Here is a 57,671-nt window from a genome sequence, read left to right on the forward strand (position 1 = left end):
GCTTATCAACTGAGAAACTCAGAATGGTTTACTGATAACTGCAAATGAACTAGGCTCAGGACCTATTAATTTTTAGGGATTCTCATATAGTTTAATTTGTGATTCACTTCCTTTTGGAGGTGTTTTATGAGTGATCTTTTTTGGCTTACCGAAAGGCAGCTTTCTCGAATAGAGTGTTGTTTTCCCCAATCCCATGGCGTCCCGCGTGTTGATGATCGGAGAGTTGTTTCTGGGATCATTCACGTCATCCGCAACGGGCTACGTTGGCGTGACGCTCCTCTGGATTATGGTCCGCACAAGACGCTTTATAATCGTTTCGTCCGGTGGAGCCGTCTGGGTGTCTTTGACCGCATTTTCAGTGCCTTGTCGAGTGAGACAGGAGAGCCGGATACGCTCATGATTGATGCGACACACCTCAGAGCTCACCGCACCGCAGCCAGTCTGCTAAAAAAGGGGATGTTCCCCGGCGTATTGGCCGGACAAAGGGAGGCCTGAACTCAAAACTCCACGCTGTCACAGATGGTCAGGGCAGGCCCRTTATCCTGTGCCTGAGTGAAGGACAACTTAGCGATCACATTGGTGCAAAACTTCTCTATCCCTTGCTCCCTAAAGCAAAACGACTGATCGGGGACAAGGGCTATGACAGTGATGAGTTCCGCGAAGCTCTCAAGGCAAAGAAAATAACGCCCTGTATTCCCCCGCGCTCAAACCGAAAGACCAAGCATCACTATTCAAAGAAGATTTATAAACAAAGACATAAAGTCGAAAACATGTTTGCCAAACTCAAAGACTGGAGAAGAATTGCAACACGGTATGACAGGTGCGCCCACACTTTCTTCTCCGCTATTTGCATGGCTGCCGCCGTTATCTTTTATCTTAAAGAATGAGTCCTGAGCCTAGTTACCCATACGACATGATAGCGGTGATAAAAGAGGTATGAACTACCTGTACAATAAGACATGAAGCCTTCTCCTGAATTGGCTCACCCTACGGATAAGCCAATTCAGGAGAAGGCTTCATCTAAGACAGACAAAAATTCAAGCTAAAGCTGACCGACTAAAAGTCGGTGGATTTAAACCTAAAATTTGGAAATTAAAAAAGATATCCATCTATCCTGCCCCCGATTTAAAATTAGCTTAAAGTAAGATAGTCTTTTTGCAGTTTGATACCGGGAGACCGATGTATGAAAAGACGTAAATGGACGAGTGAGATGAAGAGCCTGATTGTATTGTCAGGCTTGCAGGGACAATCCGTCAGCGATATTTGTACTGAGCATGGCATCAGTCAGGCACAATATTATCAGTGGCGAGACCAGCTTTTGTCGAATGCTTCGAGGGCATTTGATAGTGAGAAGGTTGGCAAGAAGCAGGCTCGGCTTGAAATTGAGAACCAGAAACTCAAGGGACTGGTTGGAGAACTAACGCTTGAATAAAAAAAAAGCGAGCCGTGGTTATGAAGCGGGGTTCTTATGCAGCAGTCGCTGTTAAAAATGCGCCTCTTGTCAGACGTATAGGGGAGATTAAATCAGACCATCCTTTCTGGGGTTATCGCAGGACATGGGCACACTTGAGGTATGTGGATAATATCAATCTTAGCAAGAACCGTGTGCACCGCTTGATGAAGGAGCACAATCTTTTGGTGACAAAAGACATGAAGCTTAAGGCTATTCGCCGGGCAAATACCAAAAAGCCAAAACCAGATCGTCCAAACCAGTGGTGGGGCATTGATATGACCAAGGTTATGATCGAAGGTTATGGTTGGGTTTATGTTACGATTGTTATCGACTGGCATACCAAGAAGATTGTTGGTCATCATGCTGGCCTGCAATCCAAAGGGCAATGCTGATACCGAACGTTTTATGCGGACCCTGAAAGAAGAGCTTGTCTGGATCAATGAATGGACAAGCCCAACCGTATTTTTTGAAGCTTTAAACAAATGGATTGAGCACTATAACAGCAGCTATTTGCACTCAACGCTCGGCTACATGCCGCCTGAAAAATTTGAGAGTGAGTTTAACCAAAAACTGCACACCAAAACTATCTTAAAACGGGCTTGCTAAAATGGGGGCACTACACATCATTGAGAAAAACACAACACCTCCTTAAGTCCTTAATTTTTGCTATAATAGCCGGATTCAATCATCAACAACTAATTTACATATGAAGAAAAGTCTCTATCAACAGAATGACGCACGGCATAACACTCGATTTCAACGAGCCAAGAAGCATTGCATACATTCCCTTTAACCATGACAATTGGGATATCTTTAGTTATTTTTGAACGTAAAAAGCTAAGTACTTTCTCGTGATCTGATATATCACGTAAGTATACAATAAATTGCAAGGCATCTTCTAACGTAGCCTCCCCGTCATCCAATAATGCAGCCACATTATCTAAAGCACGCTGAGCCTGACGCAAAACGTCTCGCAGATATAAGATATTTCCATCTCGGTCTATGCTCGCCGTCCCAGATATATAATAATGATTACGATCCCCATAAGATATCTGAGTTCCACGTTCAAATGTCACATTTTGCCCTACTTTTCCATAAGATCGATCGCTACAGTAGGCATATGTCGGGCATATATTTTTAGGAGAGCTAAGATATTTGACCTGTCCCTGGACTAATCCTTTAACTACAACACTATCCATATAATACAAACAGTTGGCCTTTTCATTAAGCGCCTCGATACCTGTACTCGCAACATAATGTGTCTCAGGGGTCATATTTATTGTATCGAAATACTTTTTTCTTTCGTCAGCGAGAACTTGATAGTTCATATCAATATCCCGGATATATATCCATGTACGATGTAAATCTTTCTGAACATCACCCTGGTTAAAATCTACATCCCTGCTTAAACAATTTAACAAGTCCTTTGCTTGTTCATCTCGTTCTAAATTAGGGTTCGATTTATTCCTAATAAACAGGGTTTCATATTCACCATTACTAAACTTGAAAACGTTATCGGATACTCTTCCCTTAACCGATAAATCAGTGTTTGCTGTATTGCGTATTAAATATGCTTCAAATGATACTTTGGACAGGGAAGTCGGCGCTTGACCAATTGTTATGATATTACGATCTTCAAATTTATTCTCCGCTATAAACTCACATAATTCGCCATATTGATTTGCTAGATCGCTCAAATATAGGCGAACTCTAACTTCATCATCTACTTGCAGGTTTTCACTATCCAAAAACTCTTGATAAACTTTAAAAACCTGATCTAAGGTTTCTTTAAAATCTTCAGATGGTTTTCCAAGTATATGGACGATATATTCCCCGTCATAATGGGCCAATTCTACTTTCATAATAGTATACCTAACTTTTATCTTTATGTTACTGCCCTAGAGTTCTTGTGTGACCGCGCCCTGACATTCCCTGCGGTATATTGCGTTCTAGGCTCGTCTCCAAAAGCTCATCCTCTTCAACGTCATAGACAATAAATTCAGTCGCGTTTTCGAGTACGATATACCGACCATCCAAAGTCGGGTTTACCGAATAACATGTCATCATATAATCAGGACTAAGTTCACCGTTTGCAGAAAGCACAATTTCCGGTGCCTCAAATAACTCAACAAATCGCCATAACTCCATGGTATCTGCGTTAACAAACACCAATTTATTTGGCACCGAAGTGATCGCGATTAAGGTTAGATCCTTAAAACAAAATACGGAGTGTTGGGTAATTCGATACAAAAATTGTGAACTATAAGATCCTAGTATTTTTGTAGCGTTATCTTGAATTTTAAATTTGTAAATTTGTGCAGGTCCTTCCAATTTCGTACCTGCGCTAGAGATAGAAATATTATGAGCTGAGGCATAAAAAACATCACTCTCAACCGGGTCAAATTCAAGATGAGCAGGAACAGGCGTTGGAATCAAATGTTGCCAATAACTCTTCTTTTCCAGGTCAACGATTATCACCGTTTCTTTTTTTATCCCCGCACGATATGAACGCTCATAACCCTGAGGATCCAATTCATACGGCACATCGGGGAAGGGTATTTCTTGTTCGTATTCAAAAGGCGACATGATTGCATATCGATCGTCAGGAGATATTGTCAACTGATGGACCTTTCGAGGTAAAGCATACTCTTTACCGTCATCCCAACCTTCAACATCTTCAATTCGAATAACACATTCTTGCTTTAAAGTTTCGATCTCAACGGACCAAATCTCAATCGAATTAGGAGTATCTCGTTGTTTGTCCCTAGAAGTATTTGTTGTAGGCCATGCACAGTAATACCAATGATTATGCCTACTATCGAAATCACCAGTACTGCTGTGTAGCTTCATACCTCCAGTAGCACTAATCAAGTTAACCTTGTTTGTTTTTGTATCTATAACAGCATTACAAAAACCATTTTCAGCAACACCAAAAGAAACAAACAACTTTTCTCGATCACAGTATTGCACCACATGTGGCGTCATATAGTGATCGATATAATACAATTCAGGATTATCGTAATTATAAGGAAGGCCATCGGGGTAAATGACCTCGCATATTTCTTTAAGTGCACCATCAACTTTTATTATAGGGAATGACCACCGACTAATCTCTCTTTCCCTACAGTTCACAACATCAAAAAGATACCCTTCGCGATTAGAACGGCAAGCTGAGAAAACTAAATCTAAATTGGGTAAGCCTGCGATTATTGATAAATTAATAGTTTCTTTTATTGCTTCCATAAATCTAAATTCCCAACCAAAGGAATTTACACTAATAAACTGAATTTTTAACAAATATGATTTCGATCAATTCTTCCAGAGATATCTGAGATTTTTTGCAAGGTTAATTTTCATAGCTTGATTTCGGGAGCACAAATACAGCAAGCAGCTTAAGATAAAGTATTTAGGCTCAGGACTCATTCTTTAAGATAAAAGATAACGGCGGCAGCCATGCAAATAGCGGAGAAGAAAGTGTGGGCGCACCTGTCATACCGTGTTGCAATTCTTCTCCAGTCTTTGAGTTTGGCAAACATGTTTTCGACTTTATGTCTTTGTTTATAAATCTTCTTTGAATAGTGATGCTTGGTCTTTCGGTTTGAGCGCGGGGGAATACAGGGCGTTATTTTCTTTGCCTTGAGAGCTTCGCGGAACTCATCACTGTCATAGCCCTTGTCCCCGATCAGTCGTTTTGCTTTAGGGAGCAAGGGATAGAGAAGTTTTGCACCAATGTGATCGCTAAGTTGTCCTTCACTCAGGCACAGGATAAYGGGCCTGCCCTGACCATCTGTGACAGCGTGGAGTTTTGAGTTCAGGCCTCCCTTTGTCCGGCCAATACGCCGGGGAACATCCCCTTTTTTAGCAGACTGGCTGCGGTGCGGTGAGCTCTGAGGTGTGTCGCATCAATCATGAGCGTATCCGGCTCTCCTGTCTCACTCGACAAGGTACTGAAAATGCGGTCAAAGACACCCAGACGGCTCCACCGGACGAAACGATTGTAAAGCGTCTTGTGCGGACCATAATCCAGAGGAGCGTCACGCCAACGTAGCCCGTTGCGGATGACGTGAATGATCCCAGAAACAACTCTCCGATCATCAACACGCGGGACGCCATGGGATTGGGGAAAACAACACTCTATTCGAGAAAGTTGCCTTTCGGTAAGCCAAAAAAGATCACTCATAGAACACCTCCAAAAGGAAGTGAATCACAAATTAAACTATATGGGTATCCCTAAAAATTAATAGGTCCTGAGCCTAAATATCGTTTCAGGGTTCTGCTAGGTGAGATGCGTGAGCGTTTAAGGGACATTATTCGCCAAAGCTGTGAGGAAATGGGTGTCTGTATTGTTAAAGGCGTTCTTTCCACGGATCATGTCCATATGTTTTTGTCGATCCCTCCACATCTGTTTCTGTCAAATGTTATGCAACGAATCAAAGGGCGCTCATCTCGTGAAATTCAGATGGAATTATCCCGAGCTTGGAAAACGATACTGGGGACGACGTTTCTGGGCGAGGGGTATTTCTCTACAACAAGCGGAAATGTAACCGATGAGATCATATTACTGTATCTGGAGTTACGCTCCTCACGCAAACCTACCGACATCTGTCAGTAGCGGTTAGTATTATCTGGTTTTTGCAAATGTAGATACTGAGAATATAATGATTTAGGATTGTTGATACAATCTGGTTGGATGTCTATAAGTGAGAATAAGAATTATAGGAATTCAATTAGGAAATGAGTATGCTGTCTTATCAGGTGAAAAACACACTTACCCGGATGTTATTTAAGGGTGATTTTTTTGAGATCATTTCAAAAATTAAAAATCGCGTGCTCTATTCTAATACAGATAAAATTAGTAAAGAAAATGAGGTGTACTTAGAAAAGGAAGCTCAAAGTATTTCTAGCTTTATTGATGGAATTGACCCAGTTTTAGCAGAAGAAACCCAACAAAAAGTTGAAGAAATAAGAGTTAACGGCAAAAAGACCCTGGAAAAAATCTATTATGATCTCGGAGGTGGGGGGGCTTATGATCTTCTTTATTTCTTAATCCGATATCTCAAGCCTGCTGTCGTCGTAGAAACCGGTGTTGCTTCTGGGTATTCATCCTACGCTTCTTTGGAGGCATTAGAGGCCAACAAGTCTGGGATGTTATACAGTTCCGATTTTCCTTATTTTCGGTTGAAAAATCCTGAACAATACATAGGTATTATTGTTCCTGAAAAGCTGAAAAAAAATTGGAAATTATATATCAAAGGGGATAGGCAGAATTTGCCCTCAATTTCATCTCAGATAAATAGGATTGATATATTCCATTATGATTCAGATAAAAGTTATAATGGGAGAAAATTTGCGATGTCCTCTCTCGATGAGAAATTCACTCAAGATTCTGTAATTATAATGGATGACATTCAAAATAATGATTTTTTCTTTGATTATGTTCGGGAAAGAAAAATTTCTGATGTGATAATATTCGAGTTCGAGGGTAAATTTCTAGGGATGTGGATGGGAAATAACGTAACCCAGAAACTTATCAAAAAGTAATTCATATAATGACAGCAATATTTCATGTGATAACGAGTTTAGATGAGGGTGGCGCTGAAAGAATGTTGACGAGAGTTGCTGTAAATGGCGTCGCCGAATTAAGCAATCAAAAACAGGTTGTTATCTCGTTGAAAGGCTTGGGGATCTATGGAGAAGAGCTTGTTAAAAATGGTGTGGAAGTTTTTTCATTAAATCTTGATAAAGGAAATCGGGTCGCTGCACTTTGGAAACTATATAAAATTTTTCAGAAATATAAACCAGTTATGGTTATGACTTGGTTGTATCATGCAGATTTTATTGGTTCGATATTTAGTATTTTCTTTGGTGTGAAGAGTATTATCTGGAACGTACGTTGTTCTAATATAGATTTTTCAAAATACTCAAAATTAACATGGTTACTTGTGATGATTCTGTCCTATTTTTCACATATACCTAAAGCCATAATCGTCAATAGTAAAGTCGGTCAAAAAGAACATGAGAAGCTTGGATATCAACCGAAGGAATGGATTTACATTCCGAATGGCTTTGATGTTGATGAATTTTCTCCCGACGCTAGTTTGAGACAACAAGTCAGGAAAGAACTGGGTGTTGGAGAAAATGCCGTAGTTGGTATTATCGCTAGGACGGATCCTCAGAAAGATTACGATACTTTTTTAAAAGCATCTGTATTACTCGCTAAAAAAGAAAAATCGGTTAAATTTCTTTTAGTTGGAAAAGGCACTGATAAGCTTTTAATCCCTGAGGAGCTTAAAGATATTGTAATATGCTTAGGCGCCAGAAGAGACGTGGCAGCCTTGTTACAAGGCATGGATATTTTTGTTTTGAGTTCTGCCTATGGTGAGGGCTTTCCTAACGTTTTGGGAGAAGCTATGGCTGTTGGTGTTCCTTGTGTGACAACTGATGTTGGCGATGCTGCAGAGTTAGTACAAGGAATCGGCGAAATAGTTGAGCCTCAAAAAGCGGAAATGTTGAGCTCGACTATTGAGGATCTTTTAGCTGAAGGGAAAGACGGACTTTCAAGAAGGGTAACTTTGGGGCGAGATAGAATTGTCAACTGTTATTCAATAAGTCATATTACAGACCAATACTTGAACGTTTATAATTCAGCTTTAGGCGATAGTAATGGTAACTAATTATGAAAATATTGTGGGCCAGGCTCTTTATGCCAGTAACCAAAAGGGCATAAAGAAGTTTCTACCTTTAGATTATCGTTTGGCCATTAAAAAGGGCACTTTAATTTCCAGAACATACAAACAGTATTTTGATAGAAAAAAAGCCTTAAAAGCTTCTTCTCCCAGTCAAACTATTCCTGATTGCGGCGTGACTGCCTTAAAGGGTGAGAAACTACCCTACTGGGAAGAGCTTGTTGATTATTGGTCAGGCTGGACTGAAAAAGAAATTAATAAAAAGAAGAACTCCACGGGTAAATATCGTAGACACTTGGCTGAGGCAAAAGAGTTATTAGCACATGAAAATACCCGCAACTTTGCCCTTAGTGATGAACTTTTAAAGATTGTTGGAAAGTATTTGGGGACTGCAGCAAGCTTTTCTAATGCTGGATTATGGTGGGGTAAAAAACAAGAAAGGTATGCAGGGAGCCCTGGGTTTCATTTAGATTCTTTGGATACATCTTGTGTAAGAATTTACGTTTATCTCAGCACCGTGGAGAAGGAAAACGGCCCTCTCTGCGTGATTCCCCAAGAAGAGTCAAAGAAGTTTGTTAAGCAGACGGGCTACTTAGGGAATACGATACCCGATAATGATGTTTATCAGGTGATTTCTGAGGATAAGCTTGAAGTTCTTACGGGGGCTCGTGGCAGTGTTTTTGCTGCTGATACTACAAAGTGTCTTCATTATGGAAGTAGGTGTACAGGCGGAGATAGAATTGCGCTTATTTTCACCTATGCTAGTTATCATAATTTTGATGATAACAGTAAAGTACTACGAGAAATCTCTTTACCCGAAAGACCCAGTAACTTGCAAAAGTTAGCCTTGAAACACTTTTCATATCCATCTTGAATTTGGGTGTTTTAAGGACTTTAAAAAATGGGAATAGGCGTATTCCAAGGTGAATTCCTTTGGAATACTGTTTAACTGGGCTAGGTTTTTTTCCTTTGGCTGAATTGCATTAACTTTAGTTATGAAATCGTCGCCAAAAGAGGCGATTTGGAGTTGGTTTTGATCTTCGAGTAGATCTTTAATATCCTGGACACCGCCAGATTCCTTTGTCGCAATGCAGGGAGTCCCGCAGCAAAGAGCTTCTAAAAGTGCATTTGGCATACCTTCCCAGCGGGAAGGCATAAGGAAGCAATCTGCTAACCTATAATATGTCCAAGGATTGTCGGTATTCTTTAAGAAATGAACCCGATTGTTTTCTGAAAGTTCGTCAACACGAGATTTGAGGCTTGTCTCTTCTGGTCCATCGCCAATGAAGAGAAAAGATATATCCTTTTTAATTAAGGGGATGATTTCTATAAAACGGTCAAATCCTTTTTGCTCAACAAAGCGACCAGAGAGAACAGCCAGAATTTTTGATGATTTAATAAAATTATTTGATTTAAATGAGTACTCGCGAATCTTACGATCATCCACTGGATTGTAAAACAAAGTCAGAGAGTCTTTTGGAGTGTTCAACCGATCCTCAAACTCTTTTTTCATTCGTTTTGATGTCACAAAAACTTTATCGGCCCGTTTGTATAGAAGATTGTATAGGAAACGCTTCAGCCAAGGGTATTTCGAATTATCAATAAGCACTGAGAGGAGATTAGCTTCTCGTACAATCACTTTAGAAGAGAAAAAGTGCGACATAAAAAGAATGGCTAAGTTAACATAGCCTAAAGTTGATAAGACATAATCGCCTTCCAACTTTTTGATCGTCATAAGTAGAGGCAATAGTGCATATAATAAACGCGGCTTCTTTAACCGGATTATTTTTATATTTTCATTAAGATCCCGAATTTCATTATCATCTTCCTGAATTACGACGAGTGTAACTTTTATACTATCTTCTGCTAACCTATTCATAAGATTAACAGCCACTCTTTGTGCACCCCCGATTTTTAGGTTAGGTAAAATGACGATAAATTTTAATGTAGTTGCTTTTCTCAATGAATTCTATTTTGCTAATTTATTGTATATATTAGATATTTGTGAGATATGACTATCTAATGCGTAGTACTTTTGGGTGTGATTCTGGGCCTGTAAGATAATTTGTTCTTTAAGGGTGGCTTGTGTTTCTAGTTGGATGATTTTGGATGTAAAATCTTCAATGTTATCGACCTCGCAGAGTAAACCGGTCTCTGAGTCTTTTACTATTTCTTTATGACCACCAGCATTGGCTGCAACAACAGGTAACCCTATCATCATTGCTTCTATTAAGGTCCGCCCAAATGCTTCTACGGCGCAAGGTGCGATCAGATAATTTGATTCTCTAAAAAGGGCTTCAACTTCAGAAGTAAAACCAAAGAAGTGTACGTTACTTGATACACCTAAGCTTGATGCGAGTTCTTTTAAATCCGGGGTAAGATGCTCTTGGTCAGGGCCGACAATAAAACCATGTATCGGTCTATCAATTTTCTTAGACAAAGAATGCACAATCTTAATAAATAAATCTGGCTTTTTATAAGAGACCAGCCGCCCAATAAATGTAAGAACTATGGCCGATTTAGGGATATTTAGTTGTGATCTTAACGAGGTATTTTTTTTCTTTTTGGTAGGAGTGCGAACTTCAATCGGATTATGAATCGTTTGAATTTTTGTTCCTTTTCCACGCCTTATAGAAGTTTCAACGGCTCTGGATATAGAGATAATTTTATCGGATAAAAATGGAACAGCATGCCAAAATGGAGAGTGGGATTTGGGAAGGGCTCTTTGGTGCCAGATAAACTTGTTCGGCATACAAAGACGGCTCAACGACCATGTCAAATTAACCCGGATGTCATTGCCATGAATTATGTTTATGTTTGAGCTTTTTAAGTACTTTCTGATAGGTTTTGCTGACCTAGCTGCATCGGCCAGAATTTTTAGCGGAGACGGGGTGGTTCCAGCATAATGAGGAATAGGTAAGAGAGTGTATTCATACCCCTCCCTATCAAGAAAATCTGATAGAGGTCCTTCTTCGTGTACGACGATAAAAGGTTTAAACTTTGTTGTGTCTAAATGCCTTATGAGGGTCAATGTAGAAATGTGACTACCGCCAACAGAATCCCCAATAAATGGAAATGCTATGTTGGTTACCATATTCTGACTCATAGGCTCTTAGAACTGCATTTCAACACATCAGCGTTTGGCAACAAAAAGATGTCGAGGAACTGGAGAGACACTGGTCGGGAATTCTCCTAAGTAATCTATTTCGGTGAACCCAATACCCTTTAAATGCTCTTCAATCCATGTCCGGCTGTCAGGAGCCATAAATTCTAATTCCTTTGCCCAGTTTTTGGACTCTTCCTCTGGTTGCCCTGTGTCAAAAACAAGTGCTTTTTTGGTACGTTTTGCCAAGGAGAACAGCATTTTTTCTGCCTGCTCTTGGCCATAAAACCTTACCCAGTGGTGAAAGATGGATAAGCAAACAGTCACATCTGTTTGAGGGAAATTTTCAATACTTTCAGCATCGAGAGTAAGTTCTGAAAAAGCGACGTTGTTGATACGGTTTATGGCAGCTTTTGCCTTTGCAGCCATGATCTCTGATCTATCATTATCAATGCCAATGCAATAACCTCCCTTTTCTGCAAGCCGGAAGGTGAAATAGCCTTGATTACATCCCAGATCTAGAGAGGAGGGCGTTTCAAGGCCTTCTAATGAACGCTTTATAGCCTCGTATCTGTCATGACAGGCCCTTAGATCTTTAGCGCGATCGTCTTTGAAAGGGTTTGGTTGGTATTCATGGGTTAATTTCAGACAGGATTGGATACAGAGACGAACTCTTAAAAGAAGAAGGCTAGAATGGAACAGAAAATAGTTCGCAATATCTTTAAATTTCATAAGAAACCTTGGCAATAAGAGAGAATTCTTCGAATGTATATATTGATAGGGAGTTGTAAGGCAATGTTTAGTTACGCTTTAAGCTGGGAGATTCTAAACTAAATACGCAAAAAATCGATCAGTTTTGTTTTGATTGGGTCACTTATTTCTACATTCAAGTTCAGTGAATGGATTTGAACATTTCTATTGAGTAAATACTCATGGATTATCTGCTGGATTTCATAGGCTTTCACATAGCTCTCTGATGAAACTGAATAGTCAGATCTTCTGTCAGTTTTTTTTTGCCGCTCTAAATAACGTTCCAGCGCAGTCTCTATATCTACCGTTACAATCACAACTTTATCGGGAAGGGGGATTAAGTGTAATAGCGCTTTAAGGAGCGAAAGGTCTAACTTGGTACCGCCATATTCTGCTGGAAATGATAATAACGGTTGTAGGATACCAGAATCTCTTAACACAGCATTTTCTTTTGCGGGCCTGGAATTTAGACTAGCTAATCTGTAGGCGACTTTTGAAATTATCCACCAACTGTTTTTAAAGCTTTTAGGCTTGAGGAATAGGGATGGATAATAAACCAAGAACCCAAGGTAAAGCCTTGTTAAGGATGAGAAAAAGTACAGCTTTTGGGGCGCTTCAGGCCAGCGTTCAGCAATACCGGAACATTCTACTTGGTTTTCAATTGAATTTATTAAGGTACTTTTACCTACGCCGGGTAAGCCGATGATTTCTGTGTACGGTAAATTTGTTTTCATTTACTGAGTATTCCCCGCCCCTTAATTTTTGGGTGAGCCATCCCAATTCAAGTTATGGGATTTCAGATATAGAGAAGTTAACCAAGAGATGGCATTCCTATGAGGACGTGAAGTAGAGGCTACATCCCACCATGAGACTGCTGCATATTTTCTAAGGGAGTCCATTGAGTGGGCGAAAAATCTGTTCTCAAATCTGTGCCAGGCAGGTTTGCCAAAGGGAGAGCAGAATGCTTTACCAAGAAAGCGTAAAGGTCTGATATAACTAGGTGTGACCCAGGTTGGTGCTGGAAGTAAGCTGTTCCAAACGCCTCCCCAATTAGCTTCGATCATACTATTTTTGTATAGATTCTGATTTACTTTATATTCCAGAGGGACGCTCTCCCAGAATTCAATGAATTCACTATCCCATAAAGGAAGGCGCCAACCAAAACCGTAATGTTCATATCCCCTTTGATTTCCAAGGACATATTTGGCTTGTCTGTTTACGAACTCGTAATATTCATAAAGAGAATAGGCATTTTCCTTGGTTAAGTCTGGGGCGTTAGCCTCAATTAGTTCTGCATTTATCTGCTTGATAAAATCCTGTTTTTCCAACTTTTCAAATAAACTGGGCCATAATCCAAAATGTTTAGAAAAAATCGAAGAAAATAGCTGGTTTTTGGCTTCTTGTGTGGACCCAAGGTCAGAGGGCGTTTGTAGCGCTTTAGGGATGTGGTTCCCACTAATAAAGTCGCCAGTTTGTCCGTTGACCACGATGCCATTTCGGGCCCAATCGCAATCTTTCATCATATGCAGAGTTACGACATCCTGCTCGACAGGTGTTGAGATAAGACTGTCAGATTTTTTCAGATATTCTTGGTAACTCTTAGTGTTTCGGATTTGACGAAAATTAGCTGTGGTCGTTGGTAAAAAATGCCAATTATACCCTAGCTTATCGGCAATTTTCTTGGCTGTATATGATTCATGGTTGCCTTTTCTGCCGTAAGAAAAGCATTCGAGATTACTAAAGCCCAGCTCTTTGAAGCCGGATATAATTACTCTGGAATCCATTCCCGCGCTAAGAGGTACAAGAATTTTTCTGCCTTTAGCACTATCAATGGTTTTTTGCAGAACTTTGAGTGTTTGGGAAAGTAGAGTGTGCTTGTAGTCTTGGATTTCGCCTCTATTTTGCTCTCCTTTCCATGGAGAAAATTGGTGATATTTAAATCGTAGGACCTCTTCTTTTGGAGAGATCGTTATATACTCACCCGGCAAAAATCCAGTGATGTTCTGGTATAAAGTTTTAGTGCCAATACAAAATCCGCTTACGGCAATTTCCAGTGCTGCGTTTTTGCTGATGTCATCGGAAGCTAGTTTCAGATGTTTCAGTATTGGGGCAGCGTGATCAGAGATTACCCACTTATCTTCATCAGATTTTGCATAGAGTAGAGGAATACTTCGTACTCGATCTACTGAAGCAACAGTAAGATCTTTTCTTTGATAGATTAAGGCAAAGTGCCCATCTAATTGGTCTATAATTTTTGCTAAATTACTTTGCTCAGATATCTGGTCAAAGTGGTCCATTAATTGGGCTAGAAAATTTTTGCTTTTGTAGGCAGTATTATGTAAATGGCCTTTAAAAAACAATTGGCTAGAGTTGTTATCATGATGGGACCAGCCAAAACTTTCTGCTAAATAAATTGATGTATAGCCCATGATATTAGGCATGTTTCTCGCAGTCTGACTATAGGTTTATGGTGAAGTTAAAAGGTCGTGCGAACTAGCTGAAATGCTTCAGCTAAAGGAACGCCAACATCGGTTCCACGCAAGACATTTCTGGCTTCGATGGCATTGTAAGATCTTGAATGGGGGAAGGGGCGCATCTCTAGATCATATGCCTTTAGAGCAGCCAATTTTTTATCTTTCTGTTTCGATATATCTACAAAAAAATTGGGTTGGAATTGAGTAGATGGACTTTGTTGAGACCAGTTTGTTGCTGAAGGAACTTCCATTGATAATATGGTTTTAACGGCGTGGCCAGGCTGGGGCCTACAGGCCGTCATAACAGACCGATAAGTTATCTGGTGATCTATATTCAAGTCGGACTGGTGGTGGGTAATAATTAGTTCTGGCTGGTGTTTTGAGATAAGTTTCTCAATGTGTTGTGCAATGGAAAGCAAAGGAACACTGTCCATTGAATTATCAGGGAAAGAAGCAAAATTTATAGACTGAGTACCAACGATTTTATTTGATTCTCGCGCCATTTCTTCGCGATCATTTTTCAATTTTTCGACGACAGTGCCTCTAGCTCCAACTCCGTCAGTCATAAAACAAACATGGACTTCCGTTCCTTGTTTACTTAAACGCGCCATCGTCCCGCCGCAACCGAGGATTTCATCATCAGCATGCGCAACGATGACACAAGCTGTTTTGATTCCTGTAAAGGTCATGGTTTCCTTATCCGTAAGTTTTGAGGGTTGAAAAGTCAGCGTCTTCCTTGTCTAGAATAAAATCCAGTTTCCGGAAAAGCGAGAGAGAAGCTGTATTTGTTGTCTTAACTACCGCTACAAAGATCAGAGCTGAAGGAGCGTGGAGTTTCCGGAGCCTTTGCATGCCAGCAGTCAAGGCTTTGAATGCCAGATCGCGTCCTCGGAATACCTGTTCAATATAAATATCAATGACAAAGGATGCACTCTGTTGGCCTTGTTCCTGAAAACGCATTTGACCGACAGGTTGATCCTGATCCAGAATCATGAAGAGGTGTATATTGTCTGTCCCAAGAACGGACTCTAACCAGCGTTTGTGATCTGATTCGAGAATGGTTTGAACCGTCAGCTTCTTGTTTGAGAGGCTCTCCGGGCTGTTAACCCATTCCAGAAGTTTTTCCCAGTCATCAAATACAGCTTCCCGGATTTCCATCAGGAACTCTTTCTGACCTGGAAGGTCGGTTGTATCAGTTCACCCCGCAGGAATGTGTCAGGTTTTTTGCTGTCAACGGCAGCCTTCAGAGTTTGCAGGGCCTTTTCAAATCTTGAGATTGTCTCGTCTGTTACCTCGGGAGCTGTGTGGGCCCAGGAGAGATTGAACGAAGCATTCAATAGAATTCCGTTTGCATTCAGTTCTTGTCGCAAAAGTGTTTTGAAAAGAACGTCCTCTGTTTCCAGTCCCTGGGCTTTGAGCAAGGGCCACCAGTCTTCAGCATATACTGACAGATTGTCTTGGAAGCCGTATTGTCTGAAAAGCGCATTGAGTTTTTCTTTCAGCAATTTACCGCAAGCAGAGATTTGTGACGGCACATCGTATTTGGTCAACTTGTCAATTGTGGCGCAAGCTGCTGCAAGTGACAAGGTTTCTCCTCCAAAGGTGCCCGAGAAGAAAATATCCTCCATCAGGCGCATGACCCTTTTCTGTCCGACTACGGCAGAAATCGGCATGCCGTTTGCCATGGCCTTTCCGAAACAGGACAGATCGGGTGTCACATTGTAAACGTGCTGTGCGCCCCGGACATCAATGCGGAAGCCGGTGATGATCTCATCAAAGATCAGAACTGTGCCCGAATGGTCACAGAGATCTCGAAGATGCTGAAGATAGCCTTCCGGAGGCTGTACAGCGCCACAAGGTTCAAGGATGATGGCAGCAATCTGATCGCCTTCGGACGTGAATAGGTCGCGGGCTTTTTCGAAGTCCCCAAAATCAAGCCTGAGAGAGAGTTCCTGAACACTTGCGGGTACTCCGAGATTGCGAGTGGTCGTTCCAATGTACCAGTCGTGCCATCCGTGGTAACCGCACGCGACAACCTTGTCCCGTCCCGTGTAGGCTCTTGCCAGTCTGATCGCAGCCGAAGTGGCATCAGAACCATTTTTACCAAACCGGACCTGTTCGGCAGAGGGGATCAGCTCAACAAGCTTTTCCGCCAGTATGAATTCGAGGTCAGAGGGAAGAGAGAAGGTTATACCCTTTTCAAGCTGACGGTGAATGGCCGCATCAATATCCGGATCACCGTAACCGAGAACGTTGGGGAGCAGGCCCATAACGTAATCAATGTAGCTGTTGCCATCGATGTCAAAAACCCGGGCACCTTTTCCACTGTCAAGGAACAGGGGGCCTGCGCCTTTGGAAACCTGCTGATAGCTTTTGCTGAAAGTCTGACTCGCCAGAGGGATGATTTTTTCAACCCTCTCAAAAAGCGAATTGGATTGCTCATAGCGACGGGGCAGATTGCTCCGGTTTGAACGTTCGACATCCTGTCCGGTTTCGAGATCGGCCAGCGCGCTCGTTCTGGATTTGATGTCCCGGTTGTAGTGCAGAAGGTCGGGATTGGTCATCAGGCATGAGAGACCGTCTTCCCATGAGAAGTCTTCCGGCAGAAGTGGGAGAAAACGTTGTAGGAAGCAGAGGTCTTCCTCGGTATCCAGCGTCCAGCGCAGATGGGAAAAATCACTTTTGTGTTTGAGATGACCGACGCGAAAGTCTCCTGTCATTTCGCGCGGGAAGAAGCCGGTTCTCAAATAAGGTGTTACATGCTCGCGGAAGCGTTGGCTTGTTACCTTTTCATGAGCCTCTTCAAGAGCCTTGAACGAAAAGACCTCGACATCCAGCCCGTCTGGGTAGGTTCTGAGAAGAGCGTTGGAGTAGTAGTCATAGGCACCGGTTTCAAAGTTAGAGACTGCCTGATCGATCAAATCGGGATCAATGGCAGGGCAATCGGCTGTCAATCTGACAAGTGTTGTTGCTTCCAGTGTCTTGGCTGCCTTGTAAAACCTGTCCAGGACATCGGTTTCACTGCCGCAGAAAACAGGAATTTCAAGAGCCTTGCAGGCTTCTACTATCGCCTGGTCTGCCACTTCCTCACTTGTGGCAACACAAATTTGACCCAGTTTTTGTGCCTTTTTCATACGTGCGACCATGTAAGCCAGGACGGACTGGCCATTTGTGATTTCCCTGAGAACCTTGCCCGGAAGTCTAGAGGACCCCATCCGGGCCTGAATAATTGCAACAGTTTTCATGAAAAAAACCTGTAAAGGGTTTCCCCGACAGTTTCAGATATAACCTGCTGAGCGTCGCGGGTTGAAGCAGCCAAATGAGGAGTAACTATAACTTTTGGATGTTCAAGGAGAGGGTGTGTGTAGTTGGATAAACCACTGGATTGAGTAAAAGGTGGTTCTGGATCCAAAACATCAACCGCAGCAGAGGACAATGTACCGTTATCCAAAGCGCAAAGCATGGCTTGCGTATCTATACAAGCAGCTCTGGCTGTATTGATAAGGATAGTTCCTTTTTTGATGTGAGTAAAAGCTTCGGTATTCAGAAAATGTCGAGTGTCTTCTGTCAGGGATAGATGGAGAGATATTACATCACTTTGAGAGTAGATTTCATTGATGTCTTCTGAAAACTGTCCACCAGCTGCATTGAGTTCTTTACCTTTGGCAGTGTCCTTATCCCACCCAATAACTTTACACCCGAAGGGGATCAAACGATTTGCTACTCGAGAGCCAACATTCCCTAAACCAATCACACCCACAGTCATTTTCGACAGCTCTCTGCCTTCCAATAGATGGCGGCGGAAGTCCCCCTTGCTGATTGCCGTAAGAGTTTCAGGGAATTTTTTACAGATGGCGAATATTAAGCCAATAGTGAACTCGGCTGCAGAAACAGAATTACCCGTTGGCACATTGAAATATTCAATTCCAAGTTCTTCAAGATCTTGGGTGTTGATATTTTCCATACCTGTACCAGCACGTGCAACGATTTTAAGGTTGGGAATAGATTTTATGGTTTCCCGATTAATTGGTGTAACACTTTTGACTACAAGTGCATCTGCGTTGGAGCTCTCTATTAGAGCTTTCTCTGTTGCTATCTCAGTTAAGTCGATGACATTTGAGAATTGCTGTAATCTTTTCAAGCCCACCGGATGTATTTTTTCTAATATCGCGATGGTTGGTGTCATCTTGTGTGTCATGGTTATCGTTTAGCGAGCGCAGTGTAAGGGAAAATTATTTGATTATAAGACTGGTGAGTAGGTGCGATAGGTTCATCGCCATAAAGGGATAGCATGTCATCAAACAAAGGCATACCTGCTGCAATAGCTACAGACAAACTGCCACTGGCTCGTGGGTTAATCTCAAGAACAGCAGGTTTCCCATCTTTGGTGGTCATAAAATCAATATCAAAAATCCAGCTGGTTTTAAGTTCCTGCGCGACTTTTCGGCCAATTTCAGCCATAGGCGTGTTTTCGATTAAAATATGCCCTTCATTTGGCAGAGCAGAGTTTAATCGTTTCCGAGGGATTAGATAGTGGCATTGCCCCTGCCATGATAGGATATCAAGATCATGAACAGGTTCAACTAATCGCTCCATGATCATTATTGGTTCAGAGGGGAGTTGAGATAGATGTTTCTCCATAAAGGTCTGTAAGTTCATATGGAGTTCTCTACTGCCTTCGAAGGAAATCGTCTCTGTGAGACTGTTACTGATGACCAGCGTGCCTCTTCCTCCTCTTGCGGTTGGGAGCTTTACAACAGCTTCTCCTGTTATGTCCATAATTTCCCTTACTGCAGACAGGGTGCTTTCCTGCCCGGTGGCTTCTTTCCAGATAGGTAATTCTATTCCCAGCTGGGCCAGTTTTTTATACGTCGTAAGTTTGTTTGTGAAAATTTGAAGAAGGTCGAGATCATTACAGGCAACTGTTGTTCCCGTGATTAATAATTCTGCTTTATGAGCAGCAAGTGTCAGAGCCTCTTCATCAGCGCAGGGAAAAATTAGATCGACACTTTCTTGGGCACAGATACTCTTAATTTTATCAAAATACTCAGGTGCGTCTCCCGAAGGAACTCTGTGAAAGGTGTCACAAAAATGTCTTGCAGCAGGAGTGTCATTTGTATCTACCCCAACTATTCTGAGATTGTGTCGTGAAGAAGCTTTAATCGACTGTATAAACTGTGCTGAAAGCCCCCCACCAATACAGGTGATCATTACCGTTATATTCATGATTAAATTGTGTCCTGTAAAATGGCGTCTAGTGCTTTCATGTCTTTACGGAGCGGGTGTCCGATTAGGTCACGAAACATGGAGGCATTGAGTGGTGCGTCGCTTTGTTTATTTAATCGGAAGAATAGGATATCTTCTTCTTGAAGAATATGCCCCTTTTTCAAATCTGTCGCAACGACCATGTAGCGGCTCATTTGATCTCGCATGTCTGATGTTTCTTTAGAAAGAACTTTGTCGTGAGTCCCCATGATCTTTTCTGTTTGTCGAATTGATTCGACCATGAGTGCGAATTCTTTGGGTTCAAGCGAGAGGCGATGATCGTATTCCGGGAGTTTTTTATCAAGCGTAAAGTGTTTCTCAATCATGACTGCTCCGGCTGCGACAGAAAGACTAGCAGCTGCAGTGCCGATACTGTGATCTGAAAAACCGACAGGCAGATTAAACCGCTTTTCCATCCATGGAATGCTAGCCAAGTTTAAATCTTCATTTTCAGCAGGGTAGAGAGAAGTACATTGAAAGAGAGCGACTTGATCGTTGCCAATGGATTTTACCGTGTCTAGAGCAGCTTGAATATTGGCTTCATCAGCCATGCCTGTAGACATAAGAATCGGTTTGGAAAAGGACGCTGCCTTCTTAATAATTGGAAGACAGCTTAAAAGGCCGCTTGAAACTTTAAAGCCGGAAGGATCAAGTTTATTGATCCATTCCAGGGTTTTGAAATCACCAGCAGTTGTGAAAGGTTCCATACCGAGTTCTTTGGTATATTCGAACATTCGGGCGGTTTCTTCCTGTGACAGAACAGCTTTGCTGAAGAGTTCGTAGCTATAGGTGTCCTTCGCGTAATTCCGCTCAGGATCAATAGTCTGTAGCTTGATGGAACTGGCTCCGGCTGTAGCCGCTTCTTCAATCATTTTTGCACAGGTTTCAACAGAACCTTCGTGATTGATACCAATTTCTGCAATCACGAAAACAGGATGGCCTTTGCCAATCAGTGTTTTTCCGAACTGTAGAGACATGTTAGCCATTGACTCTTCGTAGTGTCGCCATTCTCTCATTATGATCACGTGGGACGATTGAATCGTGATGAAGCAACTGTCTGATTAGGGGGGTAAAACTCTGCATTTCTTCTTCATTGAACATCTTATCAAAGCGATGATATGGTTTCATGAACCAAGGACCATAGGTATTAAAAACACCCCATCTACTTTTCCCAGATGCTTCACCAATTTTGTGCCATAAAGCTGTGTCGAAGATCACAATTGAGCCTTTGGGGGCTTCAAGGTATTCAAACTCTAGCTCGGCATTACGATCAGCAGGTCGTTCGTATCTTAAATGTGATTTAGGAATGTAATGTGTAGCGCCGTTATCTCTAGTAAAGTCATCAATACATAGAATTGACATATAGCACAAACTGGGATTAAGGCCTTGACCTTCCCCGATAAAGCGTGAGTCCGTGTGCCACCCGTGGCCAGAAGTTTTTCTTCCGAATTCTTGATCTTTAAGAATTCGTCTGTTTCTTGCGGAAGGAGAAATGAGTACATAATCATTATCGATAAATTTCCGCATTACTTTGTCAGTAACGTCTTGGGTCAGAAGTTCAAGTAACTGAGGGGCGCCCATGAAGTAGTTGTCGAGAACTTGGTTTACTTCATTTCCACAATAGTGTCCGTCTTCGCGGCGTTTTTGCACCAACTGATCGAGTTCGGATTTTATCTGGTCGCAATATTCTTCAGATAAAACATCCTCTATTACCGCTATACCTTCAGATTTAATAGTTTGAACAATTTGATCTATATCGTAATTAGACATGTAGTTTGTCCTTGTCTTTTATGCACTGATTCAAGCTTTCCCATGTTTTTGCAAGGCAATAAGCCATCCACGTGTATCTGCTTTTTTCAGGCCGCGAGAGAAATTCATGAGCTTCTTTACTGAATGGAAGAGATGTGAAAACTGAGCTTTCAGCAATTACCTCTTCCATTTTTAGCTTTTGAGAAATACTTTCGTAATTCCAACCAGGTTTAGAAAAACCATATTTGGAACGGTATGCAATCTCTTTGCTGACGTTTGTTTCTACGAGTTTCCGTAGTATATATTTTGAATATTTACCCATATTTGTTCGCCACTTTTCAGGTGTGGCGATCATTAATTCTACGAGATATCTCGCCTGAAAGGGGAGACGTGCTTCAATACTTTGTCTCATAATCCCGCGATCACTTCTGGTGTTTACATATTCAGGAAGTGATGTACAGGCATATCCCAGCGCGACTCTCTGAGCTATGTCAAGATTCTGATAAACATCGTTATAAAAATCAGGAATACGGCCAAATGATTTGTAATCAAGGGGATTTATATCAGGACTGAATAAGTGCTGCAGTATTTGTGTACTCGTACCACCGTGATTAGGGCGAATAGCAAATGGTGTATCCTCTAAGTATGCCCAATTTAATAGTGTGCTTGATTTACCAGCCATATGTGATTGGTCGTATGCCCGTTTGATTAAGGTAGACCTAGCAGCTTGAGGATAGTGTGAAAATTTATGAAATACCTTTGTGGATCTTATATCTGTTGGATAGCCGTTTAATAATTCATCAGGGCCATCAGAGAGTACAAGAACACGTTTGTTTTGAGAGTTTAAGTAGGCAGCAAGTTGTCCAAAATCTGCGGTACCTTCACAGAAAATTCCATCAAATGAGTTTGCTGCGGCTTCTTCATATATTTTAGAAGCGTTTTCTTGATGCATCATCAGATAATGATGATGCGAATTTAGCTTCTTTGAGGTTAAACAACTGGCCTCATATTCACTTATATCTTCTCCCTTGGCAGGAGATACTGAGTGTGATTCCCCAAAGAGGGTCTCATGCCTTTTATCATGAGTTTGACTAATGAAGTAATTGATTAATGTACTGTCAATTCCCCCGCTAAGTGTTGCGATATAATCAACTTCTTGTGGGAGCCGAATTGAACAGGATTTGTAGAGTAATTCAGAATACTTTTCGATTACTTGTTTTTCATTGGGGTCGTTCGCAAAAAATTCCTGCGAAGTCTCAAAGCTAAATTTTTGTTGCTTAGCTATTCTGAGATCAGCCTCTCCTGGAGTTATAACTAAAGAGGCTCCTGGCTGTAATTTTTTAATTTTCGATATGAGAGAGTGGCCAGGAAATGTAGCCCTATACTGAAATGAACAAATTACGGCTTTATAGTCTAATTCAATGGCCTCAGGTGGAAGGACTGAGAGTATTGGATTAATTTCTGAGGCAAAGTACAGTCGCCCATTGTGGATGGCATAGTACAGGCTTTTTTCGCCGAGTAGATCCCGTGATAGAATGACTTTGTTTTCGCTTTTGTCGTAAAAAGCAAAAGCCCAAAACCCATCCGTTTTATCTAAAAAATTAAGACCATTATATAGTACGCCATTTAGGAGTACTTCGGTATCTGTCGAAGTTTGAAAAGCGCATCCCTGTTGCTGTAGGGAAAGGCGAAGCTCGTTATGATTAAAAAGCTCTCCGTTATAAGTGACACAAGCTCGATCATGGATGTCATGTATAGGGAGATTAACGGTGTCTTTTGTCCCAACAATTGAAAGGCGAGTGTTTGTAAAGCACACAAAACGATTATGGGAAATAAAATGTCCAAGCTGGTCTGGTCCTCTGTGAGCAATGCAATTTGACATTTTATCAAGTGCCCAGCTGCAATTTTGAAGAGGTTCCCGATTTAGGCTTATTATTCCTGCAATACCACACATAAAATTAAGTTACTCCAATGTATTTCAGGACTATGTTGTGTAAATATTTTTCTCTAAATGATATAGCAAGGCTTCTTTTTCTTTTAACGAGCTATACTCACACCAAAAAAGGCCTAAGAGTTCTTTTCTATTATTGGAGTTATTAATTATGTCTCCTTCTTGTGAGAACAATTTATAACTACGTAAGTGCTTTTTAAATTGGTTGTCTTCCATTCCACAAATTGACTTGATCCTGCCCCTTTGAGTATGGAATTTCTGATAACAAAACATTCCATGGGTATGATTACGTGCTATGTATTTTCTGTAATCTCCAAGTGGATTTGCTAAATAACTAGCATAAGCTGCAATTGGAGAGCCATTACCTCTCAAGATTTCTGACTGAATACTATGGAAGTGAGGACTTGCCTCAATGACATAAATTTTCTTTGAATCTGTTATGAGAAGATCAATTGTTAACGGCCCTGTATGGTAATCTAAGGTTCTTGCAGCCTGTTGTGCTATTCCAAATACGGTTTCCTGATAACCGTCCCATAACTCGGCTGGCTGTATCATTGCAGTACATATTTGGGCTGTGTCCGCGTCGTTAAGCCGTATTGTAGTTGAGATCGAGTGACTCTTTCCCTCCAAAACCAATACGTCTACGTTCCCAATCTGCCCTTCTATAAACTCTTCGATAAGTACCTGCGATGAATATTGAAATGCATCATGTAATCCATCTGTAAAAGCCTGCAAACTAGGTTCGTGTAGAATATGGATCCCTTTACTGTTATTCTGATCTACAGCTTTTATCACGCATGATTTCAGTGGTTTTTGGGCGAATTCTTTAAGCAGACCAGGCAGTTCATTCCTTTCTCCATACCATATTGTTTCGGGGCAAAGGATACCTGACCCGGAGATTGCCTGTTTTGTTATGTATTTATTATTCAGGGTTTTGTATTCAGTTTTTCGGATAGCTTTGATATCGAAGCATTTATGGATTGCTGCGACAGTTTTGTAAGCGTAATCAGCAACACCGTAGGCACCAATAATCTCATAATTCGTTAGCTTTTTGAGCTCGGTCAAAATTAGGGCGGTATCAGTTATGCTTGCTTTAATAAAAAGATCTGCAAAAGCTAGACATGGCGGAGCTTCAGACTGGTCAACCAGAATTATATAAAGATCGAGAGACTTTAATGATTTAACGGCTTCTACTTGAGGAAAACTCCCGCCGAGGTATACAAGAGCTTTTTTGTGTGGAGTCATCATTCGCATAACCATACAGGGCGGTTAGCTAAACCGGTTTGATGAGACCCAACAACTTCTGAGTTAACTTTATAATCAACTAAACCTGTATCTAAATTCCGGTGGCATTTGTATGTCGTATAACTTTGAGGATCATTCAAAGAACCTAGCGTGTAAGTTAGGTTGTTTAGATTTTGAATAGTTCCTACTGACTTCACTTTCCAGCCAGCCTGAGACAAAATGTTTGCGAAATGACTTACTGCTTCTTCAGATGGGAAGAGTTGTATGTTTTCCTGACTGTTACCTGTTTGAATAAAAAGGTGTGAAGCTTTATCTCTCATAGCAGCCAGACGGTTAATCGCATAAGCCTCCCAACTGCTAAAACTCGCCACTTTTTCTTTATCGAAAATATTCCCAGCATGATGAAGAACATTAAGTTCAATGATCAAGTCACATGTCGGCAGGCTCCCAATATCATCAAACAGGACACCTTTAGAATGGAATGTACAATAATCATCAATATCAGTGAACTGAGACATAAGAGAAGCAGCCTGAGCGTATTCGGAAATAGGCTCGTAACCAGTTACGACACACTTTTGTTCTTTGGCTAGGCGTAATAGGAAATATCCAAGATTTGCCCCGATTTCTGTCACACTAAGACTATTGCACTCTAAACTGTTTTCCAAAAATTCATATCGAGCATGATCCAAATTTAGTTGTGATTTTTCATAGTGCTCAGTCGTGTCTATATTCTCTAATTTCTCAGTAACAAATTGGGGAATATCCTGATAATTGCTGAACCTGACGCCCTTTGAGTTGAAGCTTTCCATAAGGCGTTTTTGCAAGATATTTTTGTCCATTAGAAAGACTCATTCATTTTTGTTTTTAACCATTTATAACCATTCGGGCCTGATTTCGAAGAATGTAGGCCAAATAACTGTTTCAACATGGTCTCTCTTCTTTTGGTATCTCTTTTCCAAACGCTAGAGAAATCTGTAAGAGGTTTTTTTAACTGAACTGCAAGATCTTCGTAGCAGTCGGGATTCCGTAGATCAAAATACAAATTTTGATTTTTGAAAAAAGCTTTTAGATCCTCGGAAAGACGATATCCCTCATAGGGTGAGTCAATATATAGGGTAGGTATGCCGGACATTAGACACCAGCTTAAAGTGCTACTGGCTCCACAAGTTATAATCAGCCCATATTGCTGAGCAATAAATCTAAAGTCATGTTCAGATGTAAGCAAAGTCATGTTCTTTGTTTCCATGACTTTTCTTATCAAAGGGCTTTCGTCAGGATAACGTTTAGTTGGATACGGTTTATAATCTACAGAGTGAGGTATAGCAGAGAATACTTCGTTAACTAACTTTAGTTCACTTTGATAGTTTTTATAATCGTTTTGATAGACGCCGCCATTAAAGAAGTAGCCTGGTTGATTTAAACTGGCAGGATAAATAATTCGGTTAGATTTGGTTTTCCACGTACTTCTTTTTGTATAATTGATAAAATCTGATACTGCTCCTAATGCAACAGTGTGTTCTCGCGATTTATGCTGCCGGTAAACGCAATGATCGGAGATTGCCTTACCTTGTTGAGTTATGAAAGCAGCGTAGGGCGCTGAAACATTCTCATAATTTATTTTGTTTTGATGAGAACTGATAATCTCTCTGGTGACACCATGTTGAAAACCAACAAATGGAACTCTTTTCGCGTCACATACTCTGGCTAAGGCGGCACAGAAACCCGCCCATGGGTAATTTGTCAGAACGACATCTTTTTGGGTTTTGATAGGGAAATTTTTATCAATAGATAGATATTCAAGATTGATTCTATAGGTTTCAATCTCTTGCTGAAAAAGTTTGCGTAACTCATTGAACAAATAATGGTGTGAAGATTCTGTGTTGATTTTTTTGATATGGTTTAAAAGAATATCTTGCGAAGTTTGAATGGCAGTGTCTGCAATTCTTTTAGTGTTCTCTGAGAGTGTTTTCAGTGGTTTAGTATTTATTTTCGAAGCTGAGTAACCTTTAAGAATAAACTCGCTTGCTACATCACGTAATAATTCATTTTCCCGGAAATAATAAACAGTACCCCGGGATAGGCTATGGGGTAATTTGCTCCATAGTTTACATCCTAAACGCCATAACACATGACGCCAGCCCATGAGGCGAAGTTTTCTATAGTTATTACCTAAGGTGCTTTTTTCAGTTCTGAGTGTGAAATTTAAATCAATACTGATGGCGTGGGTAACGGCATTGGTGTTGTCTTTTAGAAGCTCAGTCCACGGTAAAGTCCAGTTTTGATCGAGGGCAGCATTTCCTGAGTTAGGATTTAGTATTAAACAAGGTTCTTTGAAATCGTCAGAAATAAGAAAGCCCGATTGAATGATTTTTGTGTTCCAAAGCCATACCATTTGTGTAAGTAAGTGGGCATATTCATGAAGCTCTTCATTATCTTGAAATACATCAAAGCACTTCTTGCAAGTTAGGTCTATTCGATCGAAAAGAGACTGGAGTTCCTTAATATTTACTCTTTCGTCTAGGTTAATTGAGTTTATTTTTTTGTTATCCAAGATTGCTGGAGACCGGCATAAAATTTTTGCATCTTTGGAAAGGCCCATTTCATAAGCCTTTTCTAGGGCACGAAGGCTTTCACAAAACACTTTTTTGTAGCCTGAAAACTCAATTTTATTTTGAAGCATAATTTTAATTAAAAGAAATTTGTTATATTTTTTAGCGTATTAGATATTGTTGAAACATCTTCCCTCGTTAATTGTGGATACAGTGGGATGGAGAGTGTCTCTAGGTAATATGCTTCCGCCCCAGTGAGAAAAGGATAGTTTTGTTGACGATACCAAGGCTGCCTGTAAAGGGGTATGTAATGAACTTGGGTTCCTATTCCCTTTTCTTTGAGTTTCGCCATAACCTGTCCCCTAGATAACCCAAGTTTATTAAAGTCAATTTTTATAGGGTAAAGATGCCAGGCGTGGTTAGATGGATGGGGGGGGAGTTGAGGGCCATTGATAAAATCTACTTCAGAGAATTCCTCATTATACCAAGAGGCAATTTTTCTGCGTTTTTCATTCGCAGTTTTTACACGTGATAATTGACTGCTGCCTAGGGCGGCTTGCATTTCAGTCAGCCTTAAATTGAAAGAAGGCTCAGACATTTCATAATACCAAGGTGCGAGCTTTTCAGGCTGATATTGCCAATCGCTAGGGTTTCTTGTCGTTCCATGGTTTCTAAATGAAATCATACGTTCTTTGTATTCAGGGTTTTGGGTGATACATGCTCCTCCTTCACCCATACTTAGATGCTTGATAGCGTGAAAACTAAAAACAGCGATGTCACTTAAATCTGCAGAACCGAGATATGATAGGGTATTTGATCGAGTTTCTGCCGTAGCCCCAAGAGCATGGCATGCATCCTCTACCAATGCGCAATTATACTTTTGGGTTACTTCTCTTATGGCCTCTAATTCACCGCCCTGGCCAGCTAGATGTACCACGGTAACTGCTTTGATAGGAAAAGGAGCTTCCTCTAGGGCTTGTTTAACGGTTTCGGCTGTCATTAATCCACTATTGGGGTCAACATCAGCAAAATATACAGGAGCATCTAACATTATCGCCATACTGGCCGTGGCAAGAAATGTTATCGGCGAAGTAATAAGGCCTGCTTTGGGGCCTAACTCAAGTGCCTTGTAAGCTAACCAAAGGGCTGATGAGCCATTGTTGCAGGCAATTGTAGAACAGTTTGGGCTGAGAAAAGCGCCTAACTTCTTTTCAAAAATTTCAAGTTGTGGTCCTTGAGTAAGGAAATCAGATCTAAGAGCATCACAAACTGCTTTCAAATCATCTTGATTGATACTTTGTTTGCTATAAGGATAAAACATTATTGGCCCATTAAATAGGGAGAGTTGGGTTCCCTAAGGAATTAAGTAATTGTTGAGCGATTCTTTGCGCCCCTCTTCCATCAATGATTTTCTGCCCATTAATAGTTAGGTATTCAAGCAAAGAGTCATTCTTGAGGAAGCTACAGAGCTGCGTGGTTAACCCGTCAGTATTATGTATACTTTGAGTTTCTATCAAACCGAGTTTTACGGCTTCTTGAATTGTAAGGGATTGGTTATCGGCAGCTTGAACAACTATTGATGGTAAACCATAGGCGATACGTTCCAACATTGATACGCCTCCTGCCCCTAGAGCAACATCGTGATTTTGGTATAGATCCACCATAGAAGTAGGGTTGATGATAAGCCTACTTTCTGTGAATTTTTTTAGTTGTTCCCGAATAGTTTGGATATGAGGTGCATTGGGGCCGAGTACTACTGTTATCGGATTTTTTAATCTTATATCTGCACAAAGTGCCAATATTTTTCCTGTGTTATTGATGCTATCAACGAAACCCATGCTTATTAGGATTTTTCTTGTGTGCGGTTGTTTTATCCGATGCAGGCGTTGTGAGGGGGGCGTAATTGGTAAAATGATGTTTTCTGGCCCATCAATAATATTTGGGTAGATATCATCTTTCTGCTGACTTTTGATAAGGGTTTGCCTAATTAAAAATTTTCCATGATTTTTATTTCTGAAATCATCAAAAGAAAGAATATTAAGTGTTGGAAAAAATTGTAAAAATCTTGATGGGCAGAGATCGTAACTGTCTAATATGATGATATCATTTTTTTGGCTATGGGCGATTGCCTTATCACAATCAATGTTGGAATTTTCTTCGATCCAATCAATGCCATGACTATCTAGTGTACTGATCCAATGTTCATTATGTTTTTGGGGGTCGGGGTCTAAGTAAAAGGTACAACTTTGTCCAAAGCTGGAGAGAGCTAAAGCTAGTTGGAGGGAGCGCTTTACATGTCCTCCCCCGACACCAGGGCGTGAGGCAACTCTAAATAGCCACTTAGGGCTATTCTTTAGTTTGGTGCCTGCGTTCATTAAAGTGTTGTTCTATTATAAATCGATTGAATTTATGAGCTCTAGAATTTGGTCACCTGTCATCCAATCATCATTTGATCCACTGTCGTATTCGAATGGTTTAGATACCGGCTTTCCATACTTCTCTATTTTTTCCATAAAACCTTTTGTGTTCCACCAATGGAGCGTTGGTTGAAGGATATAGTAATCCCCCATATCTATTGCATTACGTGATTCTTCGTAGGGTATCATTACTTCATGTAACTTTTCCCCGGGACGGATACCAATAATTTTATAGGTTGCGTCTGCACATAAGTGAGGAATTATATCGGTTATTTTAACACTTGGTAGTTTTGGAACGAAAATTTCGCCGCCTTCCATGCTCGCCATCGCGAGGTTCACCAGTTGTACGCCGTCCGCAAGTGTAATAACAAATCTGGTCATGTCGGCGTGTGTAATTGGGAATTCGGTCTCACCATTTGCTGCCATCTGTTTGAAATGGGGAATGACACTACCTCTTGATCCCGCGACATTTCCATAGCGTACAACAGAAAAGCGTGTTTTGGTTTTTCCTGATAAGTTATTACCTGCAATAAAAAGTCGGTCAGAACACAGCTTTGTCGCGCCATAGAGGTTTATGGGGTTTGCTGCTTTATCAGTAGACAAGGCAACAACTTGTTTCACATTGTTTTCTATCGCGGCATCGATAACATTCTGTGCGCCTAGGATATTTGTCGCAATACACTCTGTAGGATTGTATTCGGCAGCTAATATATGCTTCATGGCCGCAGCATGAACGATAAGATCAATTCCATTACACGCCCGAATTAAGCGTTCGCGATCCCTTACATCCCCAATAAAATAACGGATAGGATATCTATCTTCAGGAAACTGTTGAGCCATTTCATACTGCTTCAGCTCATCACGAGAAAAAACTACGACCCTTGCAGGATTGGCATGCTCAAACAACGTCTGAACAAACTTTCGTCCAAACGAGCCTGTTGCTCCGGTTACGAGGATAGATTTCCCTGTGTAAATATCGAAATACTTATCTTTTATGTTCATAGGTTTTGCTCATATTGATTGAAACAAGCCACTTTATACACGTCAGTAAAGTGGCCATTAAATAACACATGGTCTTTTAATGTCGCTTCAAGGTGATATCCGGCGTTTAGAAAGGCTTTATATGAGCCTTCATTAGGCATGTACATACCTGCAGTTATTTTGTGTAGTTTTAACTCGTTAAAGGCATACATCGTCGCCAGTTTTATTGCTTGAGTGCCTATACCCTTACCATGGAGATTTGTATTACCAATGATAAGGGCAAGTTCCCCACGTTGATGAGGTGAGCTTAAGCCTGAAAGGCGTATATTCCCTACGTGGCCGTGTGTTTCGGTGACAATGCGCCATAAAAACTCATCAGAAGAGCTGTTTGATTTCGTTACATAATCTCTACAATCTTCTGCTGATTGTTTAGTTTTAGCTATTTCAGTGAATTGGGTGATTTCTTTATCGTTGAGCCAAGCTAAATAAATAGGAGTGATGTCTAGAGGAAGAAAAGGCATCAAGTATGTCGGCTTATTTGGTATTTTAATTTCTGGTGCAATCATTTAGGTATCTGAAGTTTCCAAGAAAAAGTAAGTTATTTCCATAACCTAGGGTCAACGAGCTTTTCTGGTAGACCACTATTCTCCCACTGTTTTTTTTGAATTACCTCCCTTGAAGCTGAGATAATGGTATGTAAATGAAGGCTCGTATGCACACCAAATACCGCCTCGTCAACCAAGGCGTTATCTCGAATGAAGGCCATACACGCTGCTTCGGTAGAGGTGAAATTCTCTCTTAAATCTTCTATGAAACTTCTTGCCTCAGTGAAAAAGGAAGGCAACTTAGAAGGGTTTGTCAGGAGAAGGCCTTGAAGAAATATTGAGCGTGCTTGAATTGTAATACCTAAGTTTTTCAATCGGTCTAAATGCCCTGAATGTATCAAGCGCTGATCAGCAATACTCACGGGTAATTGAATGACATCAGGTTTAAATAGCTCAAGGGTAAAGTCAATATCTTCGGCATCATAGACTGAAACGCCGATCCGTTTGGTGAGCCCTTTATCTTTGAGTGATTGCAGGAATTTAATCAGGCTTTTCCCCTCTGTACCTTTCAGCTGTTCGACACTATGAACAAGAAAGCTTTCAACTTCTGACGTTTGAAGGGCTTTGAGGGAGTTGCTGAACTGCTCTTCGAGCTGCTTTGGAGTAAGGTCGAGTTGCCCACCAAAGGTTTTGGTTTGGAGAGCAAAGGATCGAGCAGCATTGAACTGGCCTAGCCTCGTTTCTGAGGTGCCGTAAGCTGGAGAGGTGTCCAGCATCGCAATGCCTGATTTTTCTGTTTGCTCCAGGAGATGGCGCAGAGTTGTGTCATCCACATGATCATCTGTTCGGGTGACCCCATAAGGAAGGCCAAACTGCGCTGTTCCTAAAACAAGCTTTATTGGCTTAGATTTTTTGTTATTCATCTAGCATATAGTGTTCTACTATTTGCCCATTCTCCATTTTAATTACCTCATCGACATCTTCTATTGTTGTGTCTCTATGAGTAATAATTATTACCAGAGCATTATAGGTTTGTGCATACTGGCGTATAGACTGGGTGATCTTTTGTTCTGATAGCCGATCTAGTGAACTAGTGGGTTCGTCAAGTATTAGTAATGGGCTTTTTCTTAAAAAGCATCGGGCAAGCGCAATACGTTGTTTTTGACCACCAGATAAGTTCTCCCCAGCTTCATCTAATTGGGTATCATAACCATTTGGTAATTTCTCAATGAAATGATTCGCATAAGCCATTTCGCAAGCTTTGATTAATTCATTATGATCTGCGGAGGGCGAACCTATTTGAATATTTTCTTTTACAGAGCCTCTAAATAGAAAAGGTTCTTGGGCCGCATAAGATATTATATCCCTTAAACTTTCTTGATTTTCTTTTGAAATGACTTTTTCATCAAAAGAAACATGACCATTGGTTGGGGTAGCCAATCCAGACAAAATATCGACTAAAGTAGATTTTCCAGCCCCGGAGCTTCCTGTTATCGCGACTATTTTTCCGATGGATAGTTTAAGGTTTATGTTGTGTAAGGCTAATCTACTGTCATTGTTATAAGAGTATGAAAGCGATTTTCCACAGATTGAATTTTTGAGGTGTACTTCAGTTCTTTGTCCGGAAGTATCGGGGTTCTGGGTGCAAGTGATAATACTTTCCTTTAGTGCTTCTAAACTAACTATATGTTTTGCTAAGCCTTGTTGTTGTTTTGCAAATGCTTGTGCAGTTGGAGCTAACCTCAACATAATTAATGCAAATAAAGTTATGGTATTGATAGTCATGTCGAGATAAGTGACTGAGATGTATAGGAAAGCCATTAGGATAGCAGTAATCGTGGGCGCCATAATTAATGGAATTTTCCCACTGTTTTTTACTAAATTGAGATTCAACCTTGCATGTTTTTCATTAATTTGCTTGATACGCTTGATTTGCCGAGACTGTAGGCCGAAAATTTTTACAGTTCTAAAGGCTTGATAAGCCTCTGTTAAAAAAGAGGCTAGTATTGTTTTATAAGTTATTAATTGATTGGAAACTTCACGAGTCTTTCTTACATAAAACTGAATAATAACTAATAAGCTTCCAAGGAGGAATATTGCTAGGCCGCTTGATAGCGGGGCTGTCATTATGATTAGGGTTACATAAACCGTAAAGGTAACTATATGTCTTATATATCTGATATAACCAACCAATACTTGAGACGTAGATTCTGTTTGATGGTCTAAGAGGTTTATAAATTTCCCACTACCCATTTTGTTTATGATATCAAGTCGAGTGGATTGTATTATGGAGTAACATTTAGTTCGAAGATTTTTTTGAAGAGTTACTTCGGTTAGGGTTAATTTAATTAAATATATGTAGTCAAATAACTGCCTTAATACAACGGCAATAAGAACAAGAAGTGTAAGTGAAAAGAGATTTAACTCTAAATTAAGTTGGGAGAACGTGCTTGTTGTTATTGTCCAGAATTCATTGTTTTTTCTTAGATATTCTGTGTCTCCATTTGCGGATATGAAATCTAGTACTGGTAATATTAGGCCTAGCCCAAGAGCTTCAAAGAAAATTCCAATAATACTTAATAATACTAGGGTGATTATTTTGTTGAGTTTTGTGTCTCCATATTTGCCGAGAAATTTTAAGTTATTAGTTAGCCTCATAAAGTAAGTACCACCTTTATAATTATCAATTAACATGCAACTCTTTTACTAACTATTTGCTCAGTTGTAAGGTCTTAAAGTCAGGTTTTAAAACCATTGGTGACTGAGGGAAAGCTGCATTTGGATAATTCCATCCAGGTTGTCTTAATAGCTCTGCTGAGTGCATTTCGATGGTAATATTCATCTCGTTTTTTTTCATTTCTGATTTAACACTCATACATAAGTGAGGACTTTTTTGATATATATATATGTTTGATAGTGGGTGCAGTTCGGAAAGTTGTTGATTGATATAGTTAGCTAGCGGACTTGGATCATCACCTAACATATAGGCTGAAACAGTATTTACTTCGTTATCTATGCAATCTCTATACTTTGACTTTAATGCGCTAATTCCTTTTTGTGCTCTTTTTGTATAGAGATGACCAATTTTAAGGTGTGAAAATAAAAAGCCCTTACCGTGAATATGTATTATAACAACTTGGCATGTATAAACACTAAAAGTGTATAAATGTTTGTCAGGGGAGTATTTAGTCTGTCCGGGAAAAACCGTCAGCTCTTCCCCTTCGTTAAACAAAAATGGTGTATTATTTGGAGAGTCAAATTTATTTGTTACCCAGTACATATATGGTAACAAATGTCCATTATCATTTAGGTGGATTAATGAAGATATTTTCTTTTGATATTGATGTTTAGCTATAGAAAAGTTTGCCGCTTTCTCTAACCGTTTAGGGGATACTGGTAATTTAGTGTCTAGGGATAAGTTGAGGCGGTGGCAATAGATTTTTAATCGAGAAGATTCTTTGTAATCAATGGCTTGGAATTTTTTTGCATAAGCTTGAGGCATAAATATAGCCAAATAGGCTTCAATGTATTGCTCTAGGTTACAGTCTATTGTTCTTTTCACATTGAAGCTTAAGGGGGATGGTATAAAGCTGCTAAAAAATGAGAGAATGATGTGAAGTATTTTGCTGAGTATATAGGTTATTTTCTTTATCATTGATTATTCTTAGTTAGGGCTGAAACTCTTAAGTGCAAATCTATAGGCCAATAGTTTAGGATTTAGGGGTGATATTTTAATCATTACCTAAACAAAATTTTATTTGACGCTTGTTTATTTCGCCTAGAGGTTTCTCTTTCAATTCTAATAAATGAACGTCTCCTTTTTCATTGTAGGTGTATTGCCACGGGCGTTTGAGGAAGTCTTTTAAGAATCTGGCATTGGTTGTCCGTCCGTCAATTACAATCAGTGTGCCTGGCAGAAGAAGGTATTCAATACTAATCAAATCGGATGATAGGACAACTCTGTCATTATGCCTGAAGGATATGCCGTTTTTCTCCCCTTCAACGTCAAAAGGGTGTGGGGCATCTAGATAAACGAAATCAGGGCAGATGTTTGGTAATTTGTTGTAGCGATGACATATACGCCCTTGGTGTGTGGTTATTTCTACGTTGCTTTGGTGGTAAGTAATTATGCCTCTTAGGTGCTGAGGAATACGATTTTTGCTAATCTCTATCCAATGTTGAGATACTTCTATACAATGAAGCTCGAATAAGTTGTTCCTTCTTAGATCCAATTTTAGGATGTCATCTTTAAAATCAATGCTGTTTTTATACAGTGCATCTGCTAGAACAAGGTTTGAGTAGCCAACACCAAATTCCATAATCGTTGTAACTTTTCTGCTCCTGACTAGTTTGTGTAGTCTGGCAAGGTCATCAAGTTGTGGTGGATATGGTGTTGTATTTTCTGGTTTAGCCCGTTCATTTTGTGTTGAATGACTATCTACGATCTCAATCAAATAAGGTAATAACTCTTCATTGGCTAGGTATTCTGCGGCTTCTTCCATACAGCAATTCTCCTATGTTATTTTTTTGCGATTGCAACTAAGGTATCAGTCGCGTCTATCATTTGTAGAGAGGCTTCATAAGCACTCTTTAATTGATCGTTATCTATACTGCTTAGGATATTTTTATGCCCACCAGGTCTTTTTTTACTCAACCAAGTAAGATGATTTGATAAAGGATACCTCTGCTTTCCCTGTATTGTTATGTTATGGAAACCTGTAGATGTAAGAAATTTAAATAGCGATTCCCTTGTGTGAAGTATTAAATGTTGGCTCCAGAGAGTGAAATTTTTAAAATCATTGCAATTTAGTTGTTGTAATAAGAAATCTTTTGCATGGGGAACCTCAATTATTATGGTTCCCCCTTCTTTCAGTATACGAAAAGACTCAGCTAACATCTTTAACGGCTCGAGAAAGTGTTCCAGAGAATGAAAGGCAAAAATTGTATCTATTGAAGAGCTCTTAACTGATACTAAATCATTAAAACAGTTGATTTTGTTCTTTCTTAAATGATCTAAGCATCGTTCTTCTAGTTCAATGCCGATACAACCTTTAAAGGAGTTGTAATTAGACAGTAAAAAGTCACCTGCACCGCAACCTAGGTCAAGTACAGTTTTTCCTTTGTAAAACTGTTTATAATCTTGAGTTCTACGATCTAAATCGGTTGATCTTTCTAAATCAGGTTGCCCCGTGGTTTCTGTTTTGATTTCCCGATATTCTCCAAGTTCATAAGTTTCTTCACCTGTATAAAAATCCTCAATAAATATGATGCCACTCATTCGGTCCTTGTAAACTTTGAGATTTGGGACGTCTCTAGTGCAGTCTGCATAAACTTCACAGGTTTCATCTTGTACTAAGTTTAATGATTGGAGAGTTTTTTTTATATTGCTCATGATTTATTTATCTAAGTTTTTATTAAGGTAAAAATTCGTCAGTTCAAGATCTAACTCAGTGTCAATACTAATGAAATTCCCAGGTGTAATAAGAGCGCCTGGATTATTGCCTTTTATAGATGCTTCTTCCATAAGTGTTTCTCTTCTAATGGCATAAGCGAGACCATTCCGGTGATATACTGGCGAAAGCTGTTGCCGGGCGATAATCAGCGCACCTGTTTGATCATAATATTCGAACGATTTGGTATTGGTGTCTATGGATAGCTGCTTTAACGGATGAGATTTACTATCTGTTTCGGATAGTGTCCAAACAGCAGAATAATCATTTTCCGCCAGCATCTTTATACAATCTGCCACGTGCTGTATTTTTCTAAGTGGAGAAGTTGGTTGAAGCATGACTATGATGTCATATTGAGTTTGGTCAAACTCCTCAGTGGTAAGAAGGGCATGTTGGAGAACTTCTAAATCTCCAACTCTATCACCGGATAGCTTTTCTGGGCGTCTAAAAAAATTGTCCGCACCGTATGAGTTTGCAACAAGTGCAATCTCCTCATTATCAGTCGAAACAACTGTACGGTCAATTTCGTTAACTGAGGTAGATATATTTGCCGCCAAACCAACCAGTGGGACGCCCCCAACTTTACTTAAATTTTTCAGGGGTATACCTTTGCTCCCCCCTCGGGCTGGTATGACGGATAGAACTGATAGATTATTTATCATAGCAAAGTTGATTTGACTTTAAGAAGCATGAGTAGTCTGAAATTTTATTTGGCACTTCTTGATTGAAATCGTTGTACTCATTCTTGAGAGCGACAAAAAAAATCTCATGATGAAGCGCAGCTTTTCGATCACTTTCACCGTCACCAAATAGAATGAGTCTTTCAGGTGGAATTTTGTGGCTATGCATTAGCTGTAGAATATTTACTTCTTTCGTTTTTGGAGTGCCCAAAACTTCAGTAAAGTAATGTGACATTCCAAGTTTATTTATAAGACTTTGAAGGGCATTCTGAGGTGTTAGGGAGCAAAGAAAAACCTTCTTATTATGTTTTTGAAGCTCGCTTAGAAAACATTTAGCGCCATTTACTTCGGCAGCCGTCAAAATTTTTTCCTGACATATTGCTGCGTAAGTTTCTATTAGCAATTGTTTGTATTCGGGGGCTTTGAGTGTTTCTGTTAATTTTGCAAACACTTCTACTCTAGTCCCCCCCTTATTGGGTTGTGATAGGATTTCGTTTATTAAAGAGATAGAATCGGGATGGTTTTTACTAAAATTTGTTCTTTCAATAGTAAGTAAGAAGCCATCCCTTTTGATGTTATTCGATTGTACTATTGTGCCGTCAAAGTCAAAAATTACGCCAAGGCAGCTTTTGAGTTCATTGAATATTTCGGAAGAGATTTTATCCATCTGTAAGCTGGAAACGTCCCCAATGATCTACGATTGTTTTGCGTTCTTCGCGTTTCTTTTCATTAATCTTAGGGTCTTTATATATCGAATCATTATTAAAATGAGTAGTCGATACTTCTTCAAAAATCACACCCGTTTCGGTCCAGAAGCGATGCCATACACCAGGTAGTACGAGTGCAGTGTCTCCGGGGAGTAACTTTTGTACTCTTCCGTCGATTTCTGAATACATTTCGCCCCAAAGAACCTGAAATGTTTCTTCTTTCCTTTTGTGGAAATGAAATGGATGGCTTTGGTTGGGGAGCTGGACAAGGACTTTTTTGCAATACTCGCGGTTAATACAGTTGATAATAACCACGCCTGTTTTGGTGAAGTTCTCAATACCGTTGTGGTGAGAATATTCAACTTCAAACTCCGGCCCTAAAACAATATTAGCCTTATTAAGCATGGCTTTGACCTCGTAAATTGCTTTCTTGAGAGCCATTGCTTTTGGAGGTTGTGGGGCTTCAACATCACTCTGTGTAATTATTTCGTTAACCTTTAGGGCCCGCTTTAATTTTATACCTGGTTTAAATAAGCCGCTATCAAGCTGCTCACCTTCACAAGGCATAGCAAAGAAAACATCCTCTGCTGATAGCACGGTGTCCTTTTTAAGTTGTCTCTTAGCAAATACGCCACGTTTTAAACCCTTAAGTGCATCAGCTTCTATAGGAGAAGCGGGTTTACGGGAATAACTTCCTGACATTAATATGCTTCGTTTGTAAGCAGAAATCCAATTATCAAGCTGATCTTCCCTTGAGGAATAAGCATTTAGCTTGATGTTATCAGTTTCGTGACCTATGTGTCGCTCAAACATTCTGGCCCCGTAGGCATAAGATACCTGAATAGGTGTGCAATCATCAGGATCTTCATGTGTCGACCAACCTATAATCCGTTTGGGGTAGCGTTGTCTTAGCATCGCTATGTTTGCCAAGTTCATTTCATCAAGCGGTGTGGGGTAAATTGATACGCAATGCATAATTGCGTAGTCGGCACATTTGTGATCGAAAAAGCTAACAAGTTCATCAATCTGTATAAGCTCTTGACCTCCTGTTGAGAAAATTACAGGAATGCCTTTGGATGCGACTTTCTCTATAAGTGGCCAGTCTGCCGCAGAACAACTAGCAATTTTAATAATATCAAAACCCATTTCAGCAATTGCATCTACAGATGCTTCATCAAATGGAGTGCACATGCTCAATAAGTTATGTTTCCTCACTTCATCAAGAAGCTCTTGATATTGTGGAAGGCTAAGTTCGGTGGATAAAAAACGTGGGATATGTTTGTTGTCACTAGCATCTTTATGTGATGGGTGAATAAAAGTTTTTAACTGTCTAAATTGAAATTTTATAGCAGCCTTAACTCCATGCTTTTTGACAACCTTTGCGGCATTTCGGATGACTGTTTTGCCGTGTTCTACTGATCCCTGATGATTGTTAGCAAGGTCTAGAACGAAAAGGTCGGAGAAGTCGAATGTCTTTTCCATGGTATAAATCGATATCCTTTGCTTAAGCCTGAGTTAATGCTTCTGAATCAAAGCCAGATGAATAATTAATATTTACAACGTTCTTTGTGAAATGGCTTTTGTAAGCGGCGCTAATTACCATCATTGTTTCCAAACCTCGTTGGCCGGAAATTATTTGGGGGTTTGCACTTTTATTATTTAGAACTCTTTTTATGTGTGATAACTCCGCAATGAAATCATCTGGACGTGTTTTTGAAAAATGAAAAGCTTCAGTATTTTTGTCGTCTAGTTCTAAGTAGACAGTATCAGTACCAGGTTTGGAGCCACAAACCCACTCTATTGCACCCAGTGTTCCTTGAATTCTGGCCCATTTTCTGGTGGGTTTTGTTACTACGTCTTGTATAACTCGACCTTTAAAATCTCTTTCAGTCGTAAGATTGATTGCGGCTATTTTGTCATATGCTAGTGTATCTTTTTCTATCATATCCATGGTAGCGGAAACCTCTGATACCTTACCTTTACAAAGTAAGTGAGCAAAATGCTGCCATAAATTGAGTGCGTGGCTGTGTTCCCCACACGCTCCGCCTCCTCGCTCCCAATAACCCAGATAGCTATCTTGAGGACCAGCAAGCCATGGATGTGCGTTGAAAATGCCCCCCCAATGTTCACGAAACTCAACATCCAATGTTTCAACGTTACCAATGATATTTTGTGCAATTAATTCGGCCACTTTTCTGGTGGCTAACCCAACAACGTGATCGTAACCAACGAACAAAGAAACTCCTAATTTTTCAGCTTTTGAGCTGAGTGTTTGAGCGTCTTTTAAGGAAGGAGTGCAGAAAGGCTTTTCAACAAGGATTGCTTTTGGGAGTTCCTCTAGGGCTGACAACGCCAGGCTATTGTGGTGATCGGGAGGGGTTCCGATGAATATAATATCAAAATTACCTTTTGGAGCATCATCATTTAGGTGAAGTTTAATATCGTCATCCCACAGCCCGTATCTTGATGGGTAAATCTCTTCTTTTGTGCGTCTAAGTGCCTCGGGGTCAACATCGCAAATTGTCACGTCCCACCCCAATGACCGAGAAGCATTGGCTAGGTGATTGCCAATGGAGCCGGCTCCAAATATTTTTACTTTATAAGACATGAATGTACTTTTACCTCTTCTTTTTTTTGGGGCGGCGGAGTGTATAGGAATCGTAAGGCAGTTGTTAGATTGTCAATTCGCTTAAGGTTTCAATTAGCCGATCTGTCGCGCAACCATCTGCAGCATAGGTGTACTTATTGAAAACATGAAAGCGGTTTGCCGAAACTGATTTTGTAAGTTTGTAATCATTGTTCATTGCATTTAAAATTTGTTGTTTAAACTCCAATTTCGAAGCTGCTATTTGATAAGTAGACGATTCATCTTTGAATGAGATACATTTCTCCCATTTAGGATCTTTTGCTTCTGCGAAAATAGGGATAATGACAGTTGGGCATAGGAGGCCTGCTTCGAGAAGTGTTGTTGAGTTAAAGCCGGCTACGATCCTACTTTTCGTTATCAAGTCATGAACATTATGTTCAGCGTCAATCAATAAATTTTTAGGAGTATTTTGTTGTTTTACATTCACTATTTTTCGAATATTTTCTGTCCAGCGCCCTCCCCATTTAGGTTTGATGATAAAGGTCCAATCCGGATTTTCAGCCGCAAGCTCATAAATTGCTTTATGTGTCTCCTTACAGAAGTTGTATAGGTAATCTTTCGGGTTTTTAGGCCAGTGAGGAGGGCTGCTTTCAAGTATGCCAGTCATGGGGCCGAAAGAAAAAAGGGTGATAACCTTTGATCGGATATCGTAAGAGTTGTTTCTATGGGTGTGAACATAGTCATCCATGCGAGGGATCCCTGTTACATAACCCTGAGAATGAGAGATGTATCCTGTTTGCACAAATAAATCTCTTTGAATGTGGTTATGGAAGAGAATATGCGTTCCATGAAATTGGTTGTATTTTCTTAACCTTTCTACAAAAAAGTTCTGCATATAGAGTGAGGAAACATTGCTCTCACGCTGCATTATAATAGCGGGTATTCCGATTTTTTTTGCTATGGCTAGGAATTCATAATCTTGTCTGTAATGAATTGCGGCGGCTATGACAGCTCTTATTTGATATTTTTTTTGTAGTTTAAGGAGTAAGATTCGAACTATCTTTTTGTATTTATGTTTGTTTCTCTTTGTCTTGTGGTCCTCAATTTGGGAGGTGAGTGGATTGTATTCGTTTTTTAGTATGTCATAGAAGTGAGCATATAAAAAGCATTGCCACTTAAACGACATCCTTGTTATCGAGAACTTTTTTGAGGAAACAAGTATTTCTAATTCACCTCTGAAGCGATTTGGATTAAGGGCCAATAAATTTATTTTGTCTCTACTTCCCCCTTTGGTAATGCTGGAAAGAATAAGTGAGTAGAAGCAGGTGTTCGCTATTACCCAAGCTGGTAAAGGTGAAATTGATTTGTATATAATTGATTTAATTACAGGCACTGGGGTGATATGTTTGAAAATATTTAGGGCCACGCTACCGCACTTTGGGTGAAACACTTTTTCACCCATTTTTGTTGTAATCTATTGTTTCTAAATGATTTTTAAGTAACTGTCGTTACGCCAAATCTAGAAACAGATGTATTTACTTCTCTTCCTAAGAGGTTGAGTAGTACTGAAATGCGCTCTCTGTCAATCATATGTGACAGGGAGCCGATGATATTTGCAAAAGGACCAGATAAAAACTTTACCTTTTGACCAGGTTTAAGGTCTGGGTCAGACAGTTCTTGGTCAATTTTTGCTTCGCGTAAGTTTGCCACAAAACCGTCAGGAAGGCTGGGCAGTTTGCTTCCCGCAGCGATAAGCCTTCTGACGCCGTAGGTGCTGTTTATAGAGCCCCAGTTGTCAGATGTGGGGTCCAGTTCGACAAAGATATATCCCGGGAAAAGGGCCTTTTTTACGATGTCGACCTTGCGAGCATGCTTCCTCGCTTTGAGAAAGTAAGGCAGATAAACTTGAAACCCTTGGCGGGTCAAATTTGCTTCAGCTCTTAGCTCTTGATTGGAGTGAGTATTAATTACATACCATTTTCGCATTATTCTGTTCCCGTTGAGTTATTGAGGGCTTCAGGCGAATGAATGCGAAGGAAATCTGGAACGATTAGCCGATCGTGGTCAAAGCACTGTACGGCGTTTTCATAGGTTTTTTGGGGGGCGTCTGAATCCGTGATTACAATGGCATCAAAATCGGGAATATTACTCAAGGTTTTGATGACAGGTAAGTGGCCGACTTTTTCGCGGGATGTTTTCTCATCTACAACAGCAACAAGTTCAATTTGTGTATCCCATGCTGCCATAATGGCGATTTCCGTTAACTCTCCGGCCCCAAGCAATGCTATTCTTTTTTGCCCATTGTTGGCTGCACGTTCGAAAATCTCTGAGTATTGATTTCGCGTGTTTTTGAAAAAGTATAAAGAGGTATCTAAATACTCAACAACCAACCGGCTTTTCTCGCTAAAGCCTCTTGGGGTTAGGTAGTAGGCATAGCGTTTATAGGGCGCAGATTTAGCTTTTACGTAGCCTTTGTGAATCGCTCTTTTTAGAAGAGCATTTGTAAGGCCTATGGATACACCAATGCGTTTTGAAAGCGTCATCTGTGAAATTACTTCACCCTCTTCTAAGGACTGAAGGAATTCAATGTCTGTTTTAATATCAGATTTTGACGGCATAGGTGTTCCTGTTGTTAGCGAGGGCACTTTAGATAGATTTTTTCTAGAGGTCAACAATTATTCACACTGTGAATTTCAGTTTCTGAACGCCTTTCTCTGTGCCTGAAAGAGATTTTTGTGCTTTAGCTGTTGGGTTCCTAAATCTAAGTGCTTGTTAGACGTAATAGTAAGGTGTTAATTAATCACGTCGTTTTGTCCGTGATCGTTAACTTTTCTGTGGAACATCATCTTCCCATGTCAAAAAAAACTTATCTCATTACCGGCACGGCTGGATTTATTGGGTATCACCTTGCAGAGCTTTTACTTGATCTGGGACATGAGGTTGTCGGCGTTGATGTCGTAACGGACTATTATGACGTTTCTTTGAAAGAAGCTCGTTTAGTCAACCTCAATAAGCACGATGATTTTATAGAAAAGCGAATAGATCTTGCCGATTGGTCGGAGATTGAAGCAGTGTTCAAAGAGTATCGCCCAAACTACTGTGTGAATTTAGCAGCACAAGCAGGTGTTAGGTACAGCCTCGAAAATCCAAGAGCCTATCTCAAGTCAAACGTTGATGGCTTTCTTAATATTCTGGAGGCCTGTCGCCATTACCCCGTTGAGCATCTGGTTTATGCTTCTACCAGTTCTGCCTATGGCGGGAATACTTCCATGCCTTTTAAAGTTAGTGAAAGCGCGGAACATCCTATGACGCTCTATGCTGCGACCAAAAAATCAAATGAGATGATGGCCCATTCCTATTCCCATCTCTTTAATATTCCCAGCACTGGTATGCGCTTTTTTACGGTCTATGGCCCTTGGGGGCGTCCGGATATGGCGCTCTTTATGTTCACCCGGGATATCCTTGCGGGTAAACCGATCAATGTTTTTAATAATGGCAACATGCAGCGTGATTTTACCTATGTGAAGGATATTGTTGAGGGCATACGCCGTTTGGCCGAGGTTCCATCAGCCATTGATCCAAACTGGGATAGTAACAACCCGAATCCGAATACCAGCGGCATTGCCCCATACAGGGTTGTAAACATCGGTAACACCCGTTGTGAAAAGCTAATGCGCTACATTGAAGTGCTGGAAGAGAAGTTAGGTGTAAAGGCCGAGTACAATATGTTGCCAATGCAAGACGGTGATGTCCCTGCAACCTGGGCAGATGTTACGGAATTAACCGAAATTACCGGATACAAACCCTCTGTCACGATTGAGGAGGGGATTGGCCACTTTGTTGATTGGTATAAGGCCTATTACAAGATTAATTCCTGATATTCCAGGGTGAAGCTGTCTAGAATTTAATTGTGCTCCAGCCAGCTTTGTAACATAAGCACCGCCCATAGCTTGTATTGCCAGTTACGGGAGCCAGCTTGGTGTTGCTGGAGCTTTTCTTGTATTTCTTTGCCGTCTATTAACCCTGATCGGTCAAGCCTTTCCTGTGAAAGAAGATCCTGTGCCCATTCTTTTAATGGGCCGCGTAGCCAATGGTCTATTGGAATTCCAAAGCCCATTTTGGGGCGATCTATCAACTTAGCTGGAACATATTTATCCAGTACTTTACGTAACACCCATTTCCCCTGGCCATCTCGAATTTTCATATGCATGGGAAGAGACCAAGAGAATTCGACAACGCGATGGTCAAGAAGAGGTACGCGGGCTTCTAGAGATGCAGCCATTGAAGCGCGGTCAACTTTGGTTAATATATCATCAGGTAAGTAAGTGAGGGTATCAAGATACTGCATTCTTTCGACATTGTTCGGGATAAATTGTTCGATCGTTTGATCCCATAGGATGCCGTGATATTCGTGCCCGCTCCTCAGGATACTGTCAGGGTTCTGCCAATTACTAACGAGTTTTCTATAATAGCCATCACTTGTTTCTCCAAGAACGCTTGCCAGTTTGTATAGAGTATCACCCGAATGACTGGGTCTTTTATGGTCAGGAACAATTTTGAAAATTTTATCCCAGGCTTGAGGAGAAAGACTTTGAATTATTCCAGAAGACAAAGCTCCTATAAAACGAGGTAATTTACGGATATTATTTCCGTATTTATGGGCTGTGATATGGCGCCGATATCCCCCGAATAATTCATCCCCACCATCACCGGACAAGGCAACGGTCACATGATCTCTTGTCAGTTTTGAAACGAGATATGTTGGAATTTGTGATGAATCGGCAAAAGGTTCATCGTATATGTCTGCGAGATTGGGGATTGTTGCTCTGGCTTCCGCAGGTGTTACATATAATTCTGTATGCTCTGTGCCGAGATGCTTTGCAATTTGAGCTGCATGTTGAGCTTCGTTGTAAGCTTGATCCTCAAAGCCAATGGAGAAGGTTTTAATTGGAGAGGATGATTGCTTTTGCATGAGTGCGGCAACGGTACTGGAATCTATACCGCCTGATAGAAATGCGCCAAAGGGGACATCCGAAATCATGCGTTTTGCGACGGCATCTTCTAATAGCTCTTCGAGTGTTGTTATGGCTTCATTCTCTGTTCCGGAGAAGGCTACATTTTGACCCTGTCTTACGGCTTGATCTAAAGACCAATAGGTTGACAGTTTAGGTGTTTTATCGCCATCCACGTCAAAGGTTAAAATGTGTCCTGGAAGTAATTTTTGCACATTCTGATATATGGAATGAGGGGCTGGAATATAGTTAAATCGTAAGAAGGATGCGATAGAATTTTGATCGATTTGCGTGGGGCATTTAGGGTGTTTTTTCAAAGCTTTGAGGATGGATCCAAAAATAAAAGCACCCTTGTTATAACTCCAATAGAGTGGCTTTATGCCCACTCGATCTCTGCAAAGAGTCAGTCGTTTGAGCTTTTTATCCCAAACGGCAAATACAAACATCCCGATCAGGTGATCCAAGGTGTCTTTAATACCCCAGTTTGCGATTGCTTCTAATAAGACTTCTGTATCAGAGTATCCCTTAAAATTTATGCCATATTGGGAGATTATTTTAGCTCTTATCTGGGCCGCATTATATATTTCACCGTTGTAAACGAGAACATAGCGGCCACAAGATGATATCATTGGTTGCTGACCTGCTGAAGAGAGATCTATGATAGATAGGCGTCTGTGCGCAAAGGCTACGCCATTATCTGGGCCAATCCATACTTCACCACCATCAGGGCCACGCCTGTACATAGCTTCGCCCATAGCATGCGCGATACTTTGTTTTTTGTTAGTGTCGTTTATGGTGCCGTCAATAAATCCAGCGATGCCGCACATAGATGTTCTATCCAGAATAACTCAAGCCATTTTTTTCATCTATAAACAGTCAGAAAGAGAAATGCACGCTCGTTTCTTGAAAGGAGAGTACTATATTTATAATGCAGACGCTTACATCTTTTTGATCTTGGCCAAAGCAATATCCAACCAGCCTTTGGGGATCATGTGTCCATAGTCGTGCAGGCAAATGGATGTTTCCTTGCCGCTGTTACATCCTGTCCAGTGATGACAGGTGAAGATATTTATTTTCTCTACTGTATCAGGCTCAATTTGGCATTCATTTGTACGGCGCCATAATTCGATGCCTTTGAGTGGATTATTGCTGTTGCCTCTGGGCAGAGACATCACGTTATCTTTGAGGCCGTGAACATGGGTAATGTTAATAGGGCCTGCTTGGCATTCAATATCTTCTTGCTGCCATAGGGTTCCCGCTATTGCGAGAAGGCCAGCAAAATCTTGTCCGCTTTCACAGGCCAGGCGCCATGCCATGGCGCTGCCGTAAGAAAATCCTGAGAGATAAATTTTGTTCTCATCAATGGGCCATTTGGTTTTGAGGTTTTTGAGGATTGCTTGTGCGAAAGGTGTGTCTCTTGATGCCTTACCCCAAAAATCCCAACTTTTCCCGAGGCCATCCGGGGCCACAAGTAAAAAGCCGTGTTTATCCGTTGCTTCGGTTATTCTTGGGTTGTTGAGAACATTTCTTCCTGTTCGGCCCCAACCGTGAAAATGCATCAGAACAGGCAGAGGTGATTTTCCATCCCAACTGGATGGTGTTTTGACCTGATAACTTCGCCCATCCAACTGGCAGCTTGTTCCATGCTCACACCCATTTTCTACTTCCAATGCTGTTGTGCTCCAAACGGGCTTTGCAAAGAAGCACGTAAGAAGCATAAACATGAGATAGCGTGAGTGAAAAAATCTGGCCATGATGGAGATTATTATCCTGATATGTGTTGGTAAGCGCATCGTAAGGATAAAGTTGCTCACCGCCAATTCAGGGAATTGTGATCACAAAGCCATTGCGAGAGACAAATGGATCTAAATCATCTGGAAGGAGCTTTGCTCTATTCAGTAAGCTTTTTATGCACATGCTCCAGAGCTTGATTCCAGGCGGTAAACCCCTGTTGTTTTTTCAGGAGATTCAGACCTTCAAGGGTAAAGGTTCCTTCTGTCGCAATTTCACGGGTGATGTCGGCGAGCTTTTGATCTTCTTTTTGCAACGCGTAAGCGGTTGCACCTCTTATATTGTGTAAAATGACATTTCTAGCCTTGTCATGAGGAAGGCCTTTTTCTTCCAGCCAGTTTGTCATTGTTCCAAAAAACTCATAGAGCCATCCATTCATACAGGATGTGGTTAAAGCCAGATCGAAATCATGCTCGGAATCAAAGCTGATTGGTGTGCCTGTAAAGTTTGCAAGCTTTTCCACCTGTGGATTGGGAGGGTAGATGGGAACAACACCTTCACCTGCTTCGATACTACAGACCGGGATCATTCGTATAAGTGTTTTGGGTAAGTGGTTTGCTGCTGCATAATGTTCTGTGATGGTTTTGCCAGCAACGGCGGTGATCACAATCTGATGGTCCCGAAAGGTTAGCGCTTCCAACAAACCGGATAGCTGCTCGGGCCTGACAGAGAGAAGAACAATATCGGATTTATCTATAAGATCCTGATTATCCTTTGCGATCAAGCAACGATGTCTCTGTGAAAGCCGCTCCGCAGTTTTGGTATTTCTTGGTGATAGATAAATTTCTCCCTCATACCCACCGTTCCTTAGGGAGCTTGTGAAATAAGAGGCGAAATATCCAACGCCCAAAATACCAAGCACAGGGTTTGTTATATCTTTGGTCATCCAGTTATTTCTCTCTGCAAGTGTCTGGTCATATCTTTTGTAAATCCAGATGACTGTAAGCGGATTAATCTTGTTTGCCTATTATAGAATTCGCGGAATATCTTTCGGAAACACAACTTGCCTAGTCGAGTTAGGTTCTGTTAGCTTGATGCAACTGTTCTTCCCGTTATTTCGTGCTCTCTGAATATTAGATAGATGATTACAGGATGTTTTGGCGGGACCCAACGTGCCTTGTTGGGGCTAACAAATAAAAACTAAAACGCTAGGAGCATAAGAATGAGCGCTCTGGATCAAGTGTTGTCCCACGTGGACGATCATCTGGAAGAATCTATCGACAGATTGTTTGAGCTTGTCAGAATTGAAAGTATTTCAACAGACCCTGCCTACAAAGCAGAATGCCAGAAAGCGGCAGAATGGTTAGAGCGCGAACTCACAGAGCTTCAATTCGATGCATCTGTGCGACCAACCCCCGGTCACCCAATGGTCGTTGCCCATACGCCGGATCAGGATACTGGACCACATGTACTGTTTTACGGGCATTATGATGTTCAGCCTGTTGACCCGTTGGAACTATGGGATAACCCACCTTTTGAACCGACAGTCAAGGAATTACCCGATGGCAGTAAAGAACTGACAGGTCGCGGTACGTCGGATGACAAGGGACAGCTTTTGACCTTTGTTGAAGCTTGTCGCGCCTGGCGTGCTGTAACAGGTAAGTTACCTTTGAATGCGTCGATGATTCTGGAGGGCGAAGAAGAAACAGGTAGCCCAAGTCTGGACGATTTCCTCGCGACACACAAAGATGAACTAAAGGCCGATCTGGCGCTGGTCTGCGATACCGGCATGTGGGACAAGAATACGCCCGCGATTACAGTTCGCCTTCGTGGAATGATGAAAGAGAACCTTGTGATCAAAGCTGCTGATCGTGATTTGCATTCTGGCGGTTATGGCTCTGCAGCGCGAAATCCGTTACATGTTTTGTCCAAGATTATTGCTGATCTTCGTGATGACAAGGGGCGCGTTCAAATCCTTGGGTTTTATGATGGTGTTGGCGAACTGCCTGCAGATATCAAAAAACAATGGGACGAGTTGGGTTTTGATAGCAAAGAATTTTTGGGTGAGGTCGGGCTTTCGGTGCCTGCTGGGGAAGAGGGCTATTCTGTTCTTGAGCAACTGACGTCTCGTCCAACCTGCGAAGTAAATGGTATTTGGGGCGGATATAATGGTGAAGGCTCCAAAACAGTTATTCCGGCCGAAGCGAATGCCAAGTTCACTTTCCGTTTAGTGGATCAGCAAGAGCCAGCCAAAATTCGTGAGGCATTCCGTAGTTTTATTGAAGCTCGTTTACCTGCTGATTGTTCGGTTGAATATGAAACCGTCGGGGGAGAGTTTGGTCCCTTGGTTGTGGATACGGATATGCCTGAGACACAAAAAGTGATCAAAGCGCTTTCTGATGAATGGAATAAAGAAGCAGCCTTGATCGGGTCTGGTGGCTCTATTCCTATTACAACTGAATTCCGTCGCGTATTGGGGATGGAAACTCTTTTGGTTGGTTTTGCGTTGGAAGATGATCGTATTCATAGCCCCAACGAGAAATATGACCTTAAAAGTTTTCACAAAGGAATACGATCCTGGGTGCGAATTATTGCGGCACTGGGCAATTCATAAGATGACAATGGGGCGGCTGATTAGCCGCCCTTTCGTTACTCGTTGCGTAAGCCTTTTTAGTGTATCAGATAGATACTGCCTATAATCAGGCCGGCAATAATTAAGGTTTCAACCACAACTAGTATCAGGGCTTGGTGCCCAATTTGCAGAACATCGCGTAAAGATGTTTTTAGGCCGACTGCTGCAATTGCTGTGATGAGGCACCAGCGAGAGAGTTCTGAGAGTTGCGTAATTAAAAAGTCTGACAACAATCCTGTTGAGCGCAATCCCGTGAAGACGATGAAGCCGATTAAAAACAGCGGGGGCAAATAGGCCTTCATCTTATTTGGATTTGATTGTTTGAATAGTGTTGTGACAAAAAGTGTAATTGGAACAAGAAGGGCAACACGAAATAGCTTGGCCACAGTGGCGGCGTCGCCTGCTTCGGGAGAGATTGAATAACCAGCCCCAACAACCTGCGCAACATCGTGAATAGTACCACCGATAAAGAAGCCTGATTCTTCCGGTGTCATTTCCATCCATAAGGCAAGGGGTGGATATAAAATCATGGCCAGAGTGGATAGTGTTGTTACTGCAACGACAGCAAAGAGTGTTGAGCGTTCTTTATTCGGGGAGTTCGGCATTGCCGCAGAAATTGCAAGAGCTGCTGATGCGCCGCAGATTGCTGTCGCCCCACCAGTTAATAATCCAAATCTTTTATCAAATCCAAAAAAACGAGCCAGCAAAACACCGGATATGATGGTGATAATGACTGCAACCACCAGAATACTGGTTGAGCTAAGACCTAGCTGTGTGATTTGGTCCAGACCTATTCGTACACCCAAAAGAGCAACGCCGATACGCAAGACAGATTTACTGGTGAATTCAATACCTGGCTTGGCCGATGATCCTTCGATAAGAGAATTGAGGCTCATGCCAAAAAGCAGAGCATAGAGAAGGGTGGGGCCGCCATGGTGATCAGATATAAAGGTGGCGGCAAAAGCCAAAATGACGGCCAGCATAACACCGGGTAGTAGCGATTTTAGATGGGCGTACTTTTTAGCCCCCAAAACGAGAACAGGCATTGTTTTGCTCAATATGTCTTTGGTGATTGCATTGCGCTGAAGACGCGACGTGTATTGGCGAAGATCCTAGAGGAATATCAACCTGAAATCTCAAAAAAAATTATCTTTTAAGCAAAACTAATGACAGAGCATGCGTTTTATTAAACAGACGCCATAATTATGAAGATTGCTGTAGGATAAAAAATATTAGGCGCGTTCTGTTTCCGTGTTTTCAATTAGTGTGTCTTGTTTTGCCTGATGCCGCATACGGTTTTGAACCATTCGATCATAGAGTTTTGTAACCAATTGGCTGCCTGTCTTTTCAAAAGCGCCAGGAATAAAGGCATGACAGAGGCAGACAAAAAAACCAATACACATATTAAATGAAAAATACAGAGCCTGCCCCATGTGCTCAAAATAGGTTTCGTTCACCGATTGAGGATGGTTGATAAAAAGGTTGTCGATAATTTTTTTCATTTAATTCACCAAGATTTAGTTATTTTTTTTGCCTCTTTCTTTTAGTATAAATCAACATTGCAGATAATTTTTTCTCATTTTACGTGGTAATGTGATTTGATATTGAGAAAATATCCCAACAAAGAGAGTTTTGATGAAGCTAGATGATATTGATTTAAGAATTTTGAAAGAACTCCAACGTGATGCCAGTCGTCCGGCATCGGAAATTGCTGAACTGGTCAATCTGTCGACTAACGCTTGCTGGCGGCGCATAAAGTTGCTGCAGGAATCCGGTGTTATAAAAAAGCAGGTCGCGTTGGTTGATCCGACGATGGTGGGGAAGGAATTAACGGTTTTTGTTGAGTTGAGGACGGCGCATCACGGAGATGGTTGGCTGGAAAATTTTTCCGAAGGTATCAGCAGGATTGATGAGGTTGTCGAATTCCATCGTCTTAATGGAAATGTGGATTACCTCTTGAAAATTCTGGTATCCAGTATCGAAGATTATGACCGGGTTTATAAGAAGATTATTCGAACGGCGCCACTGCATGATGTGACGTCTTACTTTTCTATGGAAAAGATCAAAGAAACCACAGAGGTGCCACTGGATAAAAGATAAGTGTACGAAGGAAAAATCGCGTTATTTTGCAGTGAGATCCCGTTTTCAACTTCCTAAGTATTCATCGTCATGACAGCATGTTGTCTGTCTATGAATTCTATCTTCTTTCCTCTCTTCGTGCAGAGCCGTGACCATGACTGGATCTGAAAATTTTACGCATCAACCCTTTTGGTGGACAGATGCTCGTTTCCAACCAGACAATTACGTTCAATCAGACTTGCCGCCACAAAAGGCCGATGTTGTCATCATTGGCGCTGGATATACCGGACTTTCTGCAGCACTTACGCTGGCGCGTGCGGGACGGTCAGTTGTGGTTTTGGAGGCAGAGCGTCCGGGGTGGGGCTGTTCGGCACGAAACGGCGGGCTGTTGGGGCCTAGTTTTCATAAACTCGGGCTTAAGGGGCTAGAGCATGCCTACGGAAAAGAAAAAGCACGCGCCATCATGCTTGAAAGTCTGGACTGTATGCGATCCTTGATTTCTTTTGTCGAAAAGGAAGAAATTGACTGTGAAGTGGTAATGCGCGGACGGTTCAGAGGTGCCGTTCGACCTACACATTATGACAATCTCGCCCGACAAGTAGAGATCATGCAAAGAGACCTTGGTCTCAATGCACATATGGTACCTAAATCTGAGCAACATGATGAAATAGGATCTGACCTTTATCATGGTGGGGCTGTTTATGAAGACGACGGAACACTACAGCCTGCATTATTGTTGCAAGGGCTTTTGCGAAAAGTCACTGAAGCTGGAGCCAGGATATATGGCGGACAGGCGGTACAGGATATTTCTGGTTCGGAAGGCAAGTTAACCGTTAGCACAAAAAATCATTCTTTGATCGTGCGTGACATTATCGTGGCAACAAATGGTTATACACCTAAAAATCTACAATGGTTCCGTCGACGTCTTATTCCGATCCGTTCTGCCGTAACTGCAACGGAAGAGTTGCCCCCGGAAAAAATTCTCGAATTATCGCCTAAATCAAGAGGCCATGGTGATACACATCGACTGGTTTTTTATTACCGTCCATCAGCTGATGGAAAGCGAATGATTTTTGGCGGTCGGGCTAAAGACCTTAAGGATAATCCACAAGAATACGTTACTTATCTTAGAAACGCGATGCGACGGATATATCCGCAGTTACAATCGGTGAGGATTGAATACGCCTGGTCCGGAGTTGTGGCCTATACCTTTGATCATACACCCCATGTCGGGAAAGTTGACGGTGTGCATTATGCCATGGGGTATTGTGGATCGGGTGTTGGACGTGCCGTTTATTTTGGTCGGAAAACAGCCTTGAAAGTGTTGGGCGATCCAGAGGGGCGAACTGAACTGGATGATCTGCCTTTTGAAGGTCGTCCCCTTTATACGGGGTCTCCCTGGTTTATGCCTTTCATGATTCGTTGGCATGCTTTCGCGGACAGGATGGGATGGTAGCTTACCTTTGGGCCGAAGCGAGCAGGGCACCAAAGCTGACAAAAGTAACGCCAAGCACACGTCGAACAAGGCGAATACGTTTCACACTACTCATGAAATTCTTTAACCGACCGCCCATCAAGGCAATTGTCAGGTGATTCAAAAAGCACAGGATTGCATAGGTTGCAGATAAGACTGTCGCCTGAAATAAGGCAGAGCCTTCTGTGCTCATAAAGGGAGGAAACAGGGCAAGAATAACAACGATCGCCTTTGGGTTGGTAAGCGATACAATCAAGGCAGTTGAAAAGAGCTTATGTTTTTGAGGGGGAAGTGTGTTTTGACCTTCTTCTACCAGGCCGCTTTTATCTCTCCAGGTTTTAATACCGAGCCAGATGAGATAGGCAGCGCCAATAAATTTCAGAACTGTAAATGCCAGCGCTGATGTTTCCATAATCGTACCCAAACCCAAAGCTGCTCCAAAGCCGAGAATAAATAAACCCAGTGCATTACCTGTTGCTGACCAGATCGTTGCGCGTCCCCCAAACTTGAGTGTGTTGGAAAGGGCCAGAAATACTGCTGGGCCGGGGCTGATTGCAGGCGCAAGGCTAACGGCAATAAAAAGAAGCCAAACTTCTAATGTCATGGGAAAACTCAATTTAGGGATGTTATTGATTAGGTATAAGATCCTGCGCTTCTTTTTTAATTCGTGCAAGTTTGTTGAAAGAAAAAGATGATTTTTGCGTTTTCGTCACAATTCCTAGTCCGAATTGATCCTTTTTGTCCTGTCGCTGTTTGCGTAATCTCAGGGAAATTTATTTTAAGATACTGCTTAAGGATTTAATGATGGCTGGTCGTAATTCACTTTTCATCCCCGGACCAACAAATATGCCGGAACGTATTCGCTTGGCGATGGATGTAAATACGGAAGATCACCGCGCTATGTCTGCACCAGATTTCATGGTGCCCTTGTTTGAAGATCTGAAGAAAATCTTCCGGACAGACAAAGGTGAAGTGATTGTTTTTCCTTCATCCGGGACAGGTGGATGGGAGGCGGCTATTACCAATACTCTTTCTCCGGGTGATAAAGTGCTTACAGCCCGTTTCGGGCAGTTTTCAAGTCTGTGGATTGATTCGTGTCGGGCGCTTGGCATTGAGGTTGAAGATATTGATGTGCCGTGGGGTGAGGGTGCCCCCGCGGGACAAATAGCTGAACGTCTGGCTGCAGATACACAGCGTGAAATCAAAGGAGTTATTGTTTGCCACAATGAAACGGCGACAGGTGTCACATCCGATATCAAGGGGGTTCGTGATGCTTTGGACGCCTGTGATCATCCGGCGTTGCTGTATGTAGATGGGATCAGCTCGATTGGGGCCATTAAGTTTGAAATGGATGACTGGGGCGTTGACCTTGCCGTCGCTGGTTCACAAAAGGGTTTCATGTTGCCGACGGGTCTCGGCATCATTGGTGTGAGCCAAAAGGCCCTCCAAGCTGGTGAAACAGCATCCTGTCCGCGATTTTATTTTGATTTCAGGCTGATGATTAATCAAACCCGCACCGGCCTAGGGCCCTATACACCCGCTATGGGACTCTTGAGAGGTTTGCGTGCTTCTGTTGATGTCTTGTTGGAAGAGGGCATGGAAAACGTGTGGCAAAGACATCATCGTTTGGCAGAGGGGGTCAGGCAGGCTGTTGCAGCATGGGGATTGTCAACTTGTGCGAAAACGGCTGTATGGCAATCAGACACCGTTACGGGGGTTATGGTCCCTGAAGGGATTGATGGACAGGAAATTGTGAAACGGGCCTATCAGAATTATAACCTTTCTCTCGGCGGTGGACTTGCCCAGGTTGCAGGAAAGCTATTTCGGATCGGACATCTTGGCGATTTGAACGAATGCATGTTGTTTAGCGCGCTTGGCGGTGCCGAGATGGTTATGCGTGATCTTGGAATGGACATTGAGCCTGGTAAAGGTGTCGGGGCTGCTATTGAATATTGGCATAAAAATAAATAGCCTAATAACGCATCTGGTTACGAAAGGCTGTCTGCTTCAGGTGGCCTTTCTTGCTTCTGCTATTGAAACCTCGGAAAAGGCCGCTTAGAAGAGATGCATGTCGTTTTATGTGAAAAGCGACAGAATTCAGTCATTCATACCTGACATTCATAAGAGAGAATAAAATGTTTCCAGAACCCAAAGAAGGCAAGACCCGATGTGTTGGCTTTTTGCTCTTGCCGGGGTTTTCAATGAATTCTTTTACCTTTGCGATGGAGCCTTTACGCGTCGCAAATAAAGTTGCGCGTGAAGAACTTTATGACTGTCCGGTTTTTTCTCTGGATGGAAAGAATGTTGAGGCGTCGAATGGATTGCGTTTGGAAGTGCAGGGGGATTTGGCCTCTGCGAGTGAACCTGAAAATATTATTCTCTGTGGGGGCCATAATATATCCGGCTTTGACGCTAGCGACTTTATGCCATGGTTAAGAGCTGTGGGGCGTCAGGGCAGGATGATTGGCGCGCTTTATACGGCATCATATTATTTGGCTAAGGCAGGGTTGGTTGATAAAACCAAATGTGCGGTTCATTGGGAATATTTGTCGGCTTTCAAGGAAACATTTCCAGAAATTGAAACATCCAACGAACTGTTCGAGGTTAGTGCAAAGGGCTTTACCTGTGTTGGGGGGACCGCTGGTCTGGATATGATGTTGAACTTTATCTCTGACCTGCACGGTTTTGAGTTGGCGAGAATGGTTGCGGATCAGTTTGTGCACGAGCGTATTAGGGATCGGCGTGAATTTCAGTACTTTGGCCTTTCCGCACGGTACTCTATTCAGGATCAACGTTTATTGCGGGTGATCCAAATTATGGAAGATCATTTAGAAGAGCCTTTGAGCCTTGAGGAGCTGTCCAAGATCGCGGGGTCATCGCGCCGTCAGTTGGAACGCATGTTCAGCAAGCAGTTTAATAAATCTCCGGCTAGATATTATAGCGAATTGAGGCTCTATCGGTCACGACAGTTGATCATGCAAACCAAGATGCGAATTATCGAGGTTGCCCTGGCTTGTGGGTACAATTCATCTGCGCATTTCTCACGCTGTTATCGCAATTTCTTTGGTTGTACACCGCTTTCAGAACGTAAGCTGCCAAGCCAAAACCAGAAGTTATAATCAGTATTATTATAACTACGTAATTTTACGCTGATCCAATTTTTGCCTTTTTTCGCTTATACTGTTCCTCAACGAACAAGAGATGAGGTTATGTTATGAAGCGACTAATCAAAAAAAGTTTTGCGGCAGCAATCGTGCCAACTATTCTTAGTCTTGGTGCCGTGAGCCTTGTATTTTTGTCGCCTGCCTCTGCGGCTCAGAGTTCTCAGGAACAAGTCATCGAAGATGTGATCAATGAGATTGAGCGCACAGTGATTAATCGCTATTTCCATAAAGATGATCAGACGACTCAAGGTCACAAAAAGAATAAAGGGAAGGGCAAGAAGAAAGGTCTGCCGCCAGGTTTGGCAAAAAAAGGGTCTCTGCCTCCTGGACTACAAAAGCAGCTGGATGAAAAAGGATCTTTACCACCGGGCTTAGCTAAGCGCGATTTGCCTGATGATTTGCAAAGCAGATTGCCACGCCGAAAAAACAGTAAATTTGTCATTGTCGATGACGACGTTGTTCTGATCGACATTCTTACCAATAAAGCCTTGGATGTTCTCGAAAACGTTTTGAAGAAATAGATTTCCGAATTTAAAGCGGCGTAGGTTCCTGAAGCGCTTTGCGTTGCTTCAGGAAGCGTCCGAGTGTTCCGTGGTTTGGGGCGAATATCATTGAGAATGCCTGTAACAGGCAAGCGACAACTGCAATCATACCGGCTGCGTTTAACGCGTAATTTTCACCGAGTAAAAACGGACCAAAAGCAGCGATCAAATATCCTAAACATCCGGATAAAAGTGCAAAGATGGATGATAGGATGATTTGAGTACTCAGTTTATCCGTCCACATCCGTGCCGTTGCAGCAGGGCAAATGAACATTGCAATGACGAGGATAGATCCAACAGCATCAAAGGCCGCGACGGCTGATGTTGCGGTTATGATGATCAGGCCTATGCTGATATAACGCGCGTTGAATCCCAGCGAAGTTGCCATGGCAGGATCAAAGGTTGATATCTTCAGTTCTTTGAAAAATAGGATAATGACAAGCAG

57 protein-coding genes (1 of these 57 only partly in view) are annotated in these 57,671 nt (G+C 41.5%); 15 read left to right on the forward strand and 42 right to left on the reverse strand.

The window, feature by feature from the left end:
* The first annotated feature begins 126 nt into the window (after positions 1-126).
* From D9A03_RS02415 to D9A03_RS02430, 4 genes are all read left to right on the forward strand, one after another.
* Positions 127-887, forward strand: a protein-coding gene (locus D9A03_RS02415; RefSeq protein ID WP_120495654.1) for an IS5 family transposase whose coding sequence is annotated in 2 segments (ribosomal slippage) — positions 127-460 and positions 460-887 — 762 coding nt in all. Because the reading frame shifts where the segments join, the coding sequence is not laid out codon by codon here.
* Positions 888-1,183: 296 nt separating this feature from the next.
* Positions 1,184-1,432: a transposase gene (locus D9A03_RS02420; RefSeq protein WP_120495655.1), complete on the forward strand. Its 249-nt coding sequence runs from the start codon at positions 1,184-1,186 to the stop codon at positions 1,430-1,432.
* A gap of 20 nt (positions 1,433-1,452) precedes the next feature.
* Positions 1,453-1,845 (forward strand): IS3 family transposase, encoded by a 393-nt coding sequence (locus D9A03_RS02425; RefSeq protein WP_120495656.1) that lies wholly within the window; start codon positions 1,453-1,455, stop codon positions 1,843-1,845.
* A complete protein-coding gene (locus tag D9A03_RS02430) occupies positions 1,814-2,059 on the forward strand; it encodes an integrase core domain-containing protein (protein WP_254054964.1) in 246 nt (81 codons plus the stop codon). The genes D9A03_RS02425 and D9A03_RS02430 overlap by 32 nt, the downstream gene beginning before the upstream one ends.
* Before the next feature lie 89 nt (positions 2,060-2,148).
* On the opposite strand, the gene D9A03_RS02435 is transcribed toward D9A03_RS02430, so the two are convergent.
* The 3 genes from D9A03_RS02435 to D9A03_RS02445 form a co-directional block, all read right to left on the reverse strand.
* Positions 2,149-3,315: a Rid family hydrolase gene (locus D9A03_RS02435; RefSeq protein WP_120495658.1), complete on the reverse strand. Its 1,167-nt coding sequence runs from the start codon at positions 3,313-3,315 to the stop codon at positions 2,149-2,151.
* Between the two features lie 28 nt (positions 3,316-3,343).
* Positions 3,344-4,696, reverse strand: coding sequence for a hypothetical protein (locus tag D9A03_RS02440; RefSeq protein WP_120495659.1), 1,353 nt, complete (start codon positions 4,694-4,696; stop codon positions 3,344-3,346).
* A 176-nt stretch (positions 4,697-4,872) separates the two neighbouring features.
* A protein-coding gene (locus D9A03_RS02445) for an IS5 family transposase (protein WP_120495660.1) occupies positions 4,873-5,633 on the reverse strand; the annotation gives its coding sequence in 2 pieces (ribosomal slippage) (positions 4,873-5,300 and positions 5,300-5,633; 762 coding nt in all).
* 60 nt (positions 5,634-5,693) lie between these two features.
* Between D9A03_RS02445 and tnpA the strand changes: the two genes are divergently transcribed.
* The 4 genes from tnpA (at position 5,694) to D9A03_RS02465 (ending at position 9,013) form a co-directional block, all read left to right on the forward strand.
* Positions 5,694-6,065, forward strand: a complete 372-nt coding sequence (gene tnpA, locus D9A03_RS02450; protein WP_120495661.1) for an IS200/IS605 family transposase — start codon at positions 5,694-5,696, stop codon at positions 6,063-6,065.
* Between the two features lie 128 nt (positions 6,066-6,193).
* Positions 6,194-6,994 (forward strand): class I SAM-dependent methyltransferase, encoded by an 801-nt coding sequence (locus D9A03_RS02455; RefSeq protein ID WP_162937939.1) that lies wholly within the window; start codon positions 6,194-6,196, stop codon positions 6,992-6,994.
* An 8-nt stretch (positions 6,995-7,002) separates the two neighbouring features.
* Positions 7,003-8,127: a glycosyltransferase gene (locus D9A03_RS02460; protein ID WP_120495663.1), complete on the forward strand. Its 1,125-nt coding sequence runs from the start codon at positions 7,003-7,005 to the stop codon at positions 8,125-8,127.
* Positions 8,117-9,013 carry a hypothetical protein gene (locus D9A03_RS02465; protein ID WP_120495664.1) on the forward strand — a complete coding sequence of 299 codons (897 nt, stop codon included), beginning with the start codon at positions 8,117-8,119 and terminating at the stop codon, positions 9,011-9,013. Before D9A03_RS02460 ends, D9A03_RS02465 begins: the two co-directional genes overlap by 11 nt.
* Here the strand turns inward: D9A03_RS02465 and D9A03_RS02470 are convergent.
* The 32 genes from D9A03_RS02470 to D9A03_RS02625 all read right to left on the reverse strand — a co-directional run bounded on the left by D9A03_RS02470 (position 8,999) and on the right by D9A03_RS02625 (position 43,210).
* A complete protein-coding gene (locus tag D9A03_RS02470) occupies positions 8,999-10,102 on the reverse strand; it encodes a glycosyltransferase (RefSeq protein ID WP_256386278.1) in 1,104 nt (367 codons plus the stop codon). The two genes, D9A03_RS02465 and D9A03_RS02470, sit on opposite strands and share 15 nt — an antisense overlap.
* 6 nt (positions 10,103-10,108) lie before the next feature.
* On the reverse strand, positions 10,109-11,233 hold the full coding sequence (locus D9A03_RS02475) for a glycosyltransferase family 4 protein (RefSeq protein ID WP_162937940.1): 1,125 nt from the start codon (positions 11,231-11,233) through the stop codon (positions 10,109-10,111).
* Positions 11,234-11,272: 39 nt separating this feature from the next.
* Positions 11,273-11,974, reverse strand: a complete 702-nt coding sequence (locus tag D9A03_RS02480; protein WP_120495667.1) for a methyltransferase — start codon at positions 11,972-11,974, stop codon at positions 11,273-11,275.
* Positions 11,975-12,072: 98 nt separating this feature from the next.
* Complete coding sequence (locus D9A03_RS02485) at positions 12,073-12,726, reverse strand: hypothetical protein (protein ID WP_120495668.1); 654 nt, start codon at positions 12,724-12,726, stop codon at positions 12,073-12,075.
* Positions 12,727-12,747: 21 nt separating this feature from the next.
* Positions 12,748-14,433 (reverse strand): asparagine synthase C-terminal domain-containing protein, encoded by a 1,686-nt coding sequence (locus D9A03_RS02490; RefSeq protein WP_120495669.1) that lies wholly within the window; start codon positions 14,431-14,433, stop codon positions 12,748-12,750.
* Between the two features lie 35 nt (positions 14,434-14,468).
* The gene (locus D9A03_RS02495) at positions 14,469-15,155 is read right to left on the reverse strand and encodes a PIG-L deacetylase family protein (RefSeq protein ID WP_120495670.1); all 687 of its coding nucleotides are present in this window, start codon (positions 15,153-15,155) and stop codon (positions 14,469-14,471) included.
* Between the two features lie 7 nt (positions 15,156-15,162).
* Positions 15,163-15,624 (reverse strand): GNAT family N-acetyltransferase, encoded by a 462-nt coding sequence (locus D9A03_RS02500; RefSeq protein ID WP_120495671.1) that lies wholly within the window; start codon positions 15,622-15,624, stop codon positions 15,163-15,165.
* Positions 15,624-17,711 (reverse strand): aminotransferase class III-fold pyridoxal phosphate-dependent enzyme, encoded by a 2,088-nt coding sequence (locus D9A03_RS02505; RefSeq protein WP_120495672.1) that lies wholly within the window; start codon positions 17,709-17,711, stop codon positions 15,624-15,626. Before D9A03_RS02505 ends, D9A03_RS02500 begins: the two co-directional genes overlap by 1 nt.
* A complete protein-coding gene (locus D9A03_RS02510) occupies positions 17,708-18,652 on the reverse strand; it encodes a D-isomer specific 2-hydroxyacid dehydrogenase family protein (RefSeq protein ID WP_162937941.1) in 945 nt (314 codons plus the stop codon). Before D9A03_RS02510 ends, D9A03_RS02505 begins: the two co-directional genes overlap by 4 nt.
* A 14-nt stretch (positions 18,653-18,666) precedes the next feature.
* Positions 18,667-19,692: an ATP-grasp domain-containing protein gene (locus D9A03_RS02515; protein ID WP_120495674.1), complete on the reverse strand. Its 1,026-nt coding sequence runs from the start codon at positions 19,690-19,692 to the stop codon at positions 18,667-18,669.
* Positions 19,693-19,694: 2 nt separating this feature from the next.
* On the reverse strand, positions 19,695-20,708 hold the full coding sequence (locus D9A03_RS02520; protein ID WP_162937942.1) for an N-acetylneuraminate synthase family protein: 1,014 nt from the start codon (positions 20,706-20,708) through the stop codon (positions 19,695-19,697).
* Between the two features lies 1 nt (position 20,709).
* Positions 20,710-21,501 carry a phytanoyl-CoA dioxygenase family protein gene (locus D9A03_RS02525; protein ID WP_120495676.1) on the reverse strand — a complete coding sequence of 264 codons (792 nt, stop codon included), beginning with the start codon at positions 21,499-21,501 and terminating at the stop codon, positions 20,710-20,712.
* Positions 21,494-23,434 (reverse strand): asparagine synthase (glutamine-hydrolyzing), encoded by a 1,941-nt coding sequence (gene asnB, locus D9A03_RS02530; protein WP_120495677.1) that lies wholly within the window; start codon positions 23,432-23,434, stop codon positions 21,494-21,496. Before asnB (D9A03_RS02530) ends, D9A03_RS02525 begins: the two co-directional genes overlap by 8 nt.
* Before the next feature lie 30 nt (positions 23,435-23,464).
* Positions 23,465-24,679, reverse strand: a complete 1,215-nt coding sequence (locus D9A03_RS02535) for an ATP-grasp domain-containing protein (RefSeq protein WP_162937943.1) — start codon at positions 24,677-24,679, stop codon at positions 23,465-23,467.
* Positions 24,676-25,515 (reverse strand): class I SAM-dependent methyltransferase, encoded by an 840-nt coding sequence (locus D9A03_RS02540; RefSeq protein ID WP_120495679.1) that lies wholly within the window; start codon positions 25,513-25,515, stop codon positions 24,676-24,678. The genes D9A03_RS02535 and D9A03_RS02540 overlap by 4 nt, the downstream gene beginning before the upstream one ends.
* Positions 25,515-27,356 carry a hypothetical protein gene (locus D9A03_RS02545; RefSeq protein WP_120495680.1) on the reverse strand — a complete coding sequence of 614 codons (1,842 nt, stop codon included), beginning with the start codon at positions 27,354-27,356 and terminating at the stop codon, positions 25,515-25,517. Before D9A03_RS02545 ends, D9A03_RS02540 begins: the two co-directional genes overlap by 1 nt.
* 8 nt (positions 27,357-27,364) lie before the next feature.
* The gene (locus tag D9A03_RS02550; protein ID WP_120495681.1) at positions 27,365-28,546 is read right to left on the reverse strand and encodes a DegT/DnrJ/EryC1/StrS family aminotransferase; all 1,182 of its coding nucleotides are present in this window, start codon (positions 28,544-28,546) and stop codon (positions 27,365-27,367) included.
* Between the two features lie 10 nt (positions 28,547-28,556).
* On the reverse strand, positions 28,557-29,600 hold the full coding sequence (locus D9A03_RS02555) for a hypothetical protein (RefSeq protein ID WP_120495682.1): 1,044 nt from the start codon (positions 29,598-29,600) through the stop codon (positions 28,557-28,559).
* Positions 29,601-29,615: 15 nt separating this feature from the next.
* A complete protein-coding gene (gene pseB, locus D9A03_RS02560; RefSeq protein WP_254054958.1) occupies positions 29,616-30,644 on the reverse strand; it encodes a UDP-N-acetylglucosamine 4,6-dehydratase (inverting) in 1,029 nt (342 codons plus the stop codon).
* The gene (locus D9A03_RS02565; protein WP_120495683.1) at positions 30,641-31,189 is read right to left on the reverse strand and encodes a GNAT family N-acetyltransferase; all 549 of its coding nucleotides are present in this window, start codon (positions 31,187-31,189) and stop codon (positions 30,641-30,643) included. Before D9A03_RS02565 ends, pseB begins: the two co-directional genes overlap by 4 nt.
* 32 nt (positions 31,190-31,221) lie before the next feature.
* Entirely contained in the window at positions 31,222-32,091 is an 870-nt protein-coding gene (locus tag D9A03_RS02570) for an aldo/keto reductase (protein WP_120495684.1), read from the reverse strand.
* The gene (locus tag D9A03_RS02575; protein ID WP_120495685.1) at positions 32,084-33,862 is read right to left on the reverse strand and encodes an ABC transporter ATP-binding protein; all 1,779 of its coding nucleotides are present in this window, start codon (positions 33,860-33,862) and stop codon (positions 32,084-32,086) included. The genes D9A03_RS02570 and D9A03_RS02575 overlap by 8 nt, the downstream gene beginning before the upstream one ends.
* Before the next feature lie 16 nt (positions 33,863-33,878).
* Positions 33,879-34,823 (reverse strand): hypothetical protein, encoded by a 945-nt coding sequence (locus D9A03_RS02580; protein WP_120495686.1) that lies wholly within the window; start codon positions 34,821-34,823, stop codon positions 33,879-33,881.
* 76 nt (positions 34,824-34,899) lie between these two features.
* Positions 34,900-35,670: a hypothetical protein gene (locus D9A03_RS02585; RefSeq protein WP_120495687.1), complete on the reverse strand. Its 771-nt coding sequence runs from the start codon at positions 35,668-35,670 to the stop codon at positions 34,900-34,902.
* Positions 35,671-35,687: 17 nt separating this feature from the next.
* Positions 35,688-36,560, reverse strand: coding sequence for a bifunctional 2-polyprenyl-6-hydroxyphenol methylase/3-demethylubiquinol 3-O-methyltransferase UbiG (locus tag D9A03_RS02590; RefSeq protein WP_120495688.1), 873 nt, complete (start codon positions 36,558-36,560; stop codon positions 35,688-35,690).
* 3 nt (positions 36,561-36,563) lie between these two features.
* A complete protein-coding gene (locus D9A03_RS02595) occupies positions 36,564-37,280 on the reverse strand; it encodes a cytidylyltransferase domain-containing protein (protein WP_120495689.1) in 717 nt (238 codons plus the stop codon).
* The gene (locus D9A03_RS02600; RefSeq protein ID WP_120495690.1) at positions 37,270-37,965 is read right to left on the reverse strand and encodes an HAD family hydrolase; all 696 of its coding nucleotides are present in this window, start codon (positions 37,963-37,965) and stop codon (positions 37,270-37,272) included. Before D9A03_RS02600 ends, D9A03_RS02595 begins: the two co-directional genes overlap by 11 nt.
* Complete coding sequence (locus D9A03_RS02605) at positions 37,958-39,487, reverse strand: N-acetylneuraminate synthase family protein (RefSeq protein ID WP_120495691.1); 1,530 nt, start codon at positions 39,485-39,487, stop codon at positions 37,958-37,960. Before D9A03_RS02605 ends, D9A03_RS02600 begins: the two co-directional genes overlap by 8 nt.
* A 22-nt stretch (positions 39,488-39,509) precedes the next feature.
* Positions 39,510-40,613, reverse strand: coding sequence for a Gfo/Idh/MocA family protein (locus tag D9A03_RS02610; protein WP_120495692.1), 1,104 nt, complete (start codon positions 40,611-40,613; stop codon positions 39,510-39,512).
* Positions 40,614-40,677: 64 nt separating this feature from the next.
* Complete coding sequence (locus D9A03_RS02615; RefSeq protein WP_120495693.1) at positions 40,678-42,054, reverse strand: hypothetical protein; 1,377 nt, start codon at positions 42,052-42,054, stop codon at positions 40,678-40,680.
* Between the two features lie 32 nt (positions 42,055-42,086).
* Entirely contained in the window at positions 42,087-42,578 is a 492-nt protein-coding gene (locus D9A03_RS02620) for a transcription termination/antitermination protein NusG (protein WP_120495694.1), read from the reverse strand.
* A complete protein-coding gene (locus D9A03_RS02625; RefSeq protein ID WP_120495695.1) occupies positions 42,578-43,210 on the reverse strand; it encodes a hypothetical protein in 633 nt (210 codons plus the stop codon). Before D9A03_RS02625 ends, D9A03_RS02620 begins: the two co-directional genes overlap by 1 nt.
* Positions 43,211-43,444: 234 nt before the next feature.
* Here D9A03_RS02625 and D9A03_RS02630 point away from each other — a divergent pair, with 234 nt between their 5' ends.
* Positions 43,445-44,470 carry an NAD-dependent epimerase gene (locus D9A03_RS02630; protein WP_120495696.1) on the forward strand — a complete coding sequence of 342 codons (1,026 nt, stop codon included), beginning with the start codon at positions 43,445-43,447 and terminating at the stop codon, positions 44,468-44,470.
* A gap of 26 nt (positions 44,471-44,496) precedes the next feature.
* Here the strand turns inward: D9A03_RS02630 and asnB (D9A03_RS02635) are convergent, their stop codons facing one another.
* The 3 genes from asnB (D9A03_RS02635) to D9A03_RS02645 form a co-directional block, all read right to left on the reverse strand.
* Positions 44,497-46,431, reverse strand: coding sequence for an asparagine synthase (glutamine-hydrolyzing) (asnB, locus tag D9A03_RS02635; RefSeq protein ID WP_120495697.1), 1,935 nt, complete (start codon positions 46,429-46,431; stop codon positions 44,497-44,499).
* 111 nt (positions 46,432-46,542) lie between these two features.
* The gene (locus tag D9A03_RS02640) at positions 46,543-47,358 is read right to left on the reverse strand and encodes a PHB depolymerase family esterase (protein WP_162937945.1); all 816 of its coding nucleotides are present in this window, start codon (positions 47,356-47,358) and stop codon (positions 46,543-46,545) included.
* A gap of 137 nt (positions 47,359-47,495) precedes the next feature.
* A complete protein-coding gene (locus tag D9A03_RS02645; protein WP_120495699.1) occupies positions 47,496-48,281 on the reverse strand; it encodes an NAD(P)-binding domain-containing protein in 786 nt (261 codons plus the stop codon).
* Positions 48,282-48,557: 276 nt separating this feature from the next.
* Between D9A03_RS02645 and D9A03_RS02650 the strand changes: the two genes are divergently transcribed.
* Entirely contained in the window at positions 48,558-49,949 is a 1,392-nt protein-coding gene (locus tag D9A03_RS02650) for a dipeptidase (protein WP_120495700.1), read from the forward strand.
* Positions 49,950-50,005: 56 nt separating this feature from the next.
* On the opposite strand, the gene D9A03_RS02655 is transcribed toward D9A03_RS02650, so the two are convergent.
* Together D9A03_RS02655 and D9A03_RS02660 are read right to left on the reverse strand one after the other, a co-directional pair.
* Positions 50,006-51,013 (reverse strand): YeiH family protein, encoded by a 1,008-nt coding sequence (locus tag D9A03_RS02655; protein WP_120495701.1) that lies wholly within the window; start codon positions 51,011-51,013, stop codon positions 50,006-50,008.
* A 186-nt stretch (positions 51,014-51,199) separates the two neighbouring features.
* The gene (locus D9A03_RS02660; RefSeq protein WP_120495702.1) at positions 51,200-51,469 is read right to left on the reverse strand and encodes a DUF6356 family protein; all 270 of its coding nucleotides are present in this window, start codon (positions 51,467-51,469) and stop codon (positions 51,200-51,202) included.
* 133 nt (positions 51,470-51,602) lie between these two features.
* Here D9A03_RS02660 and D9A03_RS02665 point away from each other — a divergent pair, with 133 nt between their 5' ends.
* Entirely contained in the window at positions 51,603-52,067 is a 465-nt protein-coding gene (locus tag D9A03_RS02665; RefSeq protein WP_120495703.1) for an Lrp/AsnC family transcriptional regulator, read from the forward strand.
* Between the two features lie 133 nt (positions 52,068-52,200).
* Positions 52,201-53,502, forward strand: a complete 1,302-nt coding sequence (locus tag D9A03_RS02670; protein ID WP_120495704.1) for an FAD-binding oxidoreductase — start codon at positions 52,201-52,203, stop codon at positions 53,500-53,502.
* A 1-nt stretch (position 53,503) separates the two neighbouring features.
* Here D9A03_RS02670 and D9A03_RS02675 read toward each other — a convergent pair whose 3' ends face one another.
* Positions 53,504-54,124 (reverse strand): LysE family translocator, encoded by a 621-nt coding sequence (locus tag D9A03_RS02675; protein ID WP_120495705.1) that lies wholly within the window; start codon positions 54,122-54,124, stop codon positions 53,504-53,506.
* Positions 54,125-54,324: 200 nt separating this feature from the next.
* On the opposite strand from D9A03_RS02675, the gene D9A03_RS02680 reads away from it, so the two are divergent.
* The 3 genes from D9A03_RS02680 to D9A03_RS02690 all read left to right on the forward strand — a co-directional run bounded on the left by D9A03_RS02680 (position 54,325) and on the right by D9A03_RS02690 (position 57,205).
* Positions 54,325-55,491 (forward strand): aminotransferase class V-fold PLP-dependent enzyme, encoded by a 1,167-nt coding sequence (locus tag D9A03_RS02680; RefSeq protein WP_120495817.1) that lies wholly within the window; start codon positions 54,325-54,327, stop codon positions 55,489-55,491.
* Positions 55,492-55,655: 164 nt separating this feature from the next.
* The gene (locus D9A03_RS02685; protein WP_120495706.1) at positions 55,656-56,639 is read left to right on the forward strand and encodes a GlxA family transcriptional regulator; all 984 of its coding nucleotides are present in this window, start codon (positions 55,656-55,658) and stop codon (positions 56,637-56,639) included.
* Positions 56,640-56,734: 95 nt separating this feature from the next.
* Positions 56,735-57,205 carry a hypothetical protein gene (locus tag D9A03_RS02690; RefSeq protein ID WP_120495707.1) on the forward strand — a complete coding sequence of 157 codons (471 nt, stop codon included), beginning with the start codon at positions 56,735-56,737 and terminating at the stop codon, positions 57,203-57,205.
* 10 nt (positions 57,206-57,215) lie between these two features.
* Here the strand turns inward: D9A03_RS02690 and D9A03_RS02695 are convergent, their stop codons facing one another.
* On the reverse strand, positions 57,216-57,671 hold the final stretch of the coding sequence (locus D9A03_RS02695) for a metal ABC transporter permease (protein ID WP_120495708.1). 510 nt of this gene lie beyond the right edge of the window; the window shows 456 of its 966 coding nt (coding positions 511-966); the start codon falls outside the window, past its right edge — the gene reads right to left on this strand; its stop codon occupies positions 57,216-57,218.

It is taken from the genome of Kiloniella sp. EL199 (assembly GCF_900313065.1).
Taxonomy (GTDB): Bacteria; Pseudomonadota; Alphaproteobacteria; order Kiloniellales; family Kiloniellaceae; genus Kiloniella.

Excerpts from the sequence above, each read along its gene's own strand:
- D9A03_RS02650 (WP_120495700.1), top strand. The coding sequence starts at position 48,558 with ATGAGCGCTCTGGATCAAGTGTTGTCCCACGTGGACGATCATCTGGAA.
- D9A03_RS02520 (WP_162937942.1), bottom strand. The coding sequence starts at position 20,708 with ATGTCTCTACAGTTCGGAAAAACACTGATTGGCAAAGGCCATCCTGTT.
- D9A03_RS02680 (WP_120495817.1), top strand. The coding sequence starts at position 54,325 with ATGGCTGGTCGTAATTCACTTTTCATCCCCGGACCAACAAATATGCCG.
- asnB (WP_120495677.1), bottom strand. The coding sequence starts at position 23,434 with ATGTGTGGTATTGCAGGAATAATAAGCCTAAATCGGGAACCTCTTCAA.
- D9A03_RS02575 (WP_120495685.1), bottom strand. The coding sequence starts at position 33,862 with ATGTTAATTGATAATTATAAAGGTGGTACTTACTTTATGAGGCTAACT.
- D9A03_RS02495 (WP_120495670.1), bottom strand. The coding sequence starts at position 15,155 with ATGACCTTTACAGGAATCAAAACAGCTTGTGTCATCGTTGCGCATGCT.
- D9A03_RS02690 (WP_120495707.1), top strand. The coding sequence starts at position 56,735 with ATGAAGCGACTAATCAAAAAAAGTTTTGCGGCAGCAATCGTGCCAACT.
- D9A03_RS02615 (WP_120495693.1), bottom strand. The coding sequence starts at position 42,054 with ATGGGTGAAAAAGTGTTTCACCCAAAGTGCGGTAGCGTGGCCCTAAAT.
- D9A03_RS02640 (WP_162937945.1), bottom strand. The coding sequence starts at position 47,358 with ATGGCCAGATTTTTTCACTCACGCTATCTCATGTTTATGCTTCTTACG.
- D9A03_RS02440 (WP_120495659.1), bottom strand. The coding sequence starts at position 4,696 with ATGGAAGCAATAAAAGAAACTATTAATTTATCAATAATCGCAGGCTTA.
- D9A03_RS02460 (WP_120495663.1), top strand. The coding sequence starts at position 7,003 with ATGACAGCAATATTTCATGTGATAACGAGTTTAGATGAGGGTGGCGCT.
- D9A03_RS02490 (WP_120495669.1), bottom strand. The coding sequence starts at position 14,433 with ATGCCTAATATCATGGGCTATACATCAATTTATTTAGCAGAAAGTTTT.
- D9A03_RS02485 (WP_120495668.1), bottom strand. The coding sequence starts at position 12,726 with ATGAAAACAAATTTACCGTACACAGAAATCATCGGCTTACCCGGCGTA.
- D9A03_RS02515 (WP_120495674.1), bottom strand. The coding sequence starts at position 19,692 with ATGAATATAACGGTAATGATCACCTGTATTGGTGGGGGGCTTTCAGCA.
- D9A03_RS02545 (WP_120495680.1), bottom strand. The coding sequence starts at position 27,356 with ATGCTTCAAAATAAAATTGAGTTTTCAGGCTACAAAAAAGTGTTTTGT.
- D9A03_RS02475 (WP_162937940.1), bottom strand. The coding sequence starts at position 11,233 with ATGGTAACCAACATAGCATTTCCATTTATTGGGGATTCTGTTGGCGGT.
- D9A03_RS02665 (WP_120495703.1), top strand. The coding sequence starts at position 51,603 with ATGAAGCTAGATGATATTGATTTAAGAATTTTGAAAGAACTCCAACGT.
- D9A03_RS02565 (WP_120495683.1), bottom strand. The coding sequence starts at position 31,189 with ATGATTGCACCAGAAATTAAAATACCAAATAAGCCGACATACTTGATG.
- D9A03_RS02645 (WP_120495699.1), bottom strand. The coding sequence starts at position 48,281 with ATGACCAAAGATATAACAAACCCTGTGCTTGGTATTTTGGGCGTTGGA.
- D9A03_RS02570 (WP_120495684.1), bottom strand. The coding sequence starts at position 32,091 with ATGAATAACAAAAAATCTAAGCCAATAAAGCTTGTTTTAGGAACAGCG.
- D9A03_RS02510 (WP_162937941.1), bottom strand. The coding sequence starts at position 18,652 with ATGACACCAACCATCGCGATATTAGAAAAAATACATCCGGTGGGCTTG.
- D9A03_RS02420 (WP_120495655.1), top strand. The coding sequence starts at position 1,184 with ATGAAAAGACGTAAATGGACGAGTGAGATGAAGAGCCTGATTGTATTG.
- D9A03_RS02500 (WP_120495671.1), bottom strand. The coding sequence starts at position 15,624 with ATGGAAATCCGGGAAGCTGTATTTGATGACTGGGAAAAACTTCTGGAA.
- D9A03_RS02610 (WP_120495692.1), bottom strand. The coding sequence starts at position 40,613 with ATGTCTTATAAAGTAAAAATATTTGGAGCCGGCTCCATTGGCAATCAC.
- D9A03_RS02675 (WP_120495705.1), bottom strand. The coding sequence starts at position 54,124 with ATGACATTAGAAGTTTGGCTTCTTTTTATTGCCGTTAGCCTTGCGCCT.
- D9A03_RS02540 (WP_120495679.1), bottom strand. The coding sequence starts at position 25,515 with ATGGACAAAAATATCTTGCAAAAACGCCTTATGGAAAGCTTCAACTCA.
- D9A03_RS02505 (WP_120495672.1), bottom strand. The coding sequence starts at position 17,711 with ATGAAAACTGTTGCAATTATTCAGGCCCGGATGGGGTCCTCTAGACTT.
- D9A03_RS02600 (WP_120495690.1), bottom strand. The coding sequence starts at position 37,965 with ATGGATAAAATCTCTTCCGAAATATTCAATGAACTCAAAAGCTGCCTT.
- D9A03_RS02525 (WP_120495676.1), bottom strand. The coding sequence starts at position 21,501 with ATGTCTAATTACGATATAGATCAAATTGTTCAAACTATTAAATCTGAA.
- D9A03_RS02625 (WP_120495695.1), bottom strand. The coding sequence starts at position 43,210 with ATGCCGTCAAAATCTGATATTAAAACAGACATTGAATTCCTTCAGTCC.
- D9A03_RS02480 (WP_120495667.1), bottom strand. The coding sequence starts at position 11,974 with ATGAAATTTAAAGATATTGCGAACTATTTTCTGTTCCATTCTAGCCTT.
- D9A03_RS02660 (WP_120495702.1), bottom strand. The coding sequence starts at position 51,469 with ATGAAAAAAATTATCGACAACCTTTTTATCAACCATCCTCAATCGGTG.
- D9A03_RS02670 (WP_120495704.1), top strand. The coding sequence starts at position 52,201 with ATGACTGGATCTGAAAATTTTACGCATCAACCCTTTTGGTGGACAGAT.
- D9A03_RS02455 (WP_162937939.1), top strand. The coding sequence starts at position 6,194 with ATGCTGTCTTATCAGGTGAAAAACACACTTACCCGGATGTTATTTAAG.
- D9A03_RS02590 (WP_120495688.1), bottom strand. The coding sequence starts at position 36,560 with ATGAGCAATATAAAAAAAACTCTCCAATCATTAAACTTAGTACAAGAT.
- D9A03_RS02435 (WP_120495658.1), bottom strand. The coding sequence starts at position 3,315 with ATGAAAGTAGAATTGGCCCATTATGACGGGGAATATATCGTCCATATA.
- asnB (WP_120495697.1), bottom strand. The coding sequence starts at position 46,431 with ATGTGCGGCATCGCTGGATTTATTGACGGCACCATAAACGACACTAAC.
- D9A03_RS02605 (WP_120495691.1), bottom strand. The coding sequence starts at position 39,487 with ATGGAAAAGACATTCGACTTCTCCGACCTTTTCGTTCTAGACCTTGCT.
- D9A03_RS02550 (WP_120495681.1), bottom strand. The coding sequence starts at position 28,546 with ATGTTTTATCCTTATAGCAAACAAAGTATCAATCAAGATGATTTGAAA.
- D9A03_RS02595 (WP_120495689.1), bottom strand. The coding sequence starts at position 37,280 with ATGATAAATAATCTATCAGTTCTATCCGTCATACCAGCCCGAGGGGGG.
- D9A03_RS02580 (WP_120495686.1), bottom strand. The coding sequence starts at position 34,823 with ATGATAAAGAAAATAACCTATATACTCAGCAAAATACTTCACATCATT.
- D9A03_RS02555 (WP_120495682.1), bottom strand. The coding sequence starts at position 29,600 with ATGAACGCAGGCACCAAACTAAAGAATAGCCCTAAGTGGCTATTTAGA.
- D9A03_RS02465 (WP_120495664.1), top strand. The coding sequence starts at position 8,117 with ATGGTAACTAATTATGAAAATATTGTGGGCCAGGCTCTTTATGCCAGT.
- D9A03_RS02685 (WP_120495706.1), top strand. The coding sequence starts at position 55,656 with ATGTTTCCAGAACCCAAAGAAGGCAAGACCCGATGTGTTGGCTTTTTG.
- D9A03_RS02620 (WP_120495694.1), bottom strand. The coding sequence starts at position 42,578 with ATGCGAAAATGGTATGTAATTAATACTCACTCCAATCAAGAGCTAAGA.
- D9A03_RS02430 (WP_254054964.1), top strand. The coding sequence starts at position 1,814 with ATGCTGGCCTGCAATCCAAAGGGCAATGCTGATACCGAACGTTTTATG.
- D9A03_RS02630 (WP_120495696.1), top strand. The coding sequence starts at position 43,445 with ATGTCAAAAAAAACTTATCTCATTACCGGCACGGCTGGATTTATTGGG.
- D9A03_RS02535 (WP_162937943.1), bottom strand. The coding sequence starts at position 24,679 with ATGATGACTCCACACAAAAAAGCTCTTGTATACCTCGGCGGGAGTTTT.
- pseB (WP_254054958.1), bottom strand. The coding sequence starts at position 30,644 with ATGAACATAAAAGATAAGTATTTCGATATTTACACAGGGAAATCTATC.
- D9A03_RS02655 (WP_120495701.1), bottom strand. The coding sequence starts at position 51,013 with ATGCCTGTTCTCGTTTTGGGGGCTAAAAAGTACGCCCATCTAAAATCG.
- D9A03_RS02425 (WP_120495656.1), top strand. The coding sequence starts at position 1,453 with ATGAAGCGGGGTTCTTATGCAGCAGTCGCTGTTAAAAATGCGCCTCTT.
- D9A03_RS02585 (WP_120495687.1), bottom strand. The coding sequence starts at position 35,670 with ATGGAAGAAGCCGCAGAATACCTAGCCAATGAAGAGTTATTACCTTAT.